Genomic DNA, 57,671 nt, shown 5'->3' with positions numbered 1-57,671 from the left:
ATCAGTGGTACTACATTTTTGTGTTTTTACATTACCTGTAAAATCATCTGGGCCTCCGCCTGAGGTGGGTAGGATTTTGTCATTATCATCTTTTAATGGCTTCTTTCCATGAGACTTCCTATCGTTATTTATTTCTTTCTTAAGTTCATCCTCATACCAAAGGGCCTGTTGCGTTGCAATTCTTTTTCACATCTTCTTGCTATTTGCACAAGCTTTTACATGCATTGAGTCCGCAAAGATAATGGATGGAACAACGAGATTGAATTTCATACATTCTTCTAGAATTCTTCCGAAAATTTGTTCAAACAGATCGGGAATATATTTAAAATCAGTTAAAAAGGATTTTGTATAATGACCAGTTTATGGGGGAGCCAGTAAAGCAGCACGAACAGTATGAGCCCTTTAAGGATTTGCGGGTAAAATGTGTAAAAGGAACCTAACAACGGTTAATAGGGACTTACACTGAGAGCAGCCTGGCAAAGCGTCTATCGTGGTTCTTGGATCCAGTTTCGATCATCATTCACCAAATAGCTGCTCCTTCAGATATTTAAGAAAGCTTTTTTCCCTGCCAGTAAGCCGTACATCCTTCTGGCAGATATAATGCAGAGAAGAGGATGCTTTGCTGCATGTCAGAGGGAGATACCGCAGATTCTTGTGGATAGATCTGTCCCATTTGATGATAATGGAATAAAAGCCACCGGAGTTCAGGGCATCAAAAAACTGCCCCCGGTCGTGGACAAGCAGAGAGTCCGGCGGCAGGAAGGGAAGTCCGGTCCAGTGCAGATACTGCTCAAGATCCGGCGGGGTATAGCAGACAAGAGGATGCGCAGTCAGATCCTCTAAGGTTACCGTCTCTTTTTCTGCAAACGGATGCTGTTCACTGACTGCAATAAAATAAGGCATGGCAGAGACGATTTCCCGGCTGCGAAGCCCGTAATGGCTCAACAGCTTCGCCATCTCTGCCTCAGAGCCGGATGTACAAAGTACAATACCGATCCGGTTTTCACCGGAGGAGACAGATTCATAGAGACCGTCGTAAATATATTCAGTCAGAGTATCTGAGAGTTTTTCGGCAGAGCTTCTTTTGAAATCCAGAAAGATTCTCATGACTTCAGATAAAGGTGCAGAAGCTATTTTTAAAGGACATTCTTCTTCATCCGCTGCGAGCCTCTTCATTTTTTCAAATTCAGATAAGATATTTTGGGCACAGTGCATGAAGGCTGTGCCTTTTTCTGTCAGGTGTACGCCGTTGTGTGTGCGCAGGAAAATGGGGTAGCCCAGCTCCTTCTCAAGGTTTTTGAGGCAGCCGCTCAGGTAAGGCTGGGACAGCATCAGCTCTGACGCAGCTTTATTGATAGATTGTGTTTTGTTGACAGCAACCGCGTATTCTAGATATCTCAAATTCATATCGTGTGTATTCCTCCTGCGGGTTATAACTAAAAAGCTATAACTATAAAGAAATCCGGGAATAACTGCCGGACAATATCCAGTGATAAAATCATTACATCACTATTATAAATGAAATAAGTGCTCCGGGAAAGTGAAGAAATATGAAATATGTAAAAATGAGAAATGGTAAAGATATAGAAATAAATTCATCCCCGGAACTGTTCATCAATGATCTGACCGCAATCTAATGTTCAGATCAGCGCAAATAGTACAAAAATGCAAGGAGGGAAAAAGAAAATGTATCAGGAGATCTTAAAAGAGGCAGAAAAAATAGGAGAGGAAATGGTGCAGTGGCGCCGAGAGCTTCATCGTATCCCGGAAGTGGGGATGAATCTTCCTAAAACGAGCGCTTTTGTACAGCAGAGGCTGGATGAAATGGGAATCCCGTATGAGGTAAAGGTAAACGGTTCCTGCGTTGTCGGGCATTTGGGAGAAAAAGGACCGTGTATCATGCTCAGGGCTGACATGGATGCACTGCCTATCGCAGAGGAAAGCGGGGTTGAATTTGCATCCGGCAATGGAAATATGCATGCCTGCGGACATGATCTGCATACAGCGGCACTTTTAGGTGCGGCAAAGATTCTAAAACGGCATGAGGACGAGCTTAAAGGTCAGATAAAGCTGTTCTTTCAGCCTGGCGAGGAAATTTTTCAGGGGGCTGCAGCAGCGATTGCAGAAGGTGTCATGGAGAATCCGCCTGTTGAAGCGGCTTTTGCGATGCATGTGGCTTCCATAGCGCCGCTGGGACTGATCACATATGGAAAAACACCCTTGTCTTCAGTCTATGGATTTGCAATTCATTTGAAAGGAAAGGGCGGACACGGCTCCTCACCGGAGGTGTGCATCGACCCGATCGTCACAGGGATTCAGGTTCACCTTGCCCTGCAGGAATTGATGGCGAGAGAATGTCCGTTTGGAAAAGAAGCGGCACTTACGATCGGTCAGTTTCAAGCAGGAGATACACCTAATATTATCCCTGATACAGCGGTACTCAAAGGGACTCTGCGGACCTTCAATGATGAGCTGGCGGAAAAAATGATCCGCAGGATCGAAGAGATGACAAAAAATATTGCGGCGGCATACAGAACAGAGGCGGAGGTTGAAGTATTGTATCAGGGGCCGGTACTTGAATGTGACGGTGCAATGAATGAGCTGGTTCTATCCTGTATTCATGATATGGGAATGGACGAAATGATGTGGCCGGAACTGAAAGGGAATGGATCAGAAGATTTTGCCTTTGTGGCAAAGAAGGTTCCCTCCGCTTATTTTACGATCGGTGCAGGGGAAGGAAAACCAGAGGAATGGTTCGGACAGCATCATCCGAAGGTGCGCTTTAATGAACAGGCCATACCGAAAGCGGCGGCAATCTATGCAGCTGCCGCCTTCGCATGGCTGGAAAAGTAAGATTATTTATTTTCTGGCAGATAGGTACTTAATAGATCAACTAATTTCTCGATCTCGATCGGTTTGGTGGTGTGGGCGTTCATCCCTGCATTCAGGGAGCGCTCCACATCCTCCTGAAATGCGTTGGCACTCATGGCGATAATAGGAATGTCCTGAGAATCCGGCCTGCCACTTTTACGGATTTCTCTGGCAGCCGTAAGTCCATCCATGACAGGCATCTGTATATCCATCAGAATGAGATCATAATATCCTTCCGGCTGCTGCAGATAACTGTTTAAAGCTTCCTCTCCGTTGGTCATGCGTTCCACCTGGAAATGGTAGCTGCCCAGCAGAGTCTGGGCTATTTCTGCATTGAGGTCATTATCCTCGGCCAGCAGGATACGGGATTCCTCAAAAGAGTCCTCTTTCCTGCCGGGCTTTTGTTCCTCTGTATCAGTAGGGGCCAGTCCATCGGTCAATTTCATCGGTATGGTAAAATAAAACTCTGACCCAAATCCCAGCCGGCTTTCCACCTGGAGGGTTCCTCCCAAAAGCTCCACCAGATTCTTACAGATAGCAAGTCCAAGCCCTGTGCCAGGGGTTTTGCTTATATTTTCTCCGTCGCCCTGTTCAAATGCATCAAAAATAACATCCAGTTTATCCTCTCTGATTCCGCAGCCGGAATCCTTAACACGGAATGTAAAATCAGCCATCTCCTCATCGATGTAAGCTTCCCCGGCAGTCAGTACAACCATCCCCATAGAAGGAGTAAACTTGATGGCGTTGCTCAGCAGGTTGCCTAAGATCTCACGCAGAAAGACCGGATCGGAGATCACATACTGGTGTTGGATATGAATAGTCTGTGTAAGGCTGACTCCGCCTTTGGATGCAGAAAAATCATATTCGGAAAGAAGTTCCTCCAACAGCTGGCGAAGATCAAACGAAGTATTCCTGCATTCCATTTTTCCGCTCTCAATCTTTGACATATCCAGAACGTCGTTTACCAGCATCTGAAGATGCTGCATGGAAAGCTTCATCTTATCCAGACAGTCGGTAATCTTATTCCTGTCATGCAGATTTAGCCTTGCAATGTCGATCATTCCCATGATCCCGTTCATCGGAGTGCGGATCTCATGGCTCATCTTTGAGAGAAATCCGGTTTTAGCTGTATTGGACTGGATCGCAACGGCCAGCTCCATCTGTGCCTCTTTCAGACGTTCCCGTTCAGTCACATCCAGGAAGGTGAACTGGATGATACTGGAATTGAAATCTTCTATGATCCAGCTGGCTGTGCCTTCAATTGTGGAGATGCTTCCGTCTTTCCTTGTCAGATGAAAACGTGCTTCGCGCTGTTCCCCTTGTTTCTTGATGGAGAGCATATGGCTGCCGATCCTGGCAAGACATTTTTGATGTTCGTTCTTTGGTGTCTTGTTGAACAGCCGTTTTTCAAGATTTACTTCATTTGCCTCATCCAGGATATCCAGGGCGATCTTATTGATACTCAGTATTTTATTTTTTCGGATATCAACCTGGATAATGCCGCAGACCGCAGTATTATAAAGGATCTTGTACAGTCTGTCATAACGGTCACGCTCTGCCTCGACCTGCTCAAGGGCACGTTTCCTCTCGGTGGTATCCATAAAGGTACTCTGGATCAGCTTCTTGCCATCCGGCGTACTGACAACTTTGGCAACTCCGGTTACCCAGCGTACTCCATCCTTTTTGGTATAGACCCGGTGTTCAAAGTTCGTACACTCACCCTCTTCTTTCAGGGAAAGCAGAGTACGGCGGATATATTCGGCATCCTCCGAAACAGTCACCTCAGGAAGGGTTTGTGCTCTCTGTTGCCGGAACTCTTCCATAGAGTCGTATCCCAGCATCTGAATGGCTTCACTGTTGGCATTATAACAGCGCAGGCTGTTATCCTCTATCTCGTACTGTACGATTCCGCAGACAACGTTCTGATACAGTTTATTATAATAATCGCGCTCTTTTTTCAGCTGTTCTTCGTAATCCTTGATCAGTGAAATATCCGTAACGATACATTGTAATTCGATGTGGCGTTCTTGTCTGAATACGACAGCCTGCAGGGAACACCAGCGGCATTTTTTGTTCTTCTGCCACAGCCGGCATTCCACTTTAAGGAGGCTGCCGTCTAACGCCGTCCTACGGATCTCGTCCTTTAGTTCCACCCAGTCCGAAGCATGCAGAAGATGGTCAAATCGGTTATGCAGATCCAGCCTCATTTCCTCTGCCGTATAGCCGGTCAGGTCAAAGAAGCTGTCATTTGCATATTCGATGACCAGGATATCATCGAACCGGAGACGGAGTACACCGCCCGGAACACTGTCTGTGAGATGCTTTAAGTCAAATTTAGCGGCTTCTAAGCGTTTGGTGATATCGAACATCGATACCAGGACACCTTTCGGTGTATGGGTATGGTCAAAATAAGGGCGGATCCGTACCAGCCAGATTACATTATTCTTGTCTGTGATCTCCTTCTCTATGATCCTGCCCTGTCTTGACACGTCAATGACATCCTGTGTAAAGTCGGGATAAGAATCGAGAAAGTTAATCTGTGTGACCGGACGTTCCAGGTCTGTGATCCGCAGATTGGTATGCTGCAGCATGATGGGAGTGATCTTACGGATATGCATCTTCTCATCCACATATAGTGCACCCACATCCGCATTGAGCAGGAGGTTGTCAAAGTCGGCGTTGGCAGTGGTCAGTTCCACGATCTTGTTCTGATACTCAGCATTGATGGTATAAAGTTCTTCGTTGACCGACTGCATCTCTTCGTTCGTACTCTGAAGCTCCTCATTGGAGGCCAGAAGTTCTTCATTTGTAGCCTGCAGCTCTTCATTGCGGGATTCCGATTCTTCCACAGCCAGCTTTAGATTCCAGTTACTTTCATTCAGTTCGTTTTCCAGTTCCTGGATACGGCTGTCCTTTAATTCCCTTAAATCCATCAGAGTGTCGGCTGCCTTAGGTGTGGCGGCTTCTTCCGAGCGGATCTGGACCAGATAATAGTCACCCTCTTCCAGACTAAAATACCGTACTTTTACAGACAGGATCTCTTCGGGATAGTCGGAAAGTCCGGTAGCACGTTTTTCCACAATACCATCCGGTATCTTTCTGGAATCCGATAATAGGCGGTTGATAAAAGTTGCCAGGCTGGGTGAAAAGAAGGAGCCTAAGCCGCCGTCAAACTGTCCGTCCTGCATCCTCATGTATTGTCCGCCGCCCTGGATCACCTGTATGACTTTAAAGTCGCTGTTGAGCAGTACGGAGGGGCCTGCCATGGCGAACAGAAGTTTTTCCGAGATATTAGTAGTATGCAGCCGCTTCTGCAGGACGTTAGCCTGTTGGATCCGCTCCGATTGACGGGAGGAAAAGTTTCCGATCAGATTTAAGGCCGGATATGCGGTCATGATCTTCTTTGAGTAGCTCTTGTTTTTTGAATAGATCTTCCATTTTTTATCCAGCAGATTGTAAGCATCCCCCATATCTCCCACGGATTCACTGCTTCCCAGGAACAGATAGCCGTCTTCCACCAGAAGCTGATAAAAGGAAGCCAGTGCTTTCTGCTGCATCTCCGGTTTTACATAGATGAACATATTCCGGCAGGTGATCAGATCCAGTTTAGAGAAAGGGGCATCCCTGAAAATATTATGCTTAGCAAACACGATCATCTTACGGATCTTTTCACCGACCAGATAACCGCCGCTGGCGTGCTCGAAATATTTATCCAATATCTCCTGATGAAGGTTTTCCAGCAGACTTTCCGAATAGATACCCTTCTGGGCCGTGATTACAGCGTTTTGATCCACATCTGTTGCAAAGATCTTCACATCCGAAGTAATATGCAGGTATTCCATACATTCACACAGAAGGATGGCTAATGAATAAGCCTCCTCCCCCGTAGAGCAGGCAATACTCCAAAGCCGGACGGACCTTTTTTTCTTAAGAAGCGGGATGATCACATTCTCACCCAGATGCCGGAAAGCCTCCTCATCCCGGAAAAAGGAAGTGACGCCGATGAGCAGGTCGCGGTAAAGCTGCTCCCGTTCTTCCTCAGATGAAAGAAGATGGTCCAGGTATTCCTCTATCCCGTGAAAATTATTGAGGGCGATCCGCCGCTCGATCCGTCTGTAGATCGTATTGGTCTTATAGACTGTAAAATCAATATCCGAATACTGGCTGATCGCATTGAGGATACAGGAATAGTCCTCCGTCAGATCTATGGAGTCTGAGTTATTCTGGTGCATAGACTGGATGTGAGGATTCTTCAGGTATTCTCCCAGGGAAGTTCCGATCTGTTCCACGTTCAGGATCAGATCCACCATACCGGTGGCGATAGCACTCTGGGGCATAGAGGAATATTGGGCCTCTGTGGGCTTCTGAACGATTACAAGTCCGCCGTTTTCTTTCACAGAGCCGATCCCGATAGCTCCGTCCGAGCCGCTTCCGGACAGAATAACAGCCACAGCATGTACATCACTTACTGAGGCCAGAGACTGGAATAACAGATTGATAGGCAGGTAAAGCTGGTTACGGTCACGGGCAGATTCCAGATGAAACCTGCCGTCTTTCATGGTTAATGTTTTTCCCGGGTGATTTAAGTAGATATGGTTGGGTTTGGGAATGGCTCCTTCCTCGGCCAATCGAACCGGAAGCCGCGAAGATTTCTGCAGAATCTTATCCATCAGGCTGACGGCATCCGGTGAAAGATGTTGTACTATAATGAAGGATGCCCCTGTATCCAGCGGCATATTCTGGAATAATTCCTGCAGCGCCTCCACTCCTCCGGCGGAAGCCCCCACACCAACATAGCAGCGGACCTCCTGGTCCAGCGGTAAATGTTCAGTCTGACCGACACCCTTTTCTTCCATGATACTCTCCTTTCCGCGAGCAATAACTATGATTATTATATGTTTATACTTGGTATATGTATCTCTTTTACATGCAAAAACACTTGATGCAGACAATGCTTCATCAAGTATTATATGATTATATCATAAATAGTTATCAATTGCACTTATATACCACAATATGTTATTTATGCGAAATTTTAGTGTGAGTTTAAGGCTTTTGGATAGTCAGAACCGGTGTGTTTTGATACAATAAAAGAAAATATATGATCGAAAATACCAGTACAAAAAAGGGACAGGTGAATACTATGGAGATCCGTAATCTTAAAACTTACATAGAAGTATGTGAAAAGAATAGTTTTACAAAGGCGGCCCAGCAGATGGGATACACGCAGTCTACTGTCACCGGACAGATCAAACAATTGGAGGAGGAGCTGGGAGTCTTACTATTTGACCGGAACGGAAAACACATTCAGCTTAACGCGATGGGAGAAGCACTTCTCTCTTATGCCAATAGGATCGTTGCCCTGGAAGAGGAGGCGAAGAATCAATTCTCCGATTCCGTGACACCTAAGGGGCTTCTGCGTGTGGGAGTCATTGAATCGGTGGGGGCATTTCTGCTTCCCGATATTTTAAGAGCCTATATGCAGACCTTCCCCCTCGTTGATATCGAGGTCCGCACAGGTACAACACGGGAAATCCAGCAGATGCTCTGCCAGAATCAGATAGATCTGATGCTGACTCTGGATGAGCGTGTGACTTCCCCGGACTGGATATGTGCTTTTGAGAAGACAGAGGACATCGTTTTTCTCTGCCATCCGGGGCACCCTTTTGCTCTTAAGGAGGTGCCTCTGTCAGAAGTGGTATGTGAAAATATGCTGTTAACAGAGCGAAAATGTAATTACCGTCGCACATATGAGCATCTTTGTAATACATACGGACTTTCCCAAAACTCTTCTCTGGAAATCGGATCCACAAATACGATCCTTGATTTTACTCAGAGCGGCCTCGGCCTGTCCCTGCTCCCTGCGTTCACCGTACAAAGCCGTCTGGAGTCGGGGATGCTTTCTACATTCCGGATCCAGGATGTTCAGATCAATATGTTGATACAGCTGATCTACCGCAGAAGTAAGTTCTGCTCACCAGCCATGAAAGCATTTATCCAATTGTCAAAAGAAATGATATAGGTAGAATTAGGAAGGCTCCCTGCAGTAAGGAGCTTTTTTAAATATATATCGGAAATTTCGATAATGCAATTCAAATATTTCAATTTTACGAATCCTATCAATTATGATAATTTAAATTTAGACAGAATGTTCGGAAAACTTAAGGAAGAAGTCAGATAATAAGGAGGGCGAAATATTTGAGAGAAAAATGCAGAGCTGGTGTCAACGCAGGTGGATTTCATTCTATGGGAAGGGAGAAAAAAGGATGCTGAATACGATATTAACTTCAATCAATGATTTTTTATATATCTATATTTTAGTGGCATTATTAGGCGGCGCAGGTATTTATTTTACGGTCAGGACGAGGGCAGTGCAGTTCCGGCTCTTAAAGACAGGGCTGAAGTCTTTGGTGGATAAGAAGAAATCAGAACAGGGGATCTCTTCTTTCCAGGCATTGATGATCTCAACGGCTTCAAGGGTCGGGACGGGCAATATCATAGGTGTTGCGACGGCGATTGCGATCGGAGGACCGGGAGCGGTTTTCTGGATGTGGATCATGGCTCTTTTGGGAGCGGCTTCTGCATTCATGGAAAGCACGCTGGCACAGGTATATAAGATCCATGACGGCGATCAGTATAGAGGGGGCCCGGCATATTATATCCAGCAGGGACTGGGAAAGAAATGGCTGGGTATCATTTATGCAGTGCTGCTGATGGGATGTACCGGGTTTGGATGGAATACGACAACCGCATATAATATGAGCGCTGCGCTAGAATATTATGTTCCTGATTATAGGGGAGGAATCGGCCCGACAGTTTTAGGGATCGTGCTTGTTATCTTAGTTGGATGCATCATATTCGGCGGTGTAAAGAGGATTGGATTCATGTCTTCTGTGCTGGTTCCGATCATGGCTGTCTTCTATATTATTTTCAGTTTAGTCTGTGTGATCGCGAATATTGAACAGCTTCCGGGAGTTTTTGCTGCGATCCTGTCAAATGCCTTTGATTTTTCTGCGATGGCAGGCGGGTTTGCCGGTTCCTGTATGGTCCAGGGCGTGAAGCGGGGACTTTTCTCAAATGAAGCGGGAATGGGAACTGGTCCGAACGCAGCGGCGGCAGCGGATTGTGAACATCCGGCAGAGGCAGGAATGGGACAGATGATATCTGTATTTTTAGACACTCTGGTTATCTGTTCAGCAACGGCAATGATCGTATTAGTATCCGGCGTAGAGGGAAATGCAGCAAATGCAGGAACTCCTTATGTACAGGCAGCTGTAAAAAGCATGTTTGGCAGCTGGGGAATACATATCATTACGGCAGCATTGTTCCTGTTTGCATTTACTACTTTAATAGGAAATTACTATTATGCTGAGGCAAACCTGAGATTTATCACAGAGAAAAAGGGTGTGCTGCTTGTATTTCGAATCGTTGCTCTTGCCATCATCTTTATCGGAACTGATGTAAGCTTCGATACAGCATGGAATATGACAGATATTTTAATGGGACTTGTTGCGATTGTGAATATCCTTGCAGTATTTGCACTGAGCAAGGTGGCGCTGAATGCGTTGAAAAATTATGATAAGGCCAGAAAATTGGGAGAGAAGCCGGTATTTAAGGCGAAAGACATCAATATCAGCAATACGCAGTGCTGGAAATAAAGAAGTGTAAAGTTACCGGACTTATTTATGCTGCAGATACAGAATATGGCAGATCAGAATATCATTGAATGGAAAGAGGAGGTTTATTTCATGCAGGATTTAAAAAGCAGCTTATGTAAGGTTGCGTTAGTGCAGGCAGAACCAGTATTATTTGACAAGGAAAGAACGATAGAAAAGGCACTTGAGTGCATCGGGGAGGCAGCCGGAAACGGGGCACAGCTGATTGTTTTCCCGGAATCCTTTGTTCCCTGCTATCCTTACGGGATGACATTTGGATTCTCTGTGGGGGCTCGTACCAAGGAGGGCAGAGAGGACTGGAAGCGGTATTATGACAATTCTATGGTAGTGCCGGGCGAGGAGACAAAGCTTTTGGGCGAGGCAGCTGAAAAGTATGGCGTTTATATCAGTATAGGTATCACAGAGCGCGATGGAATCAATACGACACTGTATTGTACAAATCTGATCTTCACACCGGATGGAAAATTAGCTGCAAAGCACCGTAAACTAAAACCTACGGGAGCGGAGCGTTACATATGGGGGGACGGCTATGGCGGACATTTCCCGGTGGTAGAGACTCCATGGGGTGTGATGGGCAGCCTGATCTGCTGGGAAAATTATATGCCTCTTGCAAGAGTTGCGCTGTATGAAAAGGGAACCACGATCTATCTGGCCCCAAATACAAATGACAATCCGGAGTGGTTTGACACCATACGGCATATCGCGATCGAGGGACATTGTTATGTCATCAATGTAGACCAATATGTGAAACGGGAAAGTTATCCGAAGGATTTAAATGCACAGGATGAGATCGGGAAGCTCCCTGAGACGATCATGAGGGGCGGAAGCTGTGTTGTGGATCCGTATGGACATTATGTCAATGAGCCTGTGTGGGATCAGGAGGCTATCATTTATGTGGATCTGGATATGGAGGCAGTTCCGTCGAGCCGGATGGAATTTGACGGGGTCGGGCATTATTCAAGGCCGGATGTGTTAAAGCTGCAGGTGAAAGAAGAGGATTGTTAAAATTTTGTATGTTCATTAGGCTATTATAAATAAGAATGGCATAAATAGACCCCCTAATTCCCCATAAAGGAAATAGGGGGTTAAAGTGCTGAAGAAATACTAATAACGGTATCAATGATACTAAATATATTGACTTTGGTAAAAAAGATGCTATAATGATAGTATCAATGATACCGTAACTGACGCGTTAAGAGATGTGTATACGGGAAGGAGGAAGAATGTCAGAATATCAAAAGACAAAGACGGAGGTAAATCAGTTTTTAGATAGAGTAAAAAGACTGATTACATATGACGGGAAAGTAACAATTAATAACCAGACTTGGGCGAATGGCAGAGTTAACAAGACTCTAAAATACATGACTGAAACTGGTATAACAATGCAGGATGTCTGCAGAGTAATAAAAGAATTAGAAGTTTGTAACTATTGTTACACGGCAGATGACAGGAATGAAAAATATCCAAATGAACAGATTTGGGTGTTTGGAATTACAAAAATATTAATAGATAAAGAAGAGTCGTTATATATAAAGTTAAAGATTCGTATTATTAAGGAAGAATTATTATTAATTATGTCATTTCATCCGGAGAGCCCCATAGTAGAAAATTTAAAGTTAAAATTTCCATATAAAGATTAGATCCTAAAAAATTGTAAATACTTAATTTGAAAATAATGCAGATTCATTTGGCAGTTTTTATGCTGTCAAATGGGTCATGTTAATTACATACATAGTGAAGAGGAAAATAGAGTGAATAATTATGAAGAAAGGAGCGGCAAAATGGAGAAGAAGATATTGTGTTTTGAATGTGGCAATTTAAATAATTATAATTTAAAAGAAACAATTAGAAAATATGAAGGAGAAGGCTATCAGTTTGAAATGTTGGTTAAAATTCCATTTTGTGAAGTGTGTGGAGCTCCTATATATGATGAAGAGATTGAGAATGAGATAGCAGAAAAAGCCAATCAGAGAATTCGAGAACAAAGGGAGATTGTTTCAAAAAGGGATATTATTGAAATCTTAGATACATACAGTGTAAGCCAAAAGTTTTTAAGCAGATTATTGGGATGGGGGGAAATAACTCTTACGAGATATATAGGGGGAAATTATACTCCTAACAAGACCAATAGTGATAAACTAAAAGAGTTAAAGAATCCGTATGTGTTTAAAAAGTTATTAGATGATAGTGTTCGTGATGATGAAGAACGCAAAGAAGAGAAATCTTTTAAGAAAGCCAACAGTAAAGTGAGTGTGGAATTAGAAAAGCTGGAGAATTCAAAAGGCAGGATATTTAAAGTAGTGAATTGGTTTTTGGGGCAGTCATCGGAAGAGGCACCAATTACTCACTTAGCATTACAGAAACTATTATATTTTACACAGTGTTGGAGTATGGCACTTGGTGGGAAAGGAATATTTGAAGAGGAGTGTCAGGCATGGGTGCATGGTGCAGTCTATCCACGGGTATATGAGGTCTTTAAACAGTTTAAATATATGCCGCTGCCAAGAGTCGAGAAGACAGAGAATTTTGAAGCGGACGAACTGATTATCTTGAATGCGGTTAAAATATATTATTATGATGTATATAATGCAAAAGCACTGGAAGATATCTGCCATAGAGAAGAGCCGTATAAAAAGGCCAGAAACGGATATAAAGAAGGAGAGCCGTGCCAGGAAATGATTGCGAAAGAAAGTATTCGAGAATATTATGGAAAGATACTAAAAGATTACAATATATGTATGACGGATATATCAAAGATAAGGAATTATTTAAATAATTTATTAGCTTAGTATTACCATATATGTGTAAACTTTATGATATGCGGGCAAGGTTAATATACCTTCTGATTCCCGCATCATGACATATATTTCAATAATTTTATAGAAAATCAGCAGACGTTCAGAGATGGACGTCTGTTTTTATATGCCCAAAATAAAAAAGAATAATAGGTTAAAAAAATATCCTGTCCTATTTTCTGCCACACATAGTAATAGAAGAGTTTATCTGCCAGAATAAAAGCAGCATGCAGGGTAAGTTATGTCATCTATCAGAAAAAGAGGTCGTTTATCCATAAGCGTCCTCTTTTTCTAATAGATCAGTTATAGTTTAGAAAAAGTAAAGGAAAACAGGTTATGAAAAAATGGAAGGGCATAATAGCGGGGGTGATTTTCATGAGTATTGCGGCAGAACTAACGGGATGTATACCCAATATAAGAGAGCAAAAGGCGCAGGCTGTACAGTTGCTGAATGATAAGTATCATGAGGATTTTGAAATCGAAAGATTTCTAGGGCAGGAGAGTATGAATGATTATTATGAAGTTCTGGCCTTTTCGACGGAGTATCCAGAGGTTCTTTTTGAGGCCAAGGCAGCCAGGGACGGATCGTATATTATAGATGAATATGTGGCGTCAAGGGTTTGCCGCAAGGTCGAGCAGCAGTTAGAAGAGCAGCTGGGCGGTCTTGCCGGGTATACACAGGTTAAAGTCCAGGCGGTGAGCAAGTCCATCGATTCTGCAGAGGCAGACATGAGCATTCAGGAGTTTATGTCTCTGAAAGCGGAAAACAAGTTTGCGGTATACCTGATATACAGTCCTGTCCAGATGGATCCTCAAAAGGTATATCAGACCCTTACAGGTATGTTCACTGGGCTCGAATGCATGAGTGGCAGCATCCAGCTCTATGTAACAAGCGAAAAGATATTACAGCAGACACAGATATATCTGGAGCAGACTGCAAAGGTAGATTATGAATTCGATGAGGCATTAGAATTTACAGAGCCAATCACCGTTCCATTTGAAAATGGCAGAATCCGGCTGACGGAAAATGAATTTATAGAAATGGCAGGTGATCGGTTATGAGATACCCGGATATACAGATGATCATAGCTTCCCAGATCGCGTATATGGATTTTGACCGCGATGCAGTAGATGCAGGATGTTATACAGTCAATGAGCTGTTGAAAATGGAGTTGAATAAGGGGGATGAAGAACGAAGAGAGGTCATACAGAAGCTAATGAACAGGATAGACGAGAATCCGATCACAAGGGCCTGCGGTAAATGGAAGGTCAAGGATATCAGGAACAACCAGAGTACCAGTGGAATGTACGCCTGCCTTTTGGATACGGGAGGCGGTAATGCACTGGTGGCATTTAGGGGAAGTGAGTCTGATAATCTTAGCAATGTATATAAAGACTGGATCCAGTCAGATATCGGATTGGTCAATAGTGTTCTGACTCCCCAGCAGAAAACGGCAGAGCAGTATATGCGTGATATTTATCGAAAATATGGGAATGAATTTAACAGTTATAGCACCACCGGACATTCTCTTGGCGGAAACCTGGCAGAGCATGCGGTGATCACGGCTCCTGATGGGATGAGGGGGAAGATCGATGGGAGTGTAAATCTGGATGGCCCGGGCTTTTCGAATCAATATCTGACAGCACATGCAAATGATATTAAAAAATCTAAGGGCCTGCTCACACACTATCAATGGAGCTGGTGCGGCCGCCTGTTTAATGCTGTACCCGGTTCTTACTATCAGACGGTCGAAGCTCAGACCCCGGATAAAGGCAATCTGCTTTTGTCAATGGGATGGAGACATGATACCTACAATGTTGTCCGGTTTGATGAAAACGGGAATGCAATCCCTGGAAACCCGGATTGGTTTGCAATAGCTGCAGCCCCGTGGGTAAACGCCATTGACTTTACCTTTTTCCAGATTTCCGGCGGAGCCCTAGGTGTCCTGTATAACACAATAGATTCGATAAAGGATGGGCTGGAAGGTCTGTGGAAAAGTTGGGAGGAGATCAGGATATCCTATTGTGAACAGGCAGAGTTTGAACTTGATATACACGCAGCAGAGTGTGAAATCGAACAATTGTCAGAGGTGATCCCTCAAATGAATGAGATCAGGGATGCAGTAGAGCAGATTCAGAGGAAGCTGGCATTTCAATCTATTGCGGCCGGATATGTGAAGGTAAAGCTTTGGAGTGCGGCTAACCATATCGGTCAGGATGCAAAGAGGATGGATTCTTTTTGCAGGGTAGGAAGAGAATGTACACAATGTTATCAGTCATATGAACAAGAAATTGTGGATAACTATGTCTGATTTTGTCAAAAATGTGAAAAAAGTGTGTCCACAATCTTTGCCACATATTGTAACTGCAGCTGGCCAAAGATAAGATGAACTTAATCATGTATTGATCAAATATACCGGGAGATCAGCCCACAAAAGAATACACATGCAGATAAGGGATGGTACTAATGAGGGGATTTCCCAAAACCATGTAGGAGGACTAGTTTATGAGAAAATTAAGACAAAAGGCAGGCCGGATTTTAACTTTAGTGATTACATTGTGCATGATGTTCACGATGACGCTCCCGGTAATGGCAGAAGAAGAGGCGAATAATCTGATCGCAACAGATGATCCAAGAGAGAGTATTATGCTGATGACTCTTGGGTATGAAGATGACAACGGAGTTTATCAGGCATATAAGGGGGGAACCTGTTTTTTAATCAATGATGAATACGTTTTGACAAATAAGCATGTTGTTACGATTACTTCGGATAACGAACTGAACGAATTAAGAAAAATGAGTGGAGTTGCAGATCTGCAGGCATCAGACAGCCACATTAAATTATATCTTTTTGTAAACAGAGATATGAAGGTGGCAGCAACCATGCACGACAGTGTAAACAGTGATGATATGGATTTTGCAGCTGTAAAGCTTGCTGAAAAGATATATGACAGAAAACCAGTTGCGCTGGGAGACAGCGATGCAGTAAAGACAAAGGAACCAGTTTATGCGATGGGATTCCCAGCAGATTCGATCAGTACAAAAAACTATAATACAAAGGATGATGTATCAACAGTTGATGGCGCAGTATCAAAACTGACAGTTACAGGTAATGTTGATATTATTGAACATACAGCTCCGCTGAACGTTGGAAACTCCGGCGGTCCTTTATTGGATGAAAGTGATAATGTTATTGGATTAAATACGTTTATAGCTGGCAAGAAGAGTTATTCTATCCAGATAAATTACATAAAGAAAGGCCTGGATACATTTGGCATTCCATATGTAAGCGGAACCGGGACAGCACCATCTATCGATGAGACGACCCCGGATGCATCTGAGGTATCAGGTGACGCAGAGGAAGGAAAAGAGGAAGAAAAGAAACCAGACAACACAGCAATTCTTGCTGAACTTCAGTCCGCATTAGATGATGCAAAGGCAGTAGATACAGCAAACTACACAGAGGAAACAGTGAAAGCCCTGGACGACAGCATTGGGACAGCAGAGGCAGTTCTAGCCAACGATGCTGCAGAGGCAGTTGAGATCCAGAATGCAACCGATGACTTAAATGACGCAATTAACGCACTGGAGGAGAAGTCAGGCCCGAATATGATGCTGATCATTGGTATCGTGGCAGCAGTACTCATCGTAATTATCATTATTATTGTAGTCATTATGTCAAGTAAAAAGAAAAAAGCAGCTCCGACACCTGTACAGGGCGGTCCGGCTCCTAACCCATCAAACTGGAATGCAAATGACGGGAATGTTTATGGTGCAGTAGACAGCTTTGCAAAGCCAAATCCAATGCCGCAGACAGATACGATTCCGGAGGGAGCAGGAGAAACAACGCTGCTTGATGCCGGAGCAGGAGAGACAACGCTGCTTAGCAACGCAGGCAGCGCATATCTGATCCGCAAGAAGAATGGAGAAAAGATCGCAGTTAATCTTCAGAACTTCAAGCTTGGTAAAGAGAGGAAAAAAGTAAACTACTGTATTTCAGATAATACCTCGGTCAGCCGTGTTCACTGTGAAATTGTTAAGAAAGGGTCTGATTATTATGTAATCGACCAGGGCGCTACGAACTTTACATTTGTAAATGGTGTTCAGTTAAGTCCGCATAAGGAAACCTTATTATCTGATCAGTCTGTTTTAAAATTATCAGATGAAGAATTTGAATTTCATTTATCATAAGTAAATTAGTGAAACAGGAGACAGAAATGGGTTTTTTAAGTATTGCACATAGTGATGTTGGAATAAAAAAGAATACCAATCAGGATTCTGTCTTAATCAAGCAGGCATCTACAGATTACGGAGAGGTATTGCTCTCTGTAATCTGTGATGGCATGGGCGGCCTTGCAAAAGGTGAGGTCGCCAGTGCAGCTTTGATTAGGGCTTTTTCTGATTGGTTTGAAAAAGAGTTTCCTTATATTTTATATGAAGGAAGAAAAGACAGGGAAATTGATTATAACTCTCTGCAGAAAAGCTGGAATCAGCTGATCGATCAGGTCAACCATAAGATCGCGGATTATGGAGCCGGCTTTCATGCCCCCTGCGGGACAACACTGGTAGCTGCGCTGTTTTTGGACCACCATTATTATATCGTGAATGTGGGGGATTCGAGAACGTACCGACTGAATAGTAGTCTGGAGTTGATCACGAAAGACCAGACCTTTGTGCAGCGGGAAATGGATGAGGGACGTATGACAGAGGAGCAGGCCCGCAGTCATCCACAGAGGAATGTGCTTCTGCAGTGTGTAGGAGCAAGTCAGGTAATCATCCCGGATTTTTATGAGGGAGAATATGAGGAAGGCAACCTGTTTATCCTGTGTTCGGACGGGTTCCGTCATCAAATCTCAGTCGATGAATTTATGAAGATACTAAGCCCTCAATTGCTGACAGATGAAAAAGCGATGAGGGATGCGGCGATTTATTGTACAGAGCTGAACAAGCAGAGAAAAGAAAGTGACAATATTTCCGTCATTATTATAAAAACCAATTAGAGGAATAAGAGATGCTAGAGATAGGTTCCATTGTAGATGGAAAATACAAAATACTAAACAAGATCGGACAGGGCGGAATGAGCATTGTCTATTTGGCAATGAACGAGCGTGCGAATAAGCCCTGGGCAATCAAGGAGATTCGTAAGGATGGTGTATCTAACTACGAAGTGGTGAAACAGAATCTGATTGCCGAGACTGATATTTTAAAAAGGCTGAATCATCCCAATCTCCCAAGTATCATTGACGTGATTGACTGTGATGATACTTTCCTGATCGTAATGGATTATATAGAAGGAAAGCCTTTAAGTGAGGCGCTGAACCGGGAGGGGGCACAGCCGCAGGAAAAAGTGATTGAGTGGGCAAAGCAGATCTGTGATGTGCTGGGGTATCTGCATTCTCGAGTGCCGCCTATCATTTACAGGGATATGAAGCCGTCCAACGTTATGCTCAAGCCGGACGGCGATATCATGATCATTGATTTTGGTACAGCCAGGGAGTACAAATCGGCAAGTATCGCAGATACCACATGTCTTGGAACACAGGGCTATGCGGCACCGGAGCAGTTCGGGGGACAAGGCCAGACGGATGCCAGAACAGATATTTATTGTCTGGGTGCAACATTGTATCACCTGATTACAGGACATAACCCATGCCTGCCTCCATATGAGATGTATCCGATCCGCCAGTGGAATCCAACCCTTTCCTCTGGTCTGGAAGAGATCATCTTAAGATGTACGCAGAAGAATCCAAATGACCGTTATCAATCCTGTGCCGAATTGATGTACGCACTGGAACATTATGATGAACTGGATCACGAGTATAAGGTAAAGCAGAACAGGAAATGGAGAACATTTCTTGCGACCTCTATTTTGACTGTCGTTTCTATGGGGGCATGTGTAGGATTCAAGGCTGCCGAGACATCCACGACGAACAGCAGTTATACGCAGTATTTGAAAAATGCGGTCTCTGCAGGCACCAGTGAGGAGCGTGTGGAAAATTATCAGAGCGCAATCTATCTGAATCCGGGCGAAGAGCAGGGATATGTGGATCTTCTGAATAAGGCATTTCTGGATGACGATGATTTTTCCCAGGAAGAAGCCGCAAAGATGACGGAGATCTTGGGATATAAGGGGAGCAGCAACCGAAGTAATGAAAGTTATCTGGAGGCAGATGAAAAAGCATATGATGACTTCGCGTTCCAGATGGGTCTTGCGTATTACTACTATTATGGGGGAAATGGAAATAAACCAATGTCTCAGGCATGGTTTGACATTGCCTCGTCAAGTACCACACTGGATAGTAATAAAGTAGAACGGGCAAAACGACTGGGCAGGATTGCGGGCTACTATGCAAACCTTAACAGCAGCAACAAGGCCGGAGACAGTACTACGACATACAGAGATTATTGGAAGGATCTGACGGAGCTTGTCAGTGGGAACCTGGTCGAGATGGATAACGTAAAAACTGCGTTGGTCATGTATAAAGAAGTGGTCTACCAGATTGGACAGAATCCATTGAATTTTAAGGCCGCAGGTGTGACCAAGGAGGAATTGATTTCACAGCTTGATAAGACACAGTCCAGGCTGAACACGGATATCGTAGTTCTCAACGAGAGTGACAGAACGGAGATCGATCGTTTAAAGAATACGATTCTGGATAATATCGAATGGGCAAGAAAAGAAGTCGATATCGCCTACACGACCCGTGGTATGGATAAAAATGAAGATACAGGAGGGGCAGGGAATGCAGGAACTGGAAAAAATGATTAACATCTATCACACCGGATTCATTGTGTGTCTTGTCCTTGCCTGTGTATTCTTCGCTGTATCGGTGCTTCTGTTTTTTAAATTCAATATCCGCAGAATTATAGATATGAAAACGGGACGCGGGGCAAAACGGACGATACAGAAGATGGAGGAAATCAATGCAAGGACCGGGAAGCTGAGGCAGGATATGGTTTCCCATACACCGTCTGTACTGCGTCCAGAAGACCGGATCGCTTATCCGGTGACAGCGCCGAACTTAAATGTTCAGGCGGAAGCAGCATCAAGGAATGGCGGGGCTGCAGGAAACAGCATAGGAAGCGCGGCACCTGGAACAGTATCGGGACGACAGTACTCGGGGCAGATATCAGAGCAGTCAGCCCAAAGTCAGGTGACAGAAAAGCTTCTGGATGACGGATCACAGGAGACGACGGTGCTGAACCAGTCAGGAGAGACGACCGTCCTTTCCCAAAACATACTGGACCAGGCGGTACAGCCTGAGATAAAACTTCCCGGACCATTCAAAATCATAAAAGAGGTCATGTGGGTACATACTGAGGAGGTTTTGTAAGGAATGAGAGACAAAAAGAAGGCGTTTGCAATTGTATATATACAATTTCTGATTTCGGCAGTTTCCGTATGGATGGTGCTGGGAGCCTTTGATGCGGAGGGGAAGTTGAATACACTCGGATATACTGCCGGAGTTCTGTTCTGGCTGGGGATTTTGGGAGGAGTGGTCAGTTATATCATCTTTTTCCGTAAGGCATATAAGGGACCCAATGTGCTGAAATTTTTCAGCAATAAACCAGCAATGGCAGCAGATGTAGTATTGATTATTTCACTTGCCGCAACAATATTTTTGGCGAACAGAAGAAATGTGAACCAGATTGCTGTAATTATGTTCATATTTTTGCTGGTATTAAGTCTGTATTCACATTTTCTTTTAAATGGGAAGATATTTACAGCAATACTGATAGAAAATAAAAAAGGAAAGGGAGACAGCAGGGAATGAAGAAAAAAAGAAATCTAAAAGAAAGGGTATGTGCTTTTGTGCTGGCACTGTTGCTGCCGCTTACCAGCGTGCTGCCGGATGTGACGATGGTGGCGAGTGCGGCGGGAACCGATACTCCGACAGATGTGACATTTATAGTGACGGATGGAAGTTCAAATCCCGTAGAGAAAGCTTTAGTAGAACTTTATGTAGGGGATGGAGCGGAGGTCTCACAACAAGGGGAGACTGATAGTTCAGGAACGGTAATTTTTTCACTTGACGATGTGGATACTTATCAGTATAAAGTAACAAAAGAAACCTACGAACCTAGCGAACGGAAAAGTATATTAGATGTACTTTCACAAGACAAGGTTGAATTATCATTAAGGCCAATGGATGAAATAGAGATATCTCCGTTGGATGCAGTAGAAGTAGAAGAGGGAAAATCCATACAATTATCTGTAAATAATCCAGTACAGGATGTAGCTTATAATTGGTCCTCACGAGATACTACAAAGGCAGTAATAGATGAAGCATCTGGATTGGTTACAGGTGTATCAAGAGGCTCTGTCGATATTAAGGTATCAGGGAATGGAAGAGAAACAATTAAAAATATTAAGGTGAAGAAAACACCAGAAATGATATTTTCAGTAACTCCAAATGAACGTCCGGCAGATAGTGACCAGGATGTAACGTCAGTTACTTTAGAAGCCCAGCTTCCAAATGATGCAAATGGAAAAGTTACATTTTATAAGGATTCTGTAGCTGATGTAAATGTGATAGGTACAGAAAATGTAGATGCTTCCGGTAAAGCTTCATGTACCGTAGCAGAAGGACAAAATTTTGAATTAATAGGAGAAAAAGTATTTTGGGCTAAATATTCAGGTTCAGAAGACAAATATTATTTTCCTGTTGAAGCAGATACTAAGGGGACTTATTTAAAAAAATGTGATTTAAAGTTAAAGGAATCAAGCGTAACAAAGAATTACGGAGATCCTGAATTCAAGGTACCAGAGGTAGATACCAATACATTAATGGATCGAGATCCAAATACATTAACATATACATCTAATAATGAAGAGGTTGTTACAGTAGATGCAGATGGGAACTTAACGATACATGGTGCAGGGACAGCAGTGATTTCTGTAGCAATAGCACAAAGCAGTAATTATACAGCATCAAAAGCTGACTATACAGTAGAGGTTAAAGAATTAGATTTAGGAACATTTAAGTTAACAGATTTTACATGGCAGTCTGTTGATAAAATATATAATGGAGAGACCGATATTCCTATTATTGTCGGAAGACTTACAAATAAAGAAAATAATAAAATTGTAGGTTCTGATATTATTGAAATCACTGCGAAGGCAGAGGTGGTTCTTAATCCAGGTGAATCCAAGATATCGGTGGGATCTTATGATACATGTAGAATTAGCGAACTTATCAAGAAAGATAATAAAAATTATACGTATACATTTAATCAGACAGATAAAGAGGTCACTTTAAAAGATGGAAATGTGATAAAGATTATTCCAAGACCAGTATATCTTAAAATTGATCAAAAAAATAATGAATATGTTACAGTACCTTATGGTAGTCCGATATCTAAGATAGAGGATGCTATAAAGCAGGCAGCCGAGGGTGGTAACATTAGTTTAGATCTTACAGGACAACAAGGTGAGATAAATACAGGTGCAGAAGAAGGAACTGTAGGAAATGATACTTTAAAACTGGATGATTATGCCAAGATTGTATTAAAAGGGGATTCCTTTTATGTAGGGAACTATGATTATGCAATTCAGCCGGAGATAACTCAAAAAGATGCTGGAAACTATGAGATCAGAGTTGATGCGGCCAATATTAACAATTACAGCGGCCGTTTAAAAATTACCCAGGAGGTAGTCACCGACCAGAATATTTGGGATCAGGTACAGCTTGACATTAATAATAGTCAGAATGTATCAGTAAATAACGGTGTAATCTGGCTGAGTGCTGTTGGAAGGGGAACGTTTAATATAAAAGCACCTTCTAATTATAACAAAGTGAATATAAAAAATTCTGAAACTGACAGTCAGAATAATGTCCTTAAAATCAATCAGGATAGTATTGGTGAGGATACAATTGCAGATGTTGAAAATGAAATATATTTATCTGTAGAGGGTCAGTCAAATACAAGGACAACATCTTCTAATAAGGAAGAAAATAAAAATAATAAGTTACCAAAGGGAATGATCAAGGTAGATAATCAGCTTCCTAAAGTTGTATTTGAGAATCTGGGGACGGCAGGGCTATACTCCGCATTACAGGGAGAGATTGTGTTCACCAATTTTACAAAAGATGCTCATATTGAAAATATTCAGGTAACCGATGGAAACGGAAGTGGAATACAAGAGTATGCATATTCTCTTCTTGAGGTTCATTCTGGTGAAGATGTGATACAGAGTATTCAAAATGCAGCACAGTCCGCTGATACGTCTTGGATACCTATGAGTGGTACAGAAATTAATGTACCGAGCAGCCCGGAGGGATATTATGTTGTATTAGTGAAAGCGGCAGACAAGGTTGGGAATACGGCAGTATATTCATCAAATGGTCTGGTAGTTGAAATTGGCCAGCCAAATGTTGAGTTGAATATTACTTCAAAACCAACGGATCGTGGTGTTTACAGCCAGGATGTAGAATATGAACTTAAGGTTACAGACCCAGGGACAATCCAGTCAGGAATTCAGAAAATTGAAGTTTTGGTTGAATCTGGAAACAACAAGATTGAAGGGGATAAGGCAACTTATACAAACAGCTATACATTAGAGAATAGTGACTTAAATCTCCTGAAAAAGCTGGACGAAGATAAAAACGAATATACATTCAAAGAATTAGAAGAGAAGTCACTCTATGAATTTACAGGGAAGTTGACAGCCGACCAATGTAATAGCAATCAGGTAAAAATTACTGTGACTGCTTATGACTGGGCAGGAAATGTCATGAAAAAAGATTTTAACGCTTTACAAATTGACATAACAAGTCCTGTGCTTACTGTTTCATATGATAATAATAAGCCAAAAGAAAATGAATATTTTAGCGATTCTCGTACCATGACGATTGTATATCGGGAAAGAAATTTCCAGGAAGATATGGCAATGTTTGATGTTTCAATAGATGGAGGAAAAACTGTTGAGACTAAAACATTGACAGAATTAGGAAGCATGGAAGGAATTGCCGTAAATCTCATCAGTGATACGCAGTCAGAAATACCATTGGAGGAGCGCACTGATGACAGGTTAATTACATATGAGATACAGTTCAATGGCGGAAGCAAAATGGATATGGATTATGTGATAAAACCTTCAGCAAAAGATGCGGCTGGCAATCCGAATAAGGAGGTCATATATCAAGAGGGTACCGTAGCGAAAGATACCTTTACAATAGATAAGACATTACCGGTTATTGATGTTTCTTACGATAATAATAAACCTAAGAACGAAAGATATTTTAACGATAACCGTAAAATGACAATAACCTATACAGAAAGAAACTTTATGGAAAAAGGACTTACTTTTGATGTATACGGAAGTGCGACTCCAGTTTCTTTAGATGAATTAAAGAGTATCGAAGGAATCAGTGTTAAAACAGTAGAGTCAAAAGATGAAACATCTTCTGATAAGCATACCTATGAAATAACATTTGGCAGTAAAGATAAAGATATAGACTTTATCATAGTTCCTCATATTCAAGATAATGCGGGGAACGAAAACAAAGGCGTAAATTATGCAGATAATACAAAGGCGGCTGAAGAATTTACAGTAGACCGAGTAGCGCCAGAGATGTTTGTCAGATATTATACTATCGATGAAAATGGTGAAAAAATTTCCGATATAGCTGATGGTGAAATCAGTACGGCAGTACAGGATAGCATGTATAAAAATAAGACTATTGCTGCAGAGGTTACGATTGTAGAAAGAAACTTTGCTGCTGGAACTACATTTACGGATGAAGAAATAAGTGTGGAAGAATCAGCAACTGATGTTCAAGGTAATCCTGTTACGGACTTATCAGTTGATCATAATGCTTCAGCTAAACAAGTAGATCTGTGGAATACTCAAGAAGAATCACAGGACAAGTTTATACAAACATTTATATTTGCTGAAGATGCCAATTATACATTTAATATATCTTATGAGGATGAAGCTGGAAACCGTGTATCTTTAGTAAAAGGTGCAGATGGCGAGGATAAAAATACATGCTATTATTTCACGGTAGATAAAACAGCACCAAGCGGTATGATTAAGGATGTTAAAGAAAATATATTGGAGAGTTTTCTAGATACTATCACATTTGGGTACTTTGATAAAGAAAATGTAAAGTTTTTTACATCAGCGCAGGATGCCACTTCTCCGATTAAGATCAGTTATTACAAGCATTATCCCGGAGATGTAAGGGAAACGTTTAATGCTCTGGATAAAGACCAGTTACGAGCAATCACTGATTGGGTGGAATTATCAGGAACAGCAGATGACCGGTATGATATCTCTCCTAAAACCTATGAATATGAGTTTGCAAAAACAGAGCAGGCCGTACCTTATGAAAAGATTGAGGATAAGGCCGGGAATATCACATATCTGAATGCAGATGGTGTAGTCTGTGAGGATAAGCAGTCTGAAATCAATATTGATATTACAACCAAAGCACCCGAAACATCCTTTGAAGTGAAGGAAGAAGATGTTGTTTATAACGAAGATGTTGCATTTAATATTACGGTAACAGATCCTACGGAAAAAGATAGGAAGGGAAATAATGTTTATTCAGGACTGTCATTGGTTGAATATGCAGTTTTTGTAAACGGAAAAGTAGGCCCAGTAGAAGGAAAACAGGAATTTGCCGCGGCATTAAGACAGCAGAGTACCAGTATAGACCTTGTGATTCCCTCTACAGAATATAACAGCAATGATGTGGTCATTAAGGTAAGGGCAACCGATAACTCAGGTAATAAATGTTGCTTGACCAAGTCTCTGAAAATAGATATTACACAGCCGACCATAGATATTAAATATGACAATAATCATGCTGCTAACGGAAAGTATTTCAAGGATGACCGTATTATGACGGTTACATATAAGGAAAGAAATATCAACCGGGAAGGGATTACCTTTGATTTCCAGGCAGGAGATAAGACATACTCCAATATAACATTGAAAAAGCTGCAGGAAATTGCAGATAAATCTGGTATCAAGATTATAAGTATTGTGGATTCCCAGGAGAACAGAGCTGTAGAACAGTTTGATGATGAAAGGACATTGATCTGCACGATTCAGTATACAGGTGGTGAAAAGAAGGATCTGGATTATAAACTGGTTCCTCATACGGAAGACCAGGCATCTAATTTAGACAGCGGTGCAAAATATGAGGAAGGAACAAAGGCACCTGTAGAATTTACAGTTGATAAATTGATGCCGACAATGGATGTTGAGTATTATCTTGTGAATGGAAGTAAGTTGGAAAAATTAAATATTTCTACCGATGAAATCAACAGGTTATACAAGAATCAGACAATCAGGGCCATTACAACTGTAAAGGAACGTAATTTTAGTACAGAAGATACTTTCTCGGATGAATTTAAACAGGTAATTCCGCATATAACCTGGAAGATGGATGATGGTTCAGCAGGAGATGTGAAAGAGTTTGAGGATGCTGCTGTCTCAAGAGATATGTGGAAGGCAGATGGAGAATCAGGCAGCAATGTATGGAAGCAGTCCTTCAACTTCATTGCAGATGGCGATTACAGCTTTAATATGGAGTACACAGACCTTGCAGGAAATAAATTAGACAAGGCATATAGTACTCATTACTTTACAGTAGATAAAACAAAGCCAGAAATCAAAGTAACTTATGACGTGGATGGCAAACCTGTATCAGCCGGAGAAGTAGAAAAAAATAGGTTATATAAAAATAAAAATATGACCGCAACGGTTCAGATTACAGAAAGAAACTTTAAACGCGCAGACCCGGCCGTGAATTTTGAAAAAGGACAGATGGACCTTACATTCAAAGCAACTGATTTTAAAAAGGGCAATGTTGATACAGAAGACTTCACAGCCAGTGCAGACACAAGCGGTAAGTGGACATCAGACGGTTACGTCAGAACGCAGGTATTCTCGTTTACAAAGGATGCAAATTATGAGCTGGCATTGACCTACAAAGACCTTGCCGGAAATGAAGTAGTCTATGGAACACATTATTTTACAGTAGATAAATTGGAACCAACTGGAGAAATGAAAGTAGATGAAGCATACACCTGGAAAAAGCTGGCGGATATGCTGACATTTGGAATCTTTACCCAGAATACGAAGACGATCACAATGACCAGTGAAGATGCAACATCAGGTGTGAAGTCTATGCAGTATTATAAGGACATTCCAGATGTGGAGACCAGGGGTGAATTCCCAGCTCTGACAGAGGAAGAGCTAAATCAGATCAAGGATTGGACAGATGGAAGCGAGACACAGGTGACCGCAAATGAGCAGGCTATCATCTACCAGAAAATCGTTGATATGGCCGGGAATGTGACATACATTAACTCGGAGACTGGTATCATCGCAGATAACCAAAAGCCTTCAGCACCAGAGATTACAATCACAATGGCTGATCCACCACAGGGAATCTATGGAGGGGATGTACCATTCTCAATCGATGTTACAGATCCGGCTGTAGGCGGAACATATTCTGGTCTGAAAGAGGTTTCATATGAAGTTACTTCTAATGGTCAGCGCACACAAGTGGGAACTCATGAATGGGATAAACCTGCTGCAAGGCAGCAACGCTACCATGACGATTTAATGGTTTATGCAGAAGATAATAACACAAACCACGTGACCATTAAGGTTGTAGCAATTGATTATGCCGGTAACCAGTCAGAAGCGACGAAGGATATCAAAATAGATACGACTCCTCCAGAAGTTCAGATTGAATATAATTTGAATAATCCATCCAATGGCAAGTACTACAATGCCACAAGGACAGCAACGGTTTCTGTCAGGGAACGTAACTTTGATCCTGATGCGGTAGATTTTACAATTACGAATACAGACGGAACGATGCCTTCTATCAGTGGATGGAGTATCAGTCCATCAGCAGGGGAAACCGATGATGCTGTCAATACATGTACGGTTACATTTGCTGCAGACGGGGATTACACGATTACGATGAATTGTACGGATCGGGCCGGAAACCGCTCCCATTATACACAGGTAGATGAGTTTACTATTGACCAGACTGTACCGACTATCAATGTCACATTTGATAACAACAATGCTGCAAATGGTACATACTATGACAAGCCGCGTACAGCTACGGTTACGGTAAATGAGCATAACTTCAATGGTTCAGAAGTACAGGCGGCAATATCCGCAAGCCTCCAGTCACAGGGTATTTCAGCACCGGGAGTCAATGGATGGTCTACAAGCGGGGACAGCCACTCTGCAACGATTTACTTTGGAACAGATGGAGATTACTCCTTTACCATCAATTACACAGACCTGGCAGGCAACCCGGCGACGGCTTATACGCAGGATAAGTTCACCGTGGACCAGACAAAGCCGGAGATTGATATTTTTGATATTGCGGATAAATCAGCGAATAACGGCACAGTAGCACCAGGGGTAAAATATAGTGATGTGAATTATGATGCCTCAGCCGTGAAGATCAGTATTAAGGGGCCGAAGCATTCCGAGAAGACCATCAGCGGAAGCAGGTCCTCTATTCCGAACGGCGAAAGCATTAAGATGGCAGACTTTGAACACAAGGAGTCAGTGGACGATGTCTACACATTGACTGCACAGGTCAGCGACCTGGCAGGAAATACAGATGAGAAGTCCGTAACCTTCTCTGTGAACAGATTTGGTTCAAACTTTATATTTGGAACCTCCACAGAAGCATTCCTGGATCAGTACTATTCCAATAAGGAACAGGATCTGGTGGTAACAGAAGTCAATGTGGATACTTTGGTACACAATGGAATCTCATATGGACTTGACGGGGAATTGGTAAATCTGACAAAAGGAACGGATTATACGGTGAAGGAAAGCGGAAATGAGGCTTCCTGGAAGAGCTATGAATATACAATCAAAGCTGCTAACTTTGAGAAGGAAGGTCTTTACAACGTGACCATCGATTCAAAGGACCGTGCAAAAAATGAAGTGAACAATAAGGTAAAAGAGGCGAATATCGAATTCGTCATTGATAAGACAAAACCAACAGTTGTCATCACCGGAGTGGAGGATGACGGTCAGTATCGGACCAACAACAGAGATATCACGATCGCCGTTGCCGACAATGTAGCAATGGACCGCTTAGATGTACAGGTTGACGGCACAGACAGCCAGTCCAGGAGCTACGATGCAAAGGAGATCCAGAAGCAGAAAGGGGAGATCCCATTCTCACTGGCAAGCTCCAGCAACTGGCAGGAGATCAAAGCCGCAGCTGTGGATGCAGCAGGCAATACAGCCGAAACTTCTGAGCTCCGCGTACTGATCACAGCAAACCTGTTGGTGCAGTTCTACCGCAATACACCTTTAGTAGTCGGCTCATCAGTTGGTTTGGCAGCAATAGCAGCGGCTCTTGCAGTTTTTCTTTCAAAGAAAAAGAAATCAAATCAGAAGCAGGCTTAAAAAGGAAACATAACAATTGAATTTCGGGAAATGACTCCCACCGTTAAGGTGGTAAGAAAGTGATCGGGCTGCCTGAATCTTTAGATTTGGGCGGCCCTTTTTCATAGGAGGAGGCATCAGAGCAGATTCTCAATATCTGCTTTGATGAGAGAGGGATTATTATGATACAAAAAGGCGACATCCTGGGAGGGATGTATCAGATCATCTGCGAGATCGGCCAGGGGGGCACAGGGATCATCTACCTGGCATATCATCTGCATCTGCAGAAAAAGGTGGTTGTGAAGAAGGTGAAGGATCACTTTGCGGGGCAGGTCAACGGTCGTGCGGAGGCAGATATTTTAAAGCGCCTTCATCATTCCTATCTTCCCCAGGTATACGATTTCCTGATCGTGGAAAACAGCATTTATACAGTCATGGAATATGTAGAGGGACAGGATCTAAAGCACTATCTGGACCAGGGATATCGTTTCCCGGAGAAGGTCCTTGTAAACTGGCTGATCCAGCTCTGCGAAGTGCTTTGTTATCTGCATACGCAAAATCCTCCTATCCTGCACAGCGATATAAAGCCGTCCAATATCATGATTACTACACAGGGAAATGTCTGTCTGATCGACTTTAATATTTCCTTGGACGGGCAGGGCGCAGAGGAGATCAAAGGGGTCAGTCCCTGGTTTGCAGCACCGGAACAGTATCAAAAGGCTCTGGATGTCATAAATGGAAGGAAAAATACAGTCGTGCTGGATGCCCGGATGGATATTTACAGCCTGGGAGCAGTGTTTTATACCATGATGAGCGGCCGCCTGCCCTCCCCGGATAAGGAGCAGTTTGAGGAGCTGCTTTCGATGGAGCTTCCTTACAGTGACGGGCTGATGGCGGTGGTTACAAAGGCGATGAGAAAGAGGCCTTCGGCCAGGTTTTCATCGGCAGAGCAGATGAAAAAAGCGCTCCTTGATGTCAGCAGGATGGATCCTATGTACAAGCGGTATACGGGACTTCAGATCGCGGGTGTTTTTGCCTGGCTGCTCTGTATGATCATGGGTGTACTGCTTCTATACTATGGGAACTGGCAGAAAGGAAACGAGAACTGGCAGCAGGCATATCAGCAGTTATATGTGTCGGTACAAAGACAGGATGAGACAAAAGTAGTTACACAGGCGACGGAGATCTTAAATTCTCATACATACCGCGGCTATTTAGAGCGGCATGAAGAGAAGCGGGCGGAGGTGCTTCATGTGCTGGGAGAGAGCTATTTCAGACAGGAAGATTTTAAAGAAGCGGCGTCCTACTATGGGGAAGCCTGGGAGTTAAAGCCTGAGGACAGTGCCTTTTATAAGGATTATGTGATTGCCCTGGTGCGGAGCAGCCAAATGAGCAAAGCGCGGGCAGTGATGAGATCTGCAGAAGGGGTAAGAAATCTGACAGAGGGTGAGAAACTTTTGATCCAGGCGGAGATGTCCTGGGTGGAAAAGGACAGTGACCGGGCATTAAAGGAACTGGAAGAATTCTTTACGGCAGAGACAGACCGGAAGAATCTACTGAGAGGGTACCTGCTGGCGGCATCCATCTATGATGAATGTGAAGAGTATAAAGAAGCAGTCAGGGTGCTTAAGTATGCCGGGGAATCCGATTCCTCGAAGGAGATCTTAAGACATCTGGGGCAGTCAGCGGCAAAGGCGGCGTCGACAATCAGCGGCAGGGCTGATCAAAATGTGTATCTTGAGGAGGCTTACAGCTGTTACAAAAAGCTGAACCAAAGTGACGCACCAAGCTATGAGGACCAGCTGAATTTAGCGCTGACAGAGCGCGCAATGGGGAAATACGAGGACAGTAATACCACACTTTACAGTATGGACCGGGAATATAAGAAGGATTATGTCATTCCTATGTGGATCTGTTACAACTATCTGGATATGGCGAAAGAAGAGAAAAGCTATGAGGGGATCCTAGAGGAGCTTTTGTTTCGTTATCAGGACAGCAGGCACCGTTATCAGGTGTCAGGAGAATCGGATACGGATATGGAAGAGCTGATGGAAATCATGAGAGATCTGGAGGGATAAAGGAATGAGCGGTGTACAGCTGATGGCGGCGGGAGCCGTCTTGATCCTGCTTTCTACAGCAGGTTTGATATCAGGGGAATGGATATTAGAACGGAAGAAGAAACAAATCAGAGAGCAGACATATCAGATTTACGACTAAAGATGAGGTGGGAAAATGAAGGGACAAAATAAGAATCAAACGGGCGGGAAGAATCGGATAAAGATCCTCCTTAGCGTATTGGCAGGACTTCTGGTTATCTTAGCGGCCATAGGAGCATTTCTGCTGGTGAGCGGGAAGATGAAGGAGAAGAATTACAGTGAGGCAATGACGCGGGCGGAAAAATATCTGGCATCCAATCAGTATGAGGATGCCGTGATCGAGTATAAGAAGGCAATCTTTGAGGACCCCGGGGAAGAGGATGCATATCTGGCCCTTGCAGATGTGTATGTGGAGCATAAGGAGCCTTCCAAGGCAAAGTCAGTCCTTCGAAAAGGCTGGGATGAGACCTCCTCCTTTAAGATCAAAAGGATGCTGGAAGGACTGGAGGGACAGGATCTTGTGGCAATCATGGACGCAGGAGAGGATAAACAGGGTGAGACTCTGGACCTTAAGAATGCGTCCCGGAATATCGGCTGGGATACCTCTTTTTTACAAAAGATCAAGGAGTACAGTTTCCAGGATTATAAAGAGGAGTTTGGTTCAGTCAAAAGTGTAGAAACGGACGAAGAAGGTTATATGGAGGTCGTACATGCAGGCCTTAATGCAATTTGTTTTTACAGAAATACTGATACAAATAGTGACATCGTGGATGTCAGCAGGAGGACCCCGAAGGAGACCGGAATGCCAGAGAAGATACGACTGAATACCCTGGGGATGATCTTCCGCAACTTCGACGGAGGGGTGAGTATACAAAGGCTTCAGATGTTCTTTGGTGAAAAGGTGCTGCCGAAGATTTCCGGGGACAGATATTATGTGGAAACCAAGACGAAGGACTGTATCATTCGTGTAGAGACGGATGCAGATGGTAATATTGTGAAGCCGGATGCGTGGAACGAGATTATTTTGTTAAACGCAAACCTTGAGAAGGAGCGGTCAGGACATCTGTCCGGCGTTGTTGTGGATGCGGTAAACGGAGAAGGTGTAAAGAATGCCGTGCTGACATTTCAGCCGGCCAAGAAGGATATCCAGAAGAAGACAATCAAGGCGGGGGCAGAAGGAAGCTTTTCCGTAGATCTGGAGCCGGATCTCTATACGATCAGGATCACGGCAGATAAATACATAGAGGAAGAATTTGAATTTGTGATCAAAGAAGGGAAGAATTACAGCGGTGAGAAATTTACTATTTCCCCCGAGCTTACCAGGGGAACGGCCAGAATCGTCCTGGAGTGGAATGCAGAGCCGCAGGATCTGGACTCCTACCTCAGAGGCAGTACAGATGCAGGAAAGGACGTATTTGTAAACTTCAGGCGTAAGCAGGCAAAGACAGGAAATGATGTGATCGCGGAGCTTGATCTGGATGATTTAGATGGTTATGGGCCGGAGACGACCACGATCTATGATCTGAACGGTGTGTACGAATTCCAGGTGGCTGATTTTAGAAGGACACGCACTATGAAAGAATACGGGGCCACTGTAAAGGTATATCTCCCGGACAAGGAGCCTGTGACCATCACGATTGATCCGTCAGCGGATGTGAAAGATATATGGATCGTATGCGAGATCGACCATGGAAAACTAAACGTGATTAATCAAGCGCCTGCGACGGACGAATTTACCACTTCAAATAAGTAAAAGGAAAGGCATTAGAATATGTGGATCGGTGTGATTACGGCAGTGCTGCTTACTGCCGCCGGGGCTGTGATATATGTGGTGCAAAGCACTAAGAAGGCAGAGATGCAGAAGTATTACGATGCGGCATACAAGATGATAAAGGAAAACTGCCTGAATGATGCCATACGCAGCCAAAGTGCCCCCAGGCTTGGAGGCCGGAAGGCTATGGTATACCTGAAATGGAAGGATGGGCAGAAGCAGGGATTTGTATTTGACCCACAGCAGGGAATCAGGATCGGACGCAGCCCCGGGGAAAATGAGATCTGCATCCGGGACGGGTCCGTTTCCGCCCGGCATTGCGTCATCTTCCTGTCTCAGGGGCGGCTGGCGGTTCAGGATCTGCACTCGGCAAATGGAACGTGGATCGTCAGAGGATTCCATAAACACGCGGTGAATACGGCGGAATACCTTTTTACAGGGGATTGTCTGGTGATCGGGACATTGAAGATCAGGGTGACCGTATTTACATTTGATATGGCATATTTATAGAAGCAGAAGGGCGTAATTATGATTTTAATGGTATATAACAAACAGATCTGCAGAGAATTTCTGCTTCCGAACATACATGATGCGGACTATTCAATTTATCTGCATCACGATATCTATCGGCTGAAAGAGGACCTGGAGATCCATCTGGAGAACTCTGTGCGGGGATGGGAGATCATCAGTACAGATGCATATTATGTAAAAGTGGAACGGGTGAGGGAAGAACGGCACATTCTGGGCCATCAGGACATCATCGAGATCAAGACAATGTCAGGCGACCGCTTCCAGATTCTTGTAGCGGACTGCAGCCTGACTTTTCCGGTCATGGAAAAATATGATATCCGTACAATGAAGGAGGTTTCCATCGGTAAGACAGCCGGAAATCTGATCTCGTATCAGTTCATGGAGCTTGTCTCAGCAGCCCATGCAGTTCTGGTGCATACAGGGGATGGCTGGTATCTGACAGATACAAGCAGCAATGGGGTATTCTGCCAGAATATACGGGTAAAGGGAAGACGAAAGCTTAATTTTGGAGATCATATTGATATTTTTGGCCTTCATATCTTATTTCTGGAAAATATCCTTGCAGTAGGGACTTTTTATGGGACACTGACTGTAAAGGAGGATATTTTAAGACCCCTGGCGATCGAACCGCCTAAGGTGCCCCAGAGCCATCAGGAGAAAGGGCGGGAGGAACTCTATTTTCACCGTGCTCCAAGAAATCTTCCATCCATCTATCAGGAGGAGGTTGAGATCGAGGCTCCGCCCAATCCAAAACAGAATAAACAGAAACCAGTGTATCTTACGATTGGTCCCGCATTTACAATGGCGATCCCCATGATGCTGGGCTGCGGCTTTGCAATCTTTGGTTCCCGGCTTTCAGGGCAGGCATCCAGCGCCTTCATGTATACCGGGCTGATCACGGCTGTCTCATCTGCACTGATCGGAGTGGTGTGGGCTGTCCTTAATTTAAATTACAGCAAGAAGGAAAATATGGAGGAGGAAAACCAGCGGTTCAATGCATACAGCAATTATCTGATCCAGATCGCAGATTCTTTGCGGCAGAAGCATGGGCATAATGCGGCGGCACTCAGACAGATGTACCCATCTGCGGCGCAGTGTCTGGGATACAGCCGGGACAGCAGCGAGCTGTGGAATAGAAATTATACACACAGTGATTTCCTATATCAGAGGCTGGGGATCGGAGAACAGCCATTTCAGGTCAAGATCCAGATCCCCAAGGAGAAATTTACCCTGATCAACGACTCTCTTTTAGAAAAGCCCGGGATGATCCGCCAGGAGTTCGAAACCCTCAGGCAGGTCCCGGTCGGTATCTCCCTGATGGAAAAGACGCTGGTCGGCCTGGTAGGCGGGGAAGGGAAAAGAGGTGCCGTGGAAATGATGCATACGCTGGTCACGGGGATTACGGCAGGACATTGTTATACGGATGTGAAGCTGGTCTTTATCTACCGGGAGAGTGACAGACGGCGCCGGGAGGATTGGGAATGCATGAAATGGTTCCCCCATGTATGGTCCGAGGATAAGCAGACACGGTATATGGCGTCCAATGAGCTGGAGACCGGGGATATCCTTTTTGAGCTCTCCAACATCATCCGCTCGAGGAGCCAGACAGAGGAGGGAGTCCAAGGCAGGGAAAAGCGCCGGTTCATGAAACCCCATTATGTACTGTTCATTTCAGATCCGGCAATCCTGGAGGGGGAGATCCTGGCCAAATATATATATGAAGCCAAGCCAGAATATGGGATGACCACGTTTTTGATGGTTGAACATTTAGAACAGCTTCCCAATGCCTGTGAGGAGGTTATTGAGAATGACAGGTATTTCCAGGGGTTCTATAACCTGCTGGATACAGAACATGAAAAGAAACGGTTCGTGCCGGATCAGGTGACAGCATCCCAGCTGGCGGCATTCGGGCAGACACTCGCCAATATCCGGGTCAACGAAGCCGAGAGTAACAGCGAGATCCCCAACAGCCTGGACTTTTTCAGTATGTATGGGGTGACCTCTCTAAAGGAGTTCGAAGTGCTGGAGCGTTGGAGAAAGAACAGGAATTATAACAGTATGAAGGCCTTAGTGGGGAAGAAAGCCGGAAATGTGGATTGTTATCTGGATATCCATGAGAAATTTCATGGCCCTCACGGCCTGGTGGCAGGCACGACAGGTTCCGGTAAGAGTGAGACTCTGCAGACCTGGATCTTGTCTTTGGCACTGAACTTCAGCCCCGAAGATGTCAGCTTTTTCATCATTGATTACAAGGGAGGAGGGATGGCAAACCTGTTTTCCAACCTTCCCCATCTGGCGGGGCAGATATCAAACCTGTCAGGGAACCAGGTACGCCGTGCCATGATCTCCATAAAGAGTGAAAACCAGCGCAGGCAGAGGCTGTTCTCAGAGTATGGTGTAAATAACATCAACCTATATACCAGGCTTTATAAAAATCAGGAGGCGGATACCCCGATCCCTCACCTGTTGATTATTATTGATGAGTTTGCCGAATTAAAGAGGGAAGAGCCGGAATTCATGAAGGAACTGATCAGTGTGGCACAGGTCGGGCGGAGTCTGGGTGTGCATCTGATCCTGGCGACGCAGAAGCCAAGCGGGACCGTGGATGATAATATCTGGAGCAACTCGAAGTTCCGGCTTTGCCTCAGGGTCCAGGACCGGCAGGACAGCAATGATATGCTGCATAAGCCGGATGCGGCATTCATCACGCAGGCAGGGCGGTGTTATCTGCAGGTGGGGAATGACGAGATCTATGAATTATTCCAGTCAGGCTTTAGCGGTGCACCGTATGAAGAGGGAGAGGGCAGCAGGTCACACGCGGCAGAGATGCTGACGCGTACCGGAAAAGCGGAACTCATCGGCGGCCGCCACAAGATCACGGAAAGGAACCAGAAGGGCCAGGTAAAACAGAAGACCCAGCTGGAGGCGGTCATTGAATATCTGGGAAGTATGGCGCAAAAGGGACATTATGGCAATACGATGCAGCTTTGGCTTCCTGTCCTGAAAACAAAGTTATATCTGTCAGAGCTGGAGGGCTATGAGAGGACCGGTTATCAAAATCATGAATGGGAGCCTATGCCTCCGAAATGGAAGCTGGAGGGTCTGATCGGACTCTATGACGATCCGGAAGGACAGGCGCAGAGGCCGCTGTCTATCAGCTTTTCACAGGATGGGCATCATGCAGTGTGCGGTTCTGTGGTAAGCGGAAAGAGTACCTTTTTACAGACTCTGGTCTATTCTTTTATCAGCAGGTATTCGCCGGATACGGTTTGGATGTATCTGTTAGATTTCAGCAGTCATATGCTGGCTCCGTTTGAAACAGCGCCGCACGTGGGCGGTGTGATCTTTGACAATCAGGAGGAGAAGACGGCAAGATTTATCCACATGCTGATCCAGATGATGGATGAGCGGAAAAAGCTGCTTCAAGGGGGAAATTATAGTCAATATGTGCGGGCAGTGGGGATAAAACTTCCAGCGGTGCTGATCGTTGTGGATAACTTTTCAGCGTTTAGAGAAAAAACAAAAAACAAATATGACGATGTGATCCTGAGGCTGGCCAGGGAGGGCGTGGGATATGGCATGTTCCTTGTCATCACGGCAGCGGGCTTTGGCATGGCAGAGATCCCCTCAAGGATCGGGGATAATATCCGTACAGTGCTGTCGCTGGAGCAGGCAGATAAGTTCAAGTATATGGAGGTCCTCAGGATGACCCGTTTACATATCCTTCCTGAGACGGATGTCAGAGGCAGGGGGCTGGCTGTAGTGGACGGCAGGGTGCTGGAATTCCAGACGGCATTGAGTCTTCCTGCGGAGGATGACTTCGAGCGGGTACAGGCTCTTGAGGCATACTGCCGGGAGATGGACTCTCATTGGGAGGGCAGAGGTGCAGCGTTGATCCCCGAGATCCCAAAGAACCCGACTCTGGGAATGCTGGCAGAGCAGGATTCATATGGACAGGCAGCTGCGGATCACAGTCTTCTGCCATTTGGATACCGTATGGAAGATGCATCGGTATACAGTATGGATCTGATGCGAAGCTACTGTTACATTATTTCTGGAAAAAGCAGGGCGGGAAAGACGAATACGTTAAAGGTCATGCTATACGGTGCTTTCAAAAAGAACGGGAAGCTCTGTGTTGTAGAAAACGGGACTTCGGAATTAAAGAAGCCGGCTCAGGAATATGGAGCAGAGTATATCACGGAGTCTTCTCAGCTATTTGCTTACTTTTCCGGGCTTCTGCCGGAGTTTTCTGCCCGGAATAAAAAGAAGCGTGCACTGTTAGAGGAAGGAATGGAGGAGGCCGGGATATTCCAGGAGATCAGCAAAAAGACACCGATTTTCATCTTCCTTTCCGATCTGGCGGCATTTTTCAGGATGGTATATAAGCCAGGCGAGGGAGTCGGGAATATGTCTGGCTTCCTGGAAAATATCATTGAGAAGGGAAGCCTGCACCATATTTATTTTATCGGCTGTCTGAAAGCAGAGGACCATGCGCTTCTGTCTGCTTATAAGGCATACCATTCTTACATTTCATATAAAAAAGGCATCCACCTGGGAGGAAATCTGCAGGCGCAGAAGATCTTCAACTTCCAGAACCTGTCCTTTGCACAGCAGTCGAAGGCTGCAAAGCGGGGGATAGGATATGTGCCTGATGAAGAGGAGGAAAGCATCGGGGTCGAGGTCGTGATCCCGCTGGCGAAAATGTAGCATGATCGTGATGTTGATTTCAGATGGATCAGAGAAGGAGAGACAGTATATCGTAAGCTATGCCAGGGAACTGGCCGGGAGATGGACAGAGGAAAGCTGGAAAATGGTGCAGTGCAAAACTCGTGAGGAATTGGAGGAGGTCGTGAATCAAAGGGGGAAGGCGGACCTCATCTGTGTAGATATCACGATGGAGGGGGCGCTGGAACTGACCAGAAAGCTGCGCAGGATCAGCCCCTCCTCCTATATCATTCTGATCGCAAGTCCTAAAATATCGCCCGCAGTCTATATGCGTCCTGCGATCGGGGCAGAATCTCTGCTTTTGAAGCCGTTGAGTGCAGCGCAGATCCAGGAGGTGCTTTCTGAGGCGGTGCGGGCCTATCTGGACAGATTTTACCGTCCGGATGAAAAGAAGGTATTTGTCATTGAGCACAAAGGGGGACGGTCACTGGTAGATTACGAAAATATTTATTTTTTTGAGTCCAGGGAAAAAAGGGTCTATCTAAATACGGAGACGGAAGAGTACGGATTTTATGACACTCTGGACCAATTGGAGACAAGGCTTTTAGGGGGATTTATGCGGTGTCATAGGAGCTTTTTAGTCAACAAAAAGAAGATCGTCAAGGTATTCCTGTCCCAGAACAGGCTGATCCTGGAAAATGATTTTGAGATTCCTTTGTCGCGGTCTTATAAGCCGGCAGTAAAGGCCTATCTGGAGAAGGGAGAGTGAGATAATGCCGGAAATAGTAGAGAAAGGATATATCTTAAGCTTTGATGAGATACGGATACTGCTGTATGGCATGGGGGTCTGTATGGTGGAGGGCGTTTATATGCCGGAAAAGAGCTTCACAGATACGGAGATCATCCAGGCCCTGCATCATATGGCCCGGCGGGGGTTGATCCTGTCGGCGGGAGAGCGGTTCTGTATCCGGGAGGATCTGCGAAAGGCACTGGAGGTGATGAGCAGGCCAGAGGAGACCTTTACCTGGAGTACGAAGGAAGAGGGAAGCCAGGAGTATTTTTGTTATGTGGTTCCCGGACAGGTGGCCGTGAGCGAGCGGTATTGGAAAAAGAAGGATACCTTAAAACTGAGGCTGTTTACAACAGCCGGATTCGAAGCATGGAAGGAGCAGGCGGAGGATGATAACCGTGGAGATCGAAGTTCCCGTGATGGGGAAGCAGTATGATTTTCGGATAGATGAGGATGTGCCACTGTGTGGGGTGAAGACAGAGATCACAGAGATGATCTGTCAGAAGGAGCAGTGCACGGTATTGGGAAATGTGGATCGTCTGCTGATGTGGAATGCACAGAACCATACGCAGCTGATGCAGGACCGGTCGGCACAGGAGAATGGTTTAAGGACCGGCAGCAGGATCCTGCTGGTGTAAAGGACTGGTCGTTCATCCCGGAAAATGTGCCATCCATCCGAAAAACTCATATCGATTCAAAAAATTGGTATGATGAGTTCATCAAAGAGATACAGCAACAAGCAAATCAAGAAACGGAGGAATAGAAAATGTCAGATTTTACAGTATCCATTAATGACCTGAAAGCAAAGGTAGATTCTTTAAGGCAGTTAAACGCACAGTTTAAGAGTCAGGTGAATGAACTGGAAAGCACGGAGGCAAACCTAAATGGAATGTGGGAAGGACAGGCAAGGGAAACCTTCCACAATGCATTTGCAAGTGACAAGATACAGATGGATAATTTCTACAACGCTGTTGAGGTCTATGCACAAAGACTGGAACAGATCGCTGCCAAATATGCACAGGCAGAAGCTGCAAATGTGGAGATTGCCAGTGAAAGAACATATAAATAGTATCTTAGTACCTAAAAAGCTGTCATAAGAAATGAAATCATAACCGGATAGAAAAGGAGAAGTTATTATGGAAGGAATCATTAAAGTATCACCTCAGTTATTAACAAGTACAGCATCCGAATTCAGCAGCCAGGGATCAGCAGTCAACAGTCTGACAGGAGAGATGATGAATCTGATCACAGGAATGTCTGCTGCATGGGAAGGAGAAGCGGCAGTCGCTTATATCAACAGATTTAAAGGTCTGGAGGACGATATCCAGAAAATGGTCCGCATGATTCAGGAGCACAGCAGTGATCTGGAAGAAATGGCACAGGTATATGCCCAGTCTGATTCAGCAAATGCAGAGATGGCAAACAGTCTTTCTTCAGACGTAATCATCTAAGGAGAGGTCAGGGAGAGCATACGTGAGCTACATTGATTTCAAATGTGTTCAGGCAGCCAGAGAAAGGCTGTCTGGACAGATTTCCATATTAAGGGAGATACAGGAGGAACTAGAGCAGACAGAGCACAGGATCAAAGATATGGTCTATACAGAGGAGGCGGTCTGCCTCCTGCATAAGGGATATGAGGAGGTGCAGGAGGAGATAAAAATCCTGCAGAGCTTTGTAAAGTGCTTAGAGGAAGTGGAGGAAGTCTGGAAGAAAACAGAATGCCGGATTGCGGATATGTATGATCTTGAGATAAGGGCTTATCCGAGGACCGTTTTCGGAACAAGCCGTATTACAGGACTTGATGGATATGAGCAGTTGCTGGCATTCCAGGAATAAATGTAAGAGAGGGCAGAATCATGGGAAATTATATCAGGATATCGACACAACAGCTTTCTCAGGACCGGAACACCCTGCAGGAGGAGATCAAGGGAATCGGAAAGGCCGTGGAGGAACTTTCTGATGAAATGCAGCTTTTAGGCCAGACATGGGAAGGACCGGCCTGGAACGCATTTCAGGTACAGGTGGCGGAAGATATCGGAAACATGCAGGAGATTTGTGAAAAGCTGTCTGTGTACATAAGACATATAGAAAACGCAGAGAAAGAATACCGGACTTGTAACAGCCAGATCGGCGGCATTGTGGATAGTATCAGGGTTTGACAGAATTGAAGAAAAAGGAGAGCCAGGTATGGAGCAGATGAGAATCAAGGTAGAGATTGCTGTCTTGGAGGCACGTGCAGACTCCGTACAGCAAAAAATCCAGGCAGTGAAAGGCCGGTTTGAAAAGATGGGGGAAGTCGTATCTAACTCCTGCAGTTATTGGGAGGGAGATGCGGGAGATGCACACCGCAGAGAATATCAGGAGTACCGGGATGAGATTGAGGAAGCGCTCAAAAGATTTCAGGAGAATGTGACAGATTTGAAAAAGATTGCCGGTATCTACCGGGATGCTGCAGATGCCACAGAGCAGCTGGGTCGTGACCTGCCCTCAGATGTGATCATCTGATGGAGGGAGGTGACCTCATCAAGATAGTAATAAAGTGGATTAAGAATATTCATTTTAACGGAGGAAACGGATTTGATCGAGTTTGATTTTGCATGTGCCGGAATAGAAGAACAAAGGCTGAAAGAGGCGTCAGAGAAATTATGCCGGATGTCTAAAGACGTTTATGCCCAAACCGTGCAGGAACTAAGACAGGGATGGCAGGGGGAGAACGCACGGAAATTCATGGAAAAAGCAGTAATCCTGCAGGAGAAGATGGAACAGACAAAAGAAACGATCCGACTTGCAGATGAAGCACTGCACCAGGCAGCGGTGAAGGCCGGACAGATGGAAAAAAGAACGGAAGAGATCGCCAAGGAGCGGGGGAGAGTCAGATGAGTACAGAGGGATTGATCGTAACCGCACTTTTGATCCTTCTCGTTGTCTTGAGCACGGCATTGATCGTCCATAAGCTTGCAGCTGGCCGGGGCAGTCAGCTCAGGGAGTATCAAAACCAGGGTAAAAATATATTCGTACAAAACGGTGTGGATGTAAAAAGGCAGATGTTAGGTTCAGGGAAAGGAGAATATTTCTCAGGTAATCTGGGGGAGTATGACACGAATTATATGAATGGTCCGGCATACTCAGCGTGGAAGATATCGTTTCAGGATCTGAAGACAGGCAGCATATATCAATTACGCTTTTGCCGGAAGCTGCTGATCGGCAGGAGCCCGGTAGAAACGGGAGAGGCATTTCTGGTCTTAAAGGGAGACTCAAAAGTTTCTAAAAGACATTGTATCGTTTACGAGGGGGAAGGAAGGCTCTGTCTGGCAGATCAAAATTCGAGCAACCATACCTTTGTGAATGGGAAAAAGGTGCAGGCGCCAGTCTTTTTAAATGTGGGAGATGTCATCAAAGTAGGAGACACGAAGCTGAAAGTAGAGTTTGGAAAATAAGGAGATAGGGAAGGCGGGAGCAGGTATGGCAGGAAGAAATGAGATCTGGTTAAACTATCAGAGAACGTTAAGGCAGGCAGAAGAATTGGAGACACTGGGGAATCGGTTAAAGACCCTGGCGGACCAAAACGCTCAGAGTGCTCTGGAAGGGATCAAAGGCGCGTGGTCAGGAGATAAGGCAGAGGATTACTGTAGAAAAGGGCAGAGGATGAGTCTGCTGTTGAGGCAGCATGGCAGCCAGCTCTTACAGGCGGCCGGCGTCCTTCGAAGGACGGCTGTGAACACCTATCAGGCAGAGCAAAAGATCATTGAAATTGCAGAACGGAGAAAGTACACCTAAAGACCAAAGCCTGTCAGGCTTTGATTGAGGAGGGGTGTCTTTTTTGGTGCGTTTCTCCGTTGATGCTGGTTTTATTTCTTTTTCAGAAGGTCTTTTAAAGTTTTGACTGCCTCCTGAGCTGAATAGAACAGGCTTTCATCTAAGGAATCCAGATAATCGTAAAAGGCATGAAGCAGGCTCGGCTCCTCCAGATTCAGATAGACCAGGTTTTTGGAACTGGAAGGAAACAACAGATAGCCATTATGTACAGTCACATAGATACATAGGCGGCTGTGTGCGATCGGTGCATCCGGCCGAAGCATATGATAGTTGTTATTTAGACATGCATTGATCAGGTTCCGTATGACCAATACTCTGTCTGAATATTCGATCGGCGTATAGATGGCGTCAGGCAGCTCGGAGAGTCTTCCGGTATGAAGAAAGTTGCTGACTCCCTCTTCTGTAAATATAAAATGTGTCGATAAGGTCTTTAGGATCTCTGATTTCTGCCGGATATATTCCTTCACGGCTGTTACAAAATTCTTTCGGTCCGGCAGCGTGCTTACTAGATATTTCTCAGGAAAAGAGAGCGGGACCATTGGCATGACACATGGTTCCTGCTGAAAGGAATATCCGGCCTTCTCACCCAGGTTCAGATTATTGAAATATTCAAATTGTGTAAATATAGAATCTATTTTACATACGATAGGTGTCGTATCTGCCTTAAGTTCATCAAAAATGGAACAGAACTTCTGCAGGGTATTTTTCGAGGTGAACAGAATCCCATACTGAAGCTGCGGTGAAAACGTGATCGCGTACTCTGAAGTAATGATCAGAGAGGAAAGCAGGTTAAAATTGCTGTTGTGGGAATTAATGCTGTCATAATAGCAAAACGGTGTATAATCACAACGGCAGGTGTAATACATGGGAAGGATCTTCTGCAGGCAGCAGAGATTGTAATCCCGTTTATCAGAAGTAATGTTATCTGTATTATTCAGGCAGATAATGTGATCTATCTTTAAATTCTGTTTGTTCTTACTGATGGCAGCAATAATGTCCATGAAATCATCAGAATCCGGTTGAAAAAGTAATTTAATATGTCCGTGTTCCTTTTGAGCCTCTAAAGCCAGGATCCCGAATAAAGCATGGTTCAGCTTTGCCTTCCCGTTAATAGAAAGCTTGTCCGTAAACTGTGAGTAATCCAGTGTTGAGGAGAAATAAGAAGAGATGTCACACGGATCTTCCTTTTTAATGGAAAAGTTACTGATAAAATCCTGTACATTTCTGCGCCGGTAGTAGGTCTCGTAACCTGTAACCGTGATCTCATAAGCTTCCAGTATCTCCCTGCGTTCTGTCGGTGTCAGCCGGATAAAATCTGCGATCTTATGTACCAGTTCCTCGGAGCCGGGATTTCTCTTCCCATTGATGATTTTATACATATTGGAACGGTCCACTCCGCAGTATTGTGCCAATGGGTTTGTCCGTATATTCTTAGTCTTAAGGTGTTCAGAGAGAATCGTTGAAAATAGTGTCATATAGCTGCCCCCTATTCGAGTATATTAAAATGATAAAAGGAAGATACAAAAAATGCCATAATTTGCCATAAAAATGTTTGACCACAAACTGTGACACAGGTTCCTTGGTTTTGAATTGCTTCGGAAACAGATAAGAATTTTGGGAAACGAAAAATAAATTTATAGTATAAAGGGGATGCGAAATTAAAAGGAAATAAGGGGGGAGGCGAAGCATTAAAGATATATTTTACGAATGGCGCGTGGAAATTAGTAATAAAACAGGAGAAGAGGATCGGGTATGACTATTGACATTATATACAGGTAAAAACTACAATGAAAGAACAGATATCAAAGGGCTGTTAGAAGAGCGGTTTAAATGTTATATATGGGAGTAGTATACATGAAAAAGTTAATGATCTGCGATGACGATCCATTCATAGTAAAAGAATTATCTGAATTAACGGAGCAGTATAAATTGATACATTATAAAGTGCAAAGTTTTAATACTGCAGAAGCATTGATAAGCAATTATGATTTATGTGATGTTCTTTTTTTAGACATTGAGCTGCCGGATATGAGTGGCTTAGAAGCAGCAAGGAAAATCAGAGAAAAGGATAAAAACGTTAGTATAGTCTTTATCACCAGTTATATTGATTTTCGACAGGAGGCCTTTGATGTACATGCATTTCAATATTTAGTAAAACCTATTAAAGCAGATAAGCTTTATCATGTTCTAGATGAAATTGTGGAGTATAAAACAAAGGAAGAGAGGGCTGCTTATCTAAAAAAGGGTGCAGAGATCATCAAAGTCAGGGTGAAGGATATCGTATACTTTGAGTATAGCGAAAGAAAAGTGAAGTTACTTCTCCAAGGTGGAAATGAGCTAAAGTTTACATATACAATACAAGAGATATATGATATGTTTTCAGGTTATAATTTTGCCTCTCCTCACAGGGCTTTTGTGATAAATCTTGAACATGTGGAAAGGATAGACAAGTTTGATATTATGATGAGCACAGGGGAGAGGATCCCATTAGCACAGAAAAGGGCATCAGATTTCAAAAAAGCATTTTATGATTATTTATATGCACAACTATAGGAGGAATCAGATGATACTATATTTTTTAGGAATAATTATACCAAATCTAATACTTAATTTTGTGTTATTCCGCTTTTTTTATTCTGCGTTTGATGCAGTTTATCAATCAAAAGCAATTTATATCATAATGTATGGAATCCTGGTTTTAGTACAGAGTTTTATGGCTTTTTCAAAACAACATATTTTGGGGGTGGTGTCTTATATTATTCTAATCATGTTGATTTGTTTTTGTGGTTTTAGAAGCAGTATAAAAAATAGGATTATTTATTTGTTAGTATATTTTACATACATCTTGTTTGTAGATATCATTAGTGTTCCTATAGTTGTTGTTGTCAGTGATGAGTCAATAGATGCTACGATTACAGATCCTTTAGGGATGTTTATTTCGGGTATGATAACCTCTCTGCTGGCATTAGGCACCTATCATCTTCCACTTAGAGTAGGCAAAAAATATAAGGTAGAAAAATTAACACGTTCTCAGGAAGGATTTATTACATTACTGACCATTTTTGAAATCCTGATCATATATACCATTTTGAAAATAAATGATTATGGAACAAATGGGATAGAATCTTTTTGGGTTCTTCCTGCTTTTTTATTACTTAATATCTATTTAATACATCTTTTTGAAACCATCTCAGAAAAGAATAAGTTAGAGTTAAAAAATTCTTTATACGAACAACAGATACTTTTGAATGAAAATAATATAAAGAATCTTGATACTCAAAATCAGAACTATAGAAAAATATTACATGATATTCGTTACCATATACAGTTGATACAACGAAACCCCAGCATTTCCGATGAATACTGTAAGGATCTATTAGAGTATATTAATAAAGAAGGTTACACTTTTTCATGTACGAACCCTATTCTAAATACAATAGTTAATAATGTGATCTTAGAATGTAGGCAGAAGAATATTGAATTTATTCCACAAGTAGAAATTGCTGAATGGGGTGGAATTAAAAATATAGATATCACTACGATATTTGCAAACCTGCTGAATAATGCTTTGGAGGCTAATTCAGATATAGTTGGCAGACGATATATAATCATGAAAGTGAAACATGTGAAATCTTTTCTTGTTATTTACATAGAGAACAGCTGTTACTATGAGCAAGAATTTTATTATGTTGAGGGGCGGTCTATGAAAGCCAATCATATGGGGATAGGATTGGCAAATGTAAAGAAAATAGTAAAATCATATAATGGCGACATGGAAATCAGCTGTGAAAAAGAGCGTTTTATTGTAAAGGTGGTCTTTCATGACTTTAGTTAAAGTATTTTAAATGCTTATATATTAAGAAAAGGCAGGCAGATACAAGTTTAAATTGGCGTCTATTCATAAAAACGAGTTGTTTAAACAAATGTGTTGAAAAAGAAGAAAAAAACACGTAAGATAAAATAAGAATATAAAAAACTGAAAATAACTAAATAAATTACTATATTATCTATAAGATGCCGGGGAAAAGAAACTTATCCATAAAACTTTCCTAGAAAAGGAGGACCAATATGGAGACAGAAAGAAAAGTACGTCGTTTTAAAATAGTTTGCGGTTATGTGATCTTTTTTTCGCTTATATTTCAAAAGATATATTCTCCATGGGGCCCTGTTTCTATCTGGGACTATATTTTGAATCTAAAAGATGTGGGAGCCCTGGACAGGAATGTAGATACTTACCTGCAGCTATTTACACTGTTACCTGCAATGATCACCAATGTATTATACCTTGTCCGAAGTTTACTTCTCAGGAAAAAGAAGACTCCTAAATTTTTTGTATACTTATCCGGGATCGGGATCGGGACATATGCCCTGAGCCTGCAGCCATATTTCTTAATAAATATTGGATTCGTTATTTTTGATTATATGGGGGCGCGCTGGCTGGAGGAAAGAGATCAGATAAATGCGGCATATGAGATCCAAAAGGAGAAGGAAAGGGCAGAAAAGGAAGAGAAAAAGCGGGTCCGGTACTTTCCGGGGAAATATCCTGCAGAATTCTTCCAGGTCATTCGGAAAAATACGGTTTATGAAAAGAAAGGGTTGAACATCCTGCGGGCGGGCTGTTTCTTAAGTGGGACGTGCATCTATACGATGCTTTCTATGTACGGATTGACATCCCGGATACATGCCAAAGAAAATTTCCTGACGGGCAATGGGCTTGTTCAGATTTTTCAGCAGGCAGGTCTGCTGATCATTCTATTCAATATACTGATGCTTACGCTGATCATTTCTTATTATATTAAGGATAAGAAAAAATCGAACCGTTTGATGGTGATCCTTGGAATGCGCAGCCGTACCGTTTATCTTATGTTTGCGATCATATTTGGCTGGAATGCCTTTTTAGCAGGTGTGGCAGGAATGGCAGGCGGCTTTGCCATCTCCTATATTGTCAGAGGGATCTGCCAGAGCGGGCTGACACGCAGCGGGGTTGACATCACATTAGCATCTAACATTTCAGGAAAGACAATTGCAGTCAGCTTTCTTGTTTATTTGGCTGTCGTCCTTTTGGCACTTGGGTTTAATCAGGAAAATGTTCTGAATATGGCGAAATCCGACGAGATACATAAGGAGGTGCAGAGGGAAAAACGAAGGAGAAAGTCGGCGTTTATTTTTATCTTAACAGGCGTCTTCCTTTGTATTGCTGCCGTCGGATGGTATCATTCCAGAAATTGGGCAGAAAGTCTTTATATCCATATTCTCAGCTCGGTCGGGATACTTCTTGTTTTGATAGGTGGTATGACATACTTTTTAAACAGGCTGGAGAGCAGCAGGGAGAAGTATTACAGGAAGCTCATTGAGAATCGTCCGTTTTATTATCGTTATTGGAAAAGTATATGGAATTTATTTTACTTATCGATCATTCACTTTTTTGTTTTAGCTGTCTTTGTGGTCCAGTTTAATGGGGCAGCTATGAAACAAAATGTGGCAGAGATGTTTTCTTATGATATTGTCTGCACGGCATACGAAGCTGATCTGCCAAAACTATATAAAAGTGCAGAGGAACATCATGCGAAGATACAGACGTACCCGATGTTCAGAATGACTTCTCTGTATGGTTCTGACCAATTAAACCCGTGGTTTGGCCCTCGGCCGATCCAATGGCCCCAGGGGCAGCATATTGCAATATCAGAATCAACATATGAACAATTAAAAAAGTCTCAGGGGAAGGCTTCTGAAAAGCTGTCTTTAACAGGCAAAGAGGTACACGTGGTATATCAGCAGGATCTGTCAGTCAAAACCCACACAATTGACTGGGATACGAACCGGGTGAATAAACATCTTCGGATCGGGCAGCCGCTGAGCTACTATAACACGGCGAATTTTGAGAAGATATTTCCTATATGGGATGTTAAAAGTGAAGAGCGGGACACCCTGACAGGAACCTTTCATCAGGGGCTGCAGGATAATCTGATCGTATTTCAGGATGCATATTTTGAAGAAGCTTATCAGCAGGTGGCAGCATATAATCAAAAACAGTGGGAGCTGCGTGAAAATGCCACCTATCAGGATTGGAGGTTCTATACTCTGGATCACACCTCTAATATGACAGAGGGGCCGACCCGGTTGATCTGCCTGAATGTTCCAAAAGAGGAACAAGACAGTATGATAGAGAGTATGCAGTTTTTGGATGAGAAATACAGCTATGACAGGATGTGGGATGATTCGATCCGCCAATTTTACGATAAGAAGCAGATGATCATCAATACAGAGACAGAAATTCTTTTCCGTAAGATTGTCTATGCATTCGTGATTCTTTTGTTGCTGGTGATGGGATTTTTCCAGTATTATGTGAAGTTCGAATCAGAGATGAGAGAATTGAACTGGCAGAATATTTTTCTCAAGAAACTGGGAATGAGGCAGAAAGATAGAAAAAAAGCACTGGCAGGGCAGATGAAAAAATTTGTTTTGCTTCCATTGGTCATAGGAGCCTGCGGTGGGACTGTATTCAGTGTGCTTACCATCAGGGCACGCCTGTTTACGGCGGCAGAAATGGCTCGTTTCCTGGGAGCAGAGGCGGTTATTTACCTGATCTATGCAGGCATTTGGATCATATGGTATCTCTGGATAAAAGAAATGGTTTGGAAACAGGCAGAGTTGGAAAAATAAAGGAATCTATTTCGGTAATTCACAAAGGTGGACTATTCCTCCCCTTTCACGCATACGATACATTAGACATGCTGATCACTCTCAGTTATCAGGAGGTTATCAGCCATCGTACAAGCGTGAAAGGGGAGGTTTTTATTGTTTGAGGAAAAGTCAGTACGAGAGATATCGGATCTATTACATACAGACAGGGAAAAAGGCTTGTCAAAGCAGGAGGCTTCACTGCGTCTTGGAAACTATGGGCCCAACGTTTTAAAGGAGGGCCGCAGGAAAACAAAAGCAGAGTCCTTTCTGGAGCAGCTCAACGATCCGTTGATCTGTGTCCTGCTGGTTGCTGCGCTGGTGTCTTTTCTTCTGAAGGAGATCAGTGATGCCATAATCATCGTGATCGTTATTCTGGTAAATGCAGCGGTAGGGGTCATCCAGGAAGGGAAGGCTCAGAAGGCTTTGGAATCGCTGAAAAAGCTGACAAGCCCCAAGGCGGTTGTAAAAAGGGACGGTGTTGTCTGTGAGATCCCGGCCATGGAGCTTGTAAAAGGGGATCTGGTGCTTTTGGAGGCAGGGGCGCAGATTCCCGCTGATCTGCGTCTGGTTCGGACATGGAACTTGAAGATAGAAGAATCGGCTTTGACAGGAGAATCCCTCCCGGTAACCAAGGATGCCTCTTTCCAGGCGTCCGGGCCTCTGCCCGTAGGTGACAGAAAGAATGAAGCGTTCATGTCCACTCTGGTGACGGGCGGCAGAGGGGAAGGGCTCGTCATTGGGGCAGGGATGGAGACAGAGATCGGGAAGATCGCATCTATCATTAATGATGTTCCCCGGGAATATACTCCCCTTCAAAGGAAACTGGCTGATCTGGGGAAAATACTTAGTATCGTGTCTGTTCTGTTATGTGTGGTTCTCTTTGGCATCGCAGTTTTTCAGAAGAGAAATATCATGGAAATGCTGATCACAGCGATCTCCCTGGCGGTGGCAGCTGTGCCGGAAGGGCTTCCTGCGATCGTAACCATTGTTCTGGCGATGAGCGTCTCTAAGATGGTGAAGGTCCACACCATCGTGCGAAAGCTCCCATCAGTGGAGACGCTGGGCGCGGTAAATGTCGTATGCTCGGACAAGACCGGAACACTGACGCAGAATAAAATGACAGTAATGAAGTACTATGTAAACCAGAATGTTTACAAATGCAGCCAGAGCGCGCCGGACATACCGGATGAATTTCTCGAGGGGATGCTGCTGTGTAATGATGCGGTGATCACGGCAAAGGAAGAGCTGGGAGATCCAACAGAGCTGGCACTTTTACGGTTTGCAGAGAACATGAAAGGACGCACGAAAAAGGAAACACTGGAGACGCGGATGCCGAGAATCCGGGAGAAGGCTTTCGACTCTCAGAGGAAATTGATGACAACACTTCATCGGGGGTCCCAGGGGGGAGTATCCTACACAAAAGGGGCGCCGGAGGTGCTTCTTGGAAGATGTACCAAAATCCTGATTCATGGAAGAGTGCAGTCACTGACAGATGCACACAAAAGACAGATCCGGCAGGTGGTAGAGGAATTTTCCGCACAGGCTTTAAGAGTACTGGCTGTAGCCTTTCGCCGGGGAGCAGATGATGTTTCGGAGGAAGGCCTGACATTTGTGGGACTGGCAGGGATGATCGACCCCATCAGGCCGGAGGCAAAAGCTGCAGTTGAGCGGTTTAAGGAGGCTTCGGTGCGAACCGTTATGATCACAGGGGATCATGTGGATACAGCTTTTGCAATTGCCAGAGAATTGGGCATCGCAAAGAAAATGGACGAATGTATTACCGGGGAAGAGCTGGAAAGAATTTCCGATGCCCAGTTAAAAGAGAAACTACAAAGGGTCAGTGTATTTGCCAGAGTTTCACCGGAGCATAAGGTGCGGATCGTAAAAGCGCTGAAAGAGAGCGGAAACATTGCCGCGATGACCGGAGACGGTGTCAATGATGCTCCGTCCCTTCGGATGGCAGACATCGGGATCGCCATGGGGATCACGGGAACTGATGTGGCGAAAAACGCAGCAGATATGATATTGACAGATGATAATTTTGCAACGATAGAAAAGGCAATTGAAGAGGGCAGGAGTATTTACGAAAATATCAAGAAAACGGTCTTATTCCTCTTGTCTTCAAATTTCGGTGAGATCATAACGATGTTTACGGCTGTCCTGATGGGGATGGCGTCTCCTTTGAAGGCAAGCCATATATTATGGATCAATCTGATCACGGATTCCCTTCCGGCGCTTGCGCTTGGGGTGGATAAGAATGACAAGGAGGCATTGATGAAGAGGCCGCCGAGGAAAGCAAAGGAAGGATTGTTCTCCAACGGAGGGATCTCTTGTACCATTTTCTATGGATGTCTGATCGCGGCCATCAGTTTAACTGCATTTTTGAAACTTCCGTGGGAAATTCTTGCACAGCAGCAGAAAGCCTTTATCCTGGCGAATATTTCGGGTGTGTTCCAGTCCGCGGATGTTTTGGCAAGGGCGCAGACATATGCATTTACGGTGCTGGGGATGTCACAGTTGTTCCATGCGCTGGGAATGAAGGATGTACATACCTCCGTATTCTCAAGAAAAAGAGACTTCAATCCGGTGATGGCAGCCTCCTTTGCTCTTGGATTTCTACTTCAGGCGGCAGTGACAGAGGTACCGTATCTGACCGTGATGTTCGGAACCGCAGCCTTATCACTCAAGGAATGGGGCGGACTGATTGTTCTGGCAGCATTTCCGGTATTGGCACATGAGATATTTGTGCTTCTTGGATTGGCGGAGAAGGAGGAGCTAAGCAGGCAGACAGAGGAAGATAGCACAGTTATGGCTATGACAAAAAGATTGAAACCAAAGTCAAAACAAATATAATCAGAGGTTTGCAGACTAGTGTACTGACATGATCATGTTAGTACACTAGAGGGCTTATGCCCTCTTTTCTGCAAAGTGCTTCACTGTTACAATCGTGGATATTCCCAATGCCAAAGCAGCTGACACCGGAAACGAATACCAGATCCCCTGCTGTCCATAATAACAGCCCAGGATACTCATGACCGGGATAAAACATATTACCTGGTTTAACAGCACTAATATCATGGAACACCCTTTTTTCCCGATGGATTGAAAGTAACCTGCCTCAATATTCTGGATTCCGCTGAATACGATGGAGGTTCCTATCATCGCAAGTATCGCAGATCCCATACGAATGACTTCCTGGTCTGAAGTAAATACATACATAATCTGTGATGCAAAGAACCACAGTACCAGACAGGCTGCTATACCATAGCTCCCTGCTGACAAAATCCCTTTTCTCAGAGTTTCCTTTACTCTGGAGTCCTTTTTGGCACCCCTGTTATACCCGATAATGGGCTGTATCCCCTGCATCAGTCCCATAATGGGAAACATAAAAAACGTAAGAATCTTATTCACGATCCCATAAGTACTGATAGCCAGATCGCCTCCATATTTTCTCAAAAATTGATTTGTTATTATGATCGCAAAGCTCATACCAGACATTTGAAAAAAAGAAGGAATCCCGATTCCTATCATTTCTCCTAAAAGTCTGATATCCGGACGGAAATATTTCAATGAAAACCGAAGGATACTTCTTCCTGAAAAGAAAAAGAAGTAAATGCTCATAACCATAGACATGCACTGTGACAACACGGTACCAAGTGCCGCACCAACCACTCCCATATGAAGCCCAAAGATAAACAGGACATCTAACACGATATTGGCTGACATGGGGATCACCCAGATATACATGGCATATTTACTATCACCTTCTGCACGGATCAGATTAGAAAATCCTGTACTGGTCACTGCACCCAAAAGGATGATCCGGGTATAGCTTCTGGCATAAGGCAGAAGAGTATCTGTGACTCCCATCACATATAATAGCGGATCTAAAAAGACCAGCCCCAGGATGGTTACGAGAATTGCAGTAGTATAGAACACTAAAAATGTGTTGGCAGCGATTCTGGCGGCTTTTTCCGGATCTTTTTCTCCAAAGGCTCTGGACATCATGGACGCAGCGCCGCCTCCCAAAGTAGAAGATACTGCAGACAAAAGCAGAAACAGAGGAAAAGAAACTGCAACTCCTCCTAAAGCATTGATACCTTCTCCCTGAGAGATAAAAAGCGTATCGCAGAGATTATAGATACTGTAAGCCATCACACCTATAACAGAGGGCAGGGACATTTTCGCAATCAGCGTCCATATAGGTGTATTTTCCAACAGATCCTGCCGGTCACGTTTTTTATACAATTCTTCTTTCATGTGCTCCATAACATCCTATTTCTCCAATTCCTTCAGACACTTTTTAATTCCATGTCTGGCCCAAAGACTCTGGAGTTTTCCATACAGATAGTCATAACGGAAGACCTCCGCGGTCATGACAGACAGAATATACATACGATATAACTGATCTCTTTTTACATCTGCCGGATCAAAACACGTCATTCCTGCCTTCTTCATATAAGCATTCAGAAACGCTTTTTCTTTGCGGATGTCATCTGTAAATATAAATGCTGCCGGAAAATCAGCAGCAGGATCTCCCCAAAAAGCCCGTTCCAGATCCAGAATTCCCTCAATTCGGTACTCTCCGTTTGTCTCCTTTACGAAAATATTTCCCTCATGGCAGTCATATTCTACCAGAGCAGGTTTCTTTACTTCCCTTAAATAAACCGCGTTCTTTTCCAGTGCTTTACGAATTCTCTGATAAGGAAGTTTTGTCCCGTGTGCCTTTCCATCATCAAAAAGCTGCTCAAACATAGCAAAGAAAGCTTTTTCCCACGTATCATACTGTTTCGTCTTATCCTCTGTAAAATATCCGAAATAGGGGCCTTTGATCTGGTGCATCTGCCAAAGGTAATCAGCCATTTCCTCCCGGATACGTTCCAGATTTCCTTTGTCTATTTTTTTCATGACGCTTAAAAGAGTGACACCTTTCATAGCGGTCATAAAGTAATAATTACCTGCAAGATGTTTTTTACTAAAGTCATAAGCCAGAATCTTTGGTACCGGGACATTCGTCTGAGCCTCTACCATTTGGAAACAGGCCACCTCCGTCGGCATGACATCCTGCTCATAGGTCAAAAGAGATGTTCCAGGAACTACACCCACCTTTAGTACGATCTCATCCTGTTCTTTGACGCGCTTCATTTTGTATATGGCATTAAACATTCCGCCTTTTAGTTCCTCAATTTCTGAAATCTCACATCCTTTCCCAAAATGGATCATTACCAGTTCTCTGATTTTCTCGTTTGATAGTCTGTTCTTCGTTCTGCTTTTCATTCTGCGGCCTCCCGTCATTTTTGTTTTTAAATATACCCAAAGGGCATCCCGTAATACATGCCCTTCGGGCGGGTCTGCAGCAAAAGCTGCAGATTAATGTATGAAAAAACCATGATTGAAAGCAGTCACTGCAAGCATCCAATCATGGCTTATTAAAAATCTTTTATTTCCATTTGCAGTCTGCAGCTTAGTTTTTATTATATCAAAAATAAGCTGTAAACCATATTTCCTTAACAATCGTCTTTATTTCCCCATACAGCATTTGGGGCAAATATTTTTCGAAAGTTTCCCGGAGCCATTCCGTAAAAATGAGAAAACTGCTTGTACAGGCCGGATATGTTCGTGTACCCTAATTTGACAGCGATCTCTGACACGGTATCATTCGTTTCCAGCAATAGCTTTGATGCCTTCTGCAGCTTTTTTTCCAACAGCAATTCCTGAAAACTTTTCCCGCTTCCTGCCCGAATCAGGCGTCCCGTGTGAATATCACTGTATCCCATTTGGGAGGCAAACTCATGCAGGCTGGCATCTTTCATGTGCTGCTCTAAATATATCTCCACGGCTGACATAAGCTGGGACGTTTGATTCTCTGGTCTGCGCACCAGGTCTATAAACAAAAGCGTCAAATAACTTCTGACAGCTTCCTCGCAGTATTCCCGCCTGTTGGCGTATTCTTTCAGCAGCATATAAATACAAAAGTCTGCCTGCATACTGCAATTTTCAAATATCATGATCTCGCAGTTTTTCACCTGTGAAAATATAGCGCCGGCAGTCTCCTGAAACAATTCCTGTGGAATATTCAGCTTCAGTATGATATCCTGCTCCCCGCACTTTCCCATAGAATGCACGATTCCCGGTGAAAGCAGGCACGCCTGATGTTCCTGCAGAAACAGATCCTGTTCCATATTTTTTATTTTCTGCCTGCTGTTTCCCCTTATTAAATAGATCAATTCATAAAAATCATGGGTATGCAGATAGGTTATTTGACTGTTCGTATGTTTATGAATTTGAAAAAAAGCAGTAGTTCTTACCGGCACAGGCATTTGAAAAGGAAAATCTTTGGAATGCTGAAAATATTGCAGTATATCGATATCTGCTTTTTGTAAAAGCTTTATCAACTCTCTGCTGTTATGAAATTCATCTTCAATCCTTTCCAGTACTGCATCCAAAGACTGATACAGCTTTTCTTCTTCAGCTTCCTGCATGTTCAATATTTCCATTACCTGCTGATCCATAAATTCCTCCCATATACTGCAGCAGTTACTTATACCCAAAGGGCATGTATTACGGGATGCCCTTTAGGTATGATATAGTCCACACTCTTCGAGCGCGTACTATATCAGAGCTTTTTCCCCAGCATCTCAGGGTTCGTAGCATAGGTCAGTGCAGTCTCTTTCGAGATCGTGCCCCTTTGGCAGAGCTTTAACAGACTGGAATCCATGGACACCATATCTTCCTTTACTGAGGAATAAATGATCCCGTCGATCTGGTGTACCTTGTTGTCACGGATCATATTGCGGATCGCCGGGGTCACGGTCATAATCTCAAATGCCGGAGTTACCCTGCCGTCCACAGTAGGTACAAGCTGCTGCGACACGACTGCATTAAGTACCATGGAGAGCTGTACCGCAATCTGTCTCTGCTGGTTCGATGGAAATACGTCTATGATCCGGTCGATGGTATTGGCTGCGCCGATGGTATGGAGTGTGGAAAATAATAAATGCCCTGTCTCGGCAGCGGTCATGGCTACATTGATCGTCTCATAATCACGCATTTCACCAAGAAGGATAACATCCGGACTCTGCCTTAAGGCAGCACGGAGGGCGGTGACATAACTGTCGGTATCCACATTAATCTCACGCTGGCTTACGATACTGCGGTTATGACGGTGGAGGAATTCCAGCGGATCCTCCAGCGTAATGATATGTTCCTCCCTTGTTCGGTTGATCTGGTCGATGATACAGGCAAGGGTGGTAGACTTTCCGCTCCCGGCAGGCCCTGTGACAAGAACCATGCCTTTGCCGCTGTTTCCGAGCTGCATGATATAGTCCGGGATTCCCAGCTCCCGGTAATCCGGCAGCTGGAAGGTGATAATCCGGATCACTGCGGAGAGAGCACCCCTCTGCTTATAAGCACTCACACGAAAACGGGAAACGCCCTGTATTGCAAAGGAAAAATCATCATCTCCGTGCTCATGGAGCTGATGAATATCCCGATGTCCTGCCAGATGGTAGATCTCGTCCAGCAGAACTTCTGTATCCGGCGGCAGCAGACGATCCTCATTCTCACGGCGGATCACGCCGTT

The 57,671-nt window shown here is 43.9% G+C and carries 41 protein-coding genes and 1 pseudogene (1 of these 42 running past the window's edge); 34 read left to right on the top strand and 8 right to left on the bottom strand.

Annotation, left to right across the window (positions count from 1 at the left end; all coding sequences use genetic code 11):
- Both AC4OGX_RS19735 and AC4OGX_RS19730 read right to left on the bottom strand, forming a co-directional pair.
- Positions 1–351: pseudogene (locus AC4OGX_RS19735) on the bottom strand (transposase); its annotated part reaches 454 nt to the left of the window's first position; the annotation flags it as partial.
- A gap of 165 nt (positions 352–516) precedes the next feature.
- On the bottom strand, positions 517–1,407 hold the full coding sequence (locus tag AC4OGX_RS19730; protein WP_493332485.1) for a LysR family transcriptional regulator: 891 nt from the start codon (positions 1,405–1,407) through the stop codon (positions 517–519).
- Between the two features lie 279 nt (positions 1,408–1,686).
- On the opposite strand from AC4OGX_RS19730, the gene AC4OGX_RS19725 reads away from it, so the two are divergent.
- Positions 1,687–2,853: a M20 metallopeptidase family protein gene (locus tag AC4OGX_RS19725; protein ID WP_493332484.1), complete on the top strand. Its 1,167-nt coding sequence runs from the start codon at positions 1,687–1,689 to the stop codon at positions 2,851–2,853.
- Between the two features lie 2 nt (positions 2,854–2,855).
- Here the strand turns inward: AC4OGX_RS19725 and AC4OGX_RS19720 are convergent, their stop codons facing one another.
- Positions 2,856–7,727, bottom strand: coding sequence for a CheR family methyltransferase (locus AC4OGX_RS19720; protein WP_493332483.1), 4,872 nt, complete (start codon positions 7,725–7,727; stop codon positions 2,856–2,858).
- A 245-nt stretch (positions 7,728–7,972) separates the two neighbouring features.
- Between AC4OGX_RS19720 and AC4OGX_RS19715 the strand changes: the two genes are divergently transcribed.
- From AC4OGX_RS19715 to AC4OGX_RS19575, 29 genes are all read left to right on the top strand, one after another.
- Positions 7,973–8,893, top strand: a complete 921-nt coding sequence (locus tag AC4OGX_RS19715) for a LysR family transcriptional regulator (RefSeq protein ID WP_493332481.1) — start codon at positions 7,973–7,975, stop codon at positions 8,891–8,893.
- Positions 8,894–9,137: 244 nt separating this feature from the next.
- A complete protein-coding gene (locus tag AC4OGX_RS19710) occupies positions 9,138–10,529 on the top strand; it encodes an alanine/glycine:cation symporter family protein (protein ID WP_493332480.1) in 1,392 nt (463 codons plus the stop codon).
- Between the two features lie 27 nt (positions 10,530–10,556).
- Positions 10,557–11,552, top strand: a complete 996-nt coding sequence (locus AC4OGX_RS19705) for a carbon-nitrogen hydrolase family protein (protein WP_493332479.1) — start codon at positions 10,557–10,559, stop codon at positions 11,550–11,552.
- Positions 11,553–11,770: 218 nt separating this feature from the next.
- Positions 11,771–12,187 carry a type II toxin-antitoxin system MqsR family toxin gene (locus AC4OGX_RS19700; protein ID WP_493332478.1) on the top strand — a complete coding sequence of 139 codons (417 nt, stop codon included), beginning with the start codon at positions 11,771–11,773 and terminating at the stop codon, positions 12,185–12,187.
- A gap of 111 nt (positions 12,188–12,298) precedes the next feature.
- Positions 12,299–13,336: a type II toxin-antitoxin system antitoxin SocA domain-containing protein gene (locus AC4OGX_RS19695; RefSeq protein WP_493332477.1), complete on the top strand. Its 1,038-nt coding sequence runs from the start codon at positions 12,299–12,301 to the stop codon at positions 13,334–13,336.
- Positions 13,337–13,678: 342 nt separating this feature from the next.
- Positions 13,679–14,404 carry a hypothetical protein gene (locus AC4OGX_RS19690; RefSeq protein WP_493332476.1) on the top strand — a complete coding sequence of 242 codons (726 nt, stop codon included), beginning with the start codon at positions 13,679–13,681 and terminating at the stop codon, positions 14,402–14,404.
- Positions 14,401–15,654 carry an Mbeg1-like protein gene (locus AC4OGX_RS19685; protein WP_493332475.1) on the top strand — a complete coding sequence of 418 codons (1,254 nt, stop codon included), beginning with the start codon at positions 14,401–14,403 and terminating at the stop codon, positions 15,652–15,654. Before AC4OGX_RS19690 ends, AC4OGX_RS19685 begins: the two co-directional genes overlap by 4 nt.
- A 194-nt stretch (positions 15,655–15,848) precedes the next feature.
- Positions 15,849–17,534 carry a trypsin-like peptidase domain-containing protein gene (locus AC4OGX_RS19680; RefSeq protein WP_493332474.1) on the top strand — a complete coding sequence of 562 codons (1,686 nt, stop codon included), beginning with the start codon at positions 15,849–15,851 and terminating at the stop codon, positions 17,532–17,534.
- A gap of 26 nt (positions 17,535–17,560) precedes the next feature.
- Entirely contained in the window at positions 17,561–18,343 is a 783-nt protein-coding gene (locus AC4OGX_RS19675; RefSeq protein ID WP_493332473.1) for a PP2C family protein-serine/threonine phosphatase, read from the top strand.
- 11 nt (positions 18,344–18,354) lie between these two features.
- The gene (locus tag AC4OGX_RS19670; protein ID WP_493332472.1) at positions 18,355–20,112 is read left to right on the top strand and encodes a serine/threonine protein kinase; all 1,758 of its coding nucleotides are present in this window, start codon (positions 18,355–18,357) and stop codon (positions 20,110–20,112) included.
- Positions 20,087–20,677 carry a Got1/Sft2-like family vesicle transport protein gene (locus tag AC4OGX_RS19665; protein ID WP_493332471.1) on the top strand — a complete coding sequence of 197 codons (591 nt, stop codon included), beginning with the start codon at positions 20,087–20,089 and terminating at the stop codon, positions 20,675–20,677. Before AC4OGX_RS19670 ends, AC4OGX_RS19665 begins: the two co-directional genes overlap by 26 nt.
- Positions 20,678–20,680: 3 nt before the next feature.
- Positions 20,681–21,118: a hypothetical protein gene (locus AC4OGX_RS19660; RefSeq protein ID WP_493332470.1), complete on the top strand. Its 438-nt coding sequence runs from the start codon at positions 20,681–20,683 to the stop codon at positions 21,116–21,118.
- Positions 21,115–29,757, top strand: coding sequence for an immunoglobulin-like domain-containing protein (locus AC4OGX_RS19655; protein ID WP_493332469.1), 8,643 nt, complete (start codon positions 21,115–21,117; stop codon positions 29,755–29,757). Before AC4OGX_RS19660 ends, AC4OGX_RS19655 begins: the two co-directional genes overlap by 4 nt.
- 161 nt (positions 29,758–29,918) lie before the next feature.
- Positions 29,919–31,814: a protein kinase domain-containing protein gene (locus tag AC4OGX_RS19650; RefSeq protein ID WP_493332468.1), complete on the top strand. Its 1,896-nt coding sequence runs from the start codon at positions 29,919–29,921 to the stop codon at positions 31,812–31,814.
- A gap of 4 nt (positions 31,815–31,818) precedes the next feature.
- A complete protein-coding gene (locus tag AC4OGX_RS19645) occupies positions 31,819–31,953 on the top strand; it encodes a hypothetical protein (RefSeq protein WP_493332467.1) in 135 nt (44 codons plus the stop codon).
- Between the two features lie 15 nt (positions 31,954–31,968).
- A complete protein-coding gene (locus tag AC4OGX_RS19640; protein ID WP_493332466.1) occupies positions 31,969–33,585 on the top strand; it encodes a tetratricopeptide repeat protein in 1,617 nt (538 codons plus the stop codon).
- Between the two features lie 18 nt (positions 33,586–33,603).
- Positions 33,604–34,113, top strand: a complete 510-nt coding sequence (locus AC4OGX_RS19635; RefSeq protein ID WP_493332465.1) for an FHA domain-containing protein — start codon at positions 33,604–33,606, stop codon at positions 34,111–34,113.
- Between the two features lie 18 nt (positions 34,114–34,131).
- On the top strand, positions 34,132–38,841 hold the full coding sequence (gene essC, locus AC4OGX_RS19630) for a type VII secretion protein EssC (protein WP_493332464.1): 4,710 nt from the start codon (positions 34,132–34,134) through the stop codon (positions 38,839–38,841).
- A 1-nt stretch (position 38,842) separates the two neighbouring features.
- Positions 38,843–39,568, top strand: coding sequence for a LytR/AlgR family response regulator transcription factor (locus AC4OGX_RS19625; RefSeq protein ID WP_493332463.1), 726 nt, complete (start codon positions 38,843–38,845; stop codon positions 39,566–39,568).
- Positions 39,569–39,572: 4 nt separating this feature from the next.
- Positions 39,573–40,025: a hypothetical protein gene (locus tag AC4OGX_RS19620; protein WP_493332462.1), complete on the top strand. Its 453-nt coding sequence runs from the start codon at positions 39,573–39,575 to the stop codon at positions 40,023–40,025.
- The gene (locus AC4OGX_RS19615) at positions 39,988–40,227 is read left to right on the top strand and encodes a hypothetical protein (protein ID WP_493332461.1); all 240 of its coding nucleotides are present in this window, start codon (positions 39,988–39,990) and stop codon (positions 40,225–40,227) included. The genes AC4OGX_RS19620 and AC4OGX_RS19615 overlap by 38 nt, the downstream gene beginning before the upstream one ends.
- Before the next feature lie 128 nt (positions 40,228–40,355).
- Positions 40,356–40,658, top strand: a complete 303-nt coding sequence (locus AC4OGX_RS19610; protein ID WP_493332460.1) for a WXG100 family type VII secretion target — start codon at positions 40,356–40,358, stop codon at positions 40,656–40,658.
- A gap of 67 nt (positions 40,659–40,725) precedes the next feature.
- Positions 40,726–41,040, top strand: a complete 315-nt coding sequence (locus tag AC4OGX_RS19605) for a WXG100 family type VII secretion target (RefSeq protein WP_493332459.1) — start codon at positions 40,726–40,728, stop codon at positions 41,038–41,040.
- Between the two features lie 22 nt (positions 41,041–41,062).
- Entirely contained in the window at positions 41,063–41,425 is a 363-nt protein-coding gene (locus AC4OGX_RS19600; protein ID WP_493332458.1) for a hypothetical protein, read from the top strand.
- Between the two features lie 20 nt (positions 41,426–41,445).
- Entirely contained in the window at positions 41,446–41,748 is a 303-nt protein-coding gene (locus AC4OGX_RS19595) for a WXG100 family type VII secretion target (RefSeq protein ID WP_493332457.1), read from the top strand.
- A gap of 28 nt (positions 41,749–41,776) precedes the next feature.
- A complete protein-coding gene (locus AC4OGX_RS19590; protein WP_493332455.1) occupies positions 41,777–42,094 on the top strand; it encodes a WXG100 family type VII secretion target in 318 nt (105 codons plus the stop codon).
- Positions 42,095–42,166: 72 nt separating this feature from the next.
- Positions 42,167–42,469 (top strand): hypothetical protein, encoded by a 303-nt coding sequence (locus AC4OGX_RS19585; protein ID WP_493332454.1) that lies wholly within the window; start codon positions 42,167–42,169, stop codon positions 42,467–42,469.
- Positions 42,466–43,026: an FHA domain-containing protein gene (locus AC4OGX_RS19580; RefSeq protein WP_493332452.1), complete on the top strand. Its 561-nt coding sequence runs from the start codon at positions 42,466–42,468 to the stop codon at positions 43,024–43,026. Before AC4OGX_RS19585 ends, AC4OGX_RS19580 begins: the two co-directional genes overlap by 4 nt.
- 25 nt (positions 43,027–43,051) lie before the next feature.
- Positions 43,052–43,366, top strand: a complete 315-nt coding sequence (locus tag AC4OGX_RS19575) for a hypothetical protein (protein WP_493332450.1) — start codon at positions 43,052–43,054, stop codon at positions 43,364–43,366.
- A 71-nt stretch (positions 43,367–43,437) separates the two neighbouring features.
- Here AC4OGX_RS19575 and AC4OGX_RS19570 read toward each other — a convergent pair whose 3' ends face one another.
- The gene (locus AC4OGX_RS19570; protein WP_493332449.1) at positions 43,438–44,880 is read right to left on the bottom strand and encodes a helix-turn-helix domain-containing protein; all 1,443 of its coding nucleotides are present in this window, start codon (positions 44,878–44,880) and stop codon (positions 43,438–43,440) included.
- 379 nt (positions 44,881–45,259) lie between these two features.
- On the opposite strand from AC4OGX_RS19570, the gene AC4OGX_RS19565 reads away from it, so the two are divergent.
- The 4 genes from AC4OGX_RS19565 (at position 45,260) to AC4OGX_RS19550 (ending at position 52,942) form a co-directional block, all read left to right on the top strand.
- Positions 45,260–45,958, top strand: coding sequence for a LytR/AlgR family response regulator transcription factor (locus tag AC4OGX_RS19565; RefSeq protein ID WP_493332448.1), 699 nt, complete (start codon positions 45,260–45,262; stop codon positions 45,956–45,958).
- A gap of 10 nt (positions 45,959–45,968) precedes the next feature.
- Entirely contained in the window at positions 45,969–47,240 is a 1,272-nt protein-coding gene (locus AC4OGX_RS19560; RefSeq protein WP_493332446.1) for an ATP-binding protein, read from the top strand.
- 233 nt (positions 47,241–47,473) lie between these two features.
- Positions 47,474–50,068, top strand: coding sequence for an ABC transporter permease (locus tag AC4OGX_RS19555; RefSeq protein ID WP_493332444.1), 2,595 nt, complete (start codon positions 47,474–47,476; stop codon positions 50,066–50,068).
- 135 nt (positions 50,069–50,203) lie between these two features.
- Positions 50,204–52,942: a cation-translocating P-type ATPase gene (locus tag AC4OGX_RS19550; RefSeq protein ID WP_493332443.1), complete on the top strand. Its 2,739-nt coding sequence runs from the start codon at positions 50,204–50,206 to the stop codon at positions 52,940–52,942.
- Positions 52,943–52,996: 54 nt separating this feature from the next.
- Here the strand turns inward: AC4OGX_RS19550 and AC4OGX_RS19545 are convergent, their stop codons facing one another.
- From AC4OGX_RS19545 to AC4OGX_RS19530, 4 genes are all read right to left on the bottom strand, one after another.
- A complete protein-coding gene (locus AC4OGX_RS19545; protein ID WP_493332441.1) occupies positions 52,997–54,349 on the bottom strand; it encodes an MATE family efflux transporter in 1,353 nt (450 codons plus the stop codon).
- A 15-nt stretch (positions 54,350–54,364) separates the two neighbouring features.
- The gene (locus tag AC4OGX_RS19540; protein ID WP_493332440.1) at positions 54,365–55,366 is read right to left on the bottom strand and encodes a phosphotransferase family protein; all 1,002 of its coding nucleotides are present in this window, start codon (positions 55,364–55,366) and stop codon (positions 54,365–54,367) included.
- 230 nt (positions 55,367–55,596) lie between these two features.
- Entirely contained in the window at positions 55,597–56,601 is a 1,005-nt protein-coding gene (locus AC4OGX_RS19535; protein ID WP_493332439.1) for an AraC family transcriptional regulator, read from the bottom strand.
- Positions 56,602–56,705: 104 nt separating this feature from the next.
- Positions 56,706–57,671: type IV pilus twitching motility protein PilT (locus AC4OGX_RS19530; RefSeq protein WP_493332438.1), on the bottom strand; the 966-nt coding region annotated here is incomplete at its 5' end.

The sequence above is a fragment of the Faecalicatena sp. genome (assembly GCF_058819085.1).
The sequence above is the reverse complement of the archived record's forward strand: the minus strand, read 5'-3'. Positions and strand labels throughout refer to the sequence as shown.

Excerpts from the sequence above, each read along its gene's own strand:
- AC4OGX_RS19710 (WP_493332480.1), top strand. The coding sequence starts at position 9,138 with ATGCTGAATACGATATTAACTTCAATCAATGATTTTTTATATATCTAT.
- AC4OGX_RS19620 (WP_493332462.1), top strand. The coding sequence starts at position 39,573 with ATGCCGGAAATAGTAGAGAAAGGATATATCTTAAGCTTTGATGAGATA.
- AC4OGX_RS19665 (WP_493332471.1), top strand. The coding sequence starts at position 20,087 with ATGCAGGAACTGGAAAAAATGATTAACATCTATCACACCGGATTCATT.
- AC4OGX_RS19660 (WP_493332470.1), top strand. The coding sequence starts at position 20,681 with ATGAGAGACAAAAAGAAGGCGTTTGCAATTGTATATATACAATTTCTG.
- AC4OGX_RS19560 (WP_493332446.1), top strand. The coding sequence starts at position 45,969 with ATGATACTATATTTTTTAGGAATAATTATACCAAATCTAATACTTAAT.
- AC4OGX_RS19700 (WP_493332478.1), top strand. The coding sequence starts at position 11,771 with ATGTCAGAATATCAAAAGACAAAGACGGAGGTAAATCAGTTTTTAGAT.
- AC4OGX_RS19705 (WP_493332479.1), top strand. The coding sequence starts at position 10,557 with ATGCTGCAGATACAGAATATGGCAGATCAGAATATCATTGAATGGAAA.
- AC4OGX_RS19570 (WP_493332449.1), bottom strand. The coding sequence starts at position 44,880 with ATGACACTATTTTCAACGATTCTCTCTGAACACCTTAAGACTAAGAAT.
- AC4OGX_RS19645 (WP_493332467.1), top strand. The coding sequence starts at position 31,819 with ATGAGCGGTGTACAGCTGATGGCGGCGGGAGCCGTCTTGATCCTGCTT.
- AC4OGX_RS19725 (WP_493332484.1), top strand. The coding sequence starts at position 1,687 with ATGTATCAGGAGATCTTAAAAGAGGCAGAAAAAATAGGAGAGGAAATG.
- AC4OGX_RS19715 (WP_493332481.1), top strand. The coding sequence starts at position 7,973 with ATGATCGAAAATACCAGTACAAAAAAGGGACAGGTGAATACTATGGAG.
- AC4OGX_RS19675 (WP_493332473.1), top strand. The coding sequence starts at position 17,561 with ATGGGTTTTTTAAGTATTGCACATAGTGATGTTGGAATAAAAAAGAAT.
- AC4OGX_RS19595 (WP_493332457.1), top strand. The coding sequence starts at position 41,446 with ATGGGAAATTATATCAGGATATCGACACAACAGCTTTCTCAGGACCGG.
- AC4OGX_RS19635 (WP_493332465.1), top strand. The coding sequence starts at position 33,604 with ATGTGGATCGGTGTGATTACGGCAGTGCTGCTTACTGCCGCCGGGGCT.
- AC4OGX_RS19605 (WP_493332459.1), top strand. The coding sequence starts at position 40,726 with ATGGAAGGAATCATTAAAGTATCACCTCAGTTATTAACAAGTACAGCA.
- AC4OGX_RS19565 (WP_493332448.1), top strand. The coding sequence starts at position 45,260 with ATGAAAAAGTTAATGATCTGCGATGACGATCCATTCATAGTAAAAGAA.
- AC4OGX_RS19640 (WP_493332466.1), top strand. The coding sequence starts at position 31,969 with ATGAAGGGACAAAATAAGAATCAAACGGGCGGGAAGAATCGGATAAAG.
- essC (WP_493332464.1), top strand. The coding sequence starts at position 34,132 with ATGATTTTAATGGTATATAACAAACAGATCTGCAGAGAATTTCTGCTT.
- AC4OGX_RS19545 (WP_493332441.1), bottom strand. The coding sequence starts at position 54,349 with ATGAAAGAAGAATTGTATAAAAAACGTGACCGGCAGGATCTGTTGGAA.
- AC4OGX_RS19690 (WP_493332476.1), top strand. The coding sequence starts at position 13,679 with ATGAAAAAATGGAAGGGCATAATAGCGGGGGTGATTTTCATGAGTATT.
- AC4OGX_RS19540 (WP_493332440.1), bottom strand. The coding sequence starts at position 55,366 with ATGAAAAGCAGAACGAAGAACAGACTATCAAACGAGAAAATCAGAGAA.
- AC4OGX_RS19535 (WP_493332439.1), bottom strand. The coding sequence starts at position 56,601 with ATGGATCAGCAGGTAATGGAAATATTGAACATGCAGGAAGCTGAAGAA.
- AC4OGX_RS19720 (WP_493332483.1), bottom strand. The coding sequence starts at position 7,727 with ATGGAAGAAAAGGGTGTCGGTCAGACTGAACATTTACCGCTGGACCAG.
- AC4OGX_RS19575 (WP_493332450.1), top strand. The coding sequence starts at position 43,052 with ATGGCAGGAAGAAATGAGATCTGGTTAAACTATCAGAGAACGTTAAGG.
- AC4OGX_RS19590 (WP_493332455.1), top strand. The coding sequence starts at position 41,777 with ATGGAGCAGATGAGAATCAAGGTAGAGATTGCTGTCTTGGAGGCACGT.
- AC4OGX_RS19685 (WP_493332475.1), top strand. The coding sequence starts at position 14,401 with ATGAGATACCCGGATATACAGATGATCATAGCTTCCCAGATCGCGTAT.
- AC4OGX_RS19730 (WP_493332485.1), bottom strand. The coding sequence starts at position 1,407 with ATGAATTTGAGATATCTAGAATACGCGGTTGCTGTCAACAAAACACAA.
- AC4OGX_RS19670 (WP_493332472.1), top strand. The coding sequence starts at position 18,355 with ATGCTAGAGATAGGTTCCATTGTAGATGGAAAATACAAAATACTAAAC.
- AC4OGX_RS19655 (WP_493332469.1), top strand. The coding sequence starts at position 21,115 with ATGAAGAAAAAAAGAAATCTAAAAGAAAGGGTATGTGCTTTTGTGCTG.
- AC4OGX_RS19555 (WP_493332444.1), top strand. The coding sequence starts at position 47,474 with ATGGAGACAGAAAGAAAAGTACGTCGTTTTAAAATAGTTTGCGGTTAT.
- AC4OGX_RS19680 (WP_493332474.1), top strand. The coding sequence starts at position 15,849 with ATGAGAAAATTAAGACAAAAGGCAGGCCGGATTTTAACTTTAGTGATT.
- AC4OGX_RS19580 (WP_493332452.1), top strand. The coding sequence starts at position 42,466 with ATGAGTACAGAGGGATTGATCGTAACCGCACTTTTGATCCTTCTCGTT.
- AC4OGX_RS19625 (WP_493332463.1), top strand. The coding sequence starts at position 38,843 with ATGATCGTGATGTTGATTTCAGATGGATCAGAGAAGGAGAGACAGTAT.
- AC4OGX_RS19650 (WP_493332468.1), top strand. The coding sequence starts at position 29,919 with ATGATACAAAAAGGCGACATCCTGGGAGGGATGTATCAGATCATCTGC.
- AC4OGX_RS19610 (WP_493332460.1), top strand. The coding sequence starts at position 40,356 with ATGTCAGATTTTACAGTATCCATTAATGACCTGAAAGCAAAGGTAGAT.